Source organism: Pseudoalteromonas sp. T1lg21 (assembly GCF_002964625.1).
In the GTDB taxonomy this organism is placed as follows: domain Bacteria; phylum Pseudomonadota; class Gammaproteobacteria; order Enterobacterales; family Alteromonadaceae; genus Pseudoalteromonas; species Pseudoalteromonas gelatinilytica.
This window is the reverse complement of record NZ_PQBX01000039.1, coordinates 173,015-230,685: the sequence shown is the minus strand read 5'-3', so window position 1 is coordinate 230,685 and position 57,671 is coordinate 173,015. Positions and strand designations below refer to the sequence as shown.

Below are 57,671 nucleotides of genomic sequence, written 5' to 3'. Positions count from 1 at the left end.
CTTTTAAATTAAGTAATTGTTTCTCGATTAACCAAGCGCAGGCAGCACAGGTGATACCTTCGACGGTAAGAAGTACTTCTGATAAGTCATTTGTGGCAGAAATAAACTCATCTTGAATATCTTCGTTATCGTAACTTTTAATCAATTCAAGCTGCTCTGGAACTAGTTGTTCAACCTTTCCAGAGCGCACAGTTCTAAATTTATAGTAATCGGTCATGCCTTGGGCGACGATATTCTCAGCAACCGTTTGGCAACCAATACAACACATAGGTTGTGCCTTACCGTCTATTTCGACAGTCGCATTAAAGCCTTTTGGCACACTTTCAAGACAATGAAAGCAATTATCGGACATTAGAGTTTACTACTTATATTCAGGGCTAATCGAAATCGTTTTTTCAGTTGGCAGAATTACATCTTCTTTAAGTTTCCAACTATTATCGATTGGTTCAATAAACACTGTGTATGCACCATCAACGTGGGTGTCGAGTAGGGCAGTGAAATCACCATGGGCGTTTTTCATTAAGCTCACATCAAAGTCATTGGCTTTAATGGTGCGATGATAAAATGACATTTTTAAAGAATGAACATTACTAGCATCACCTTTCGTAAAAGTGAACGTGACTTTGTCGTTAGTAATATTTAAATCGCCATGTAAATAAAGCGCTTTAGCTTTATTAAATTTACTGAGTTCAAGGTTGATTGCTTTGCCTTTTTTATAATAATCGTCAACAACCATATCTGGGCCGTTGCCAATTGCCATATAAATAAGACCAGCACAGCCGATGATGGCTGCAAGAGGAAAAGAGATTAAAAACCATGGCCAAAAGTTTTTATACCAAGGAGTGGGTTTCATAGACTTATACCTTTAAAAACGTTGTACGCATTTTATCGGATCTAAAAGCAAAAGACTAAAAAAAAGCCTCCAGATGGAGGCTTTTTTGATCTTAATTAATCTATTGAATTAAAAGATTAATTGTTTATACATTTTATTAACCGCGTGGTTATTTATCTTGCGATAAGCTGTAAACGTACGCTGTTAATAGGTGAACTTTATCTTCACCAAGAATGTCTTTCCATGCTGGCATTACACCGGCGCGGCCATTCATAAGTGTTTCTTCAACAGCACGTTTAGAACCACCGTATAACCAGATGTTATCTGTTAGGTTAGGCGCACCAAATGGTAAGTTGTGTGCAACAGAACCTTTACCGTCAGCACCGTGACACGCAGCACACATTGCAAACTTAGCAGCACCTGCAGCAGCGTCTTTTTGGTTAACTGTACGGCCAGAAAGGCTAAGTACGTGAGCTGTCATTTCTTTAACACCTTGCTCGCCAAGTGCAGCACCCCAAGGTGGCATCGCAGCAACACGACGTAAAGAAGCGTTTCTTTGATCTTGTCTGGTGTACCGCCATATAACCAATCTTTATCAGTTAGGTTAGGGAAGCCTTGACCACCACGTGCATCTGAACCATGACACTGTGCACAGTTTTGTGAGAATAAACGTTGACCAATTTCAAGCGCTTTTTCATCTTTTACTAGTGCTTCAATATCTTGCTTAGCAAATGACTCAAAGATTGGGCCAAAACGCTCATCAGCAGCGATATACTCTTGGTCTAATTGAACGTTCTCACCGTTAGCTAATGCTTGTTCAGTCGCTTCTTTAGACTCAGCTAAAGAAGTAATACCTTGGTTAGAACTTGTCCATTTACCTAAACCTTCCCAGTTACCTAAACCTGGGTAAGCAGCAAGGTAATAGACAGACCAAATGAATGTTGCGAAGAACATGTATGTCCACCACTTTGGAAGTGGATTGTTTAGTTCTTCAATGCCGTCAAACTCGTGACCACAGCTCTCGCCTTCTTTCACACCTGCGTAGTTTTTTAAGTTCCACAGAAGTAGGCCGAAGATGATAGCAAGACACGCAAGGGTTAATACGATAACCCAAATACTCCAAAAGCTAGTCATTTCTCAGACTCCTTTTCCTCGTTAGAGATTGTGTTGTTGTGTTTTTTTTCATCTTCAAAAATGGCATTAGCAGCGTTATCAAATCGGCTTTTGCTACGCTTGCTGTATGCCCATACAACAATCACAATAAACAGTACTAAAATTACCAGAGTCAAAATGCCTCTGTATGTTCCGTAATCCATAATAATTACTTCAAGTGTGTGCCAAGCTGTTGTAAGTAAGCGATTAGAGCTTGCATTTCAGTTGCGCCTTTACCATCGTTCATGGCTTCGATTTTCGCAATGTCTGCTTGTAGCTCTTCGTCACTTCCGTAACCTTTACCGTCGTAACGGTCGCTTGATTTATCAATTCCGAAGCTATCACGGAATATTTGAAGCTTTTTAAGAGTATGGGTTGTATCAACTCTGTTTTCGTCTAACCAAGGAAACGCTGGCATGTTTGACTCAGGAACCACAGCGCGTGGATCCATTAAGTGAGCATGGTGCCAATCGTCTGAGTAACGCTCACCAACACGAGCTAGGTCAGGACCAGTACGTTTTGAACCCCATTGGAATGGGTGATCCCATACTGTTTCACCAGCTACAGAGTAGTGACCGTAACGCTCAACCTCATCACGGAAAGGACGGATCATTTGAGAGTGACAGTTGTAACAACCTTCACGCACATAGATATCGCGGCCTTCCATTTCTAACGCTGTAAGAGGGCGTAAGCCGTCAACAGGTTTAGTCGTATCGTCTTGGAACATTAGTGGAGTAATCTCAACAAGTGCACCAAAGCTGATAGCAAAAACAGTCAAGATAGCCATAAGGCCAACGTTCTTTTCGACTATTTCGTGTTTGTTTTGTGAATTATTATTGCTCATCGTCCTACTCCATTATGCCAATTGTGCGTCAGCGTCTAGTTGAAGCGAGTCTTTTTTCGCTGTCACTGTACGATAAACGTTGTAAGCCATAATTAGCATACCAGTTACGATGAATACACCGCCTAGGAAACGCATGATATAGAATGGGTGAGAAGCTTCTAACGATTGTACAAAGCTGTACATTAACGTACCGTCAGAGTTTACTGCACGCCACATTAGACCTTGCATTACACCTGAGATCCACATTGCTACGATGTATAGAACAACACCCACAGTGTGTAACCAGAAGTGCGTGTTAACTAATTTAACACTGAACATACGGCCTTGTGAGAATAGTGCAGGGATAAGGTGGTAGATAGCACCGATAGAAATCATTGCAACCCAACCTAGTGCACCTGAGTGTACGTGACCTACAGTCCAGTCAGTGTAGTGAGAAAGCGCGTTAACTGACTTGATAGCCATCATTGGGCCTTCGAACGTAGACATACCGTAGAAAGATAGAGAAACAACTAAGAAACGTAATACTGGGTCAGTACGTAGTTTATGCCAAGCACCTGATAACGTCATGATACCGTTGATCATACCACCCCAAGATGGAACGAATAAGATAACTGACATAACCATACCTAAGCTTTGCGTCCAGTCTGGAAGCGCAGTGTAGTGTAGGTGGTGAGGACCTGCCCAAATGTATAAAGAAACAAGTGCCCAGAAGTGAACTACCGATAAACGGTAAGAATAAACAGGGCGACCTGCTTGTTTTGGTACGAAGTAGTACATCATACCTAAGAAACCAGCAGTTAATAAGAAACCAACAGCGTTGTGACCGTACCACCACTGAACCATTGCATCTACAGCACCTGCGTAGATAGAGTATGATTTAGTAAGTGAAACTGGAATTGCCATGCTGTTTACAATGTGTAAAACGGCAACAGTAATGATGAAACCAGCGTAGAACCAGTTCGCAACGTAGATGTGCGATACTTTACGCTTGATTAACGTACCAAAGAATACAACTGCGTAAGTAACCCAAACAATCGCGATAAGAATATCGATTGGCCATTCAAGTTCTGCGTATTCTTTTGAGCTTGTGATACCTAATGGTAAGGTAATCGCTGCTAGTACGATAACAAGTTGCCAACCCCAGAAGGTGAAGGCTGCTAGTTTATCTGAGAAAAGGCGCGTTTGACATGTACGTTGAACGACGTAATAAGACGTCGCAAAAAGTGCACTTGTACCAAATGCGAAAATTACTGCGTTCGTGTGTAACGGACGTAGTCGAGAGTAAGTTAACCATGGTGTATCAAAGTTAAGAGCTGGCCAAGCTAATTGGGCAGCAATCAGAACCCCAACACTCATGCCAACGATGCCCCAAATCACTGTCATAATAGCGAATTGGCGTACAACTTTATAATTGTACTCAGTTTGTGATGCTACTGTTTGGCTCATTTTCTGGCTTCCGCTGCAATTAATGCGTTTTAGAAATGAATTACCCACTTTTATAAAAAGTGGGGCCTACTATTACTTCACAAGCGTGTTACCTAAAGCTAGCTAAAGATGTTAGCTTCAGAAAACAAACTCGAGAAACCCTTATTTTTGCGATGGAAATGATAAAATTTTTGACCTTAAAAAGATAGGTCAATTGCATAAAATTATGACATCAATCAAATTTTAACGCTTTGTTGGTTATTTTTTGTCAGAGATTGTATTTTTATTAGCTTATTCCATTTAGCATGGTTGTCTTTTCGCGGGTAGCTCACTAGTATCCGCTTTTATTTTATACAGGCAAATAGAGTGCGAACTAGTTTATTACCCATTTTCCTTTTCAGTGTATTTTTAGCTGCATGTGATAGCCATAGTATAGAAGAGGGCAGCACAAGTACAAGTTGCGAAAATAACAGCCATTGTCATTACCCTAATAATGATGAAATCTGGCTAAGCAATTCTGAAATAAGCCCAGAAACGCCGTTTACAATTAACCTAAAGCTGCCAAGTGATGCAAAAAACCTTTCTGCAAAACTCGAAGGTGTCACTATGTACATGGGGTTTATTCCTCTGCAGTTTAAAAAATCAGATCAACATTGGGTCGCTGATACTATGGTAGGGGCGTGTTCTGAGTCAGTAATGACTTGGAAAATGACTGTTACTTATATTAATGCAGACGATCAGCCGCAAACACTATTTTATTATTTTGATTCTCTGCAGTCTCACTAAGCCAATTTTTGCTTGCTCACTGTGTTACAAACTTAATTAACACTGTGAGCAATGTCATGACCCGGTCATCTTTTTCTATTTAAATTCTCTTCATAGGTCGTTTGTTTGTGTGAAATTACAAACAATCGGAACAAAACCTAAAAATCATCCTCTAATGCACTGTTAAACAGGCTAACTTTGTCTATTTAGTTAATTTTAGTGAATAACTATGGTTAGCAGTCTTACTAAGCCTTTACGGTTTTTATAACGTTGTGTGATCAACTTGTAAAAATTTCATTTGTAGCACTAATTAGGTGTTAGTTACACTTGATTACAAAGTGCGTGCAATTGATTTCAATCGTGTTTTTTTTGGTTCTTAAGTTTATTACTTGCCTGATTTTCTAGTGTTTTTTTCTGTTAACATTGATACATGGTGAAACCTTTTTACCTAAAACGGAAACTGTAATTTATTGCTGTTTTTTATTTAATCTATCATTCAGTTTTCGTTCAGTTAACTGCGCCTAAGTTGCCCTCCGCTGACTCGTGATTCTAATAATAACGAGCGCTACCTGACTAAAGGTAAATTTCCAACAAGTAGGGTTTTCACATGAAAAAATCAATTCTTGGTTTAGCTGTTGTATCAGCAATCCCAATGTTCTCAAGCATGCAAGTTTTAGCTGCTGATGATGCAGCAGAGTCTATTGAAAAAATTCAAGTTACAGGTTCTCGCATTAAGCGTACCGATATGGAGACGTCTAGTCCTGTAACTTTAATCGGCGCAGATGACATCAAAGCAATGGGTGCATCAAGCATCGATGGCGTTCTACAAAAAATGACTGCAGCAAGCGGTGCGATGACTAACCCTGCTGTTAACAACGGTTCAGGCGGTAACGCACGTGTTGACCTACGTGGTTTAGGTGCACAGCGTACTCTAGTACTAGTAAACGGTCGTCGTATGATCAACTCTGGTACTGGCGCAGCATCAACTGTTGACTTAAACACAATCCCAGTATCAATGATCAAGCAAGTTGAAGTACTAAAAGACGGCGCATCTGCTGTATACGGTACTGACGCGGTAGCTGGTGTTGTTAACATCATCTTAAAAGACGACTTCGAAGGTCTAGACATGAACCTTAACGGTGCTATCACTGGTGAAGGCGATGCAGACGAAACGTCTTTCGATATCACAATGGGTTCAAGCTTTGACCGTGGTAACGTTGTAATTGGTTTACAATACACTGACCGTGGCGATGCTTCTCAAGCAGACCGTGATTTCTCTGATTGTCCAATCGAAGAAGATTACGAAAACGGTAGCTTCTACTGTGGTGGTTCTTCTTACACGCCTTTCGGTCACGTTTGGGCTGAAAATGCAAGCTTACAAGGTCAAGCTGACGGCGAGTGGCACGACTTCACTTCAGCTGGTGATGCATACAACTACTCAGCAACTAGCTACCTTTACACACCAATGCGTCGTTTAAACCTAACAGGTATTGGTCACTTTGATTTAACTGACGATACTCGTTTAGTGTCAGAATTCACTTACTCTAAGCGTTGGTCAACTCAACAAATGGCTCCACAGCCAGTATGGTTTGACTTCACTTACGATGCAGCAACTATGGGTGATTCACTTCTTTCTCACGGCGTAGCTGATGGTGAAGAAATCTCTTACGGTCGTCGTATGACTGACGTAGGTCCTCGTGGTTATGAGCAAGTAGTTGACACAGTACGTGCAGTAGTTGGTCTTGACGGTGCATTCGACAACGGTTGGGGCTGGGATACTTCAGTAGTATTCGGTCGTAACGACTCAGTTGACCGCGCAACTAACCTACTTAACATGGGTTCAATCCAAGACGCAATCGAAGCGGGTGACTTCAACCCACTAAACCAATCTGATTGGTCAGGTAGCAACCTTGCACAATACAACTACACTGAAAACAACTCAGGTGGTAGCCAATTACTAGTGATCTCTGCTGGCCTTAACGGTGAAGTAATGGAACTTCCTGCAGGTTACGTTGGTTTCGCAGCGGGTATCGAGCGTCGTGAAGAAAAAGCATGGTACGTTCCAGATTCACTAACTTCACAAGGTCTTGCAAATGACCCACGTGTTGAACCAACTGGTGGTCGTTTCGACGTTAACGAAGCGTACGTTGAATTTGCTGTTCCACTACTAGCTGACGCACCATTTGCACAAATGGTTGATTTAAGCGCTGCTGTTCGTGCATTCGATTACAGCACATTTGGTTCAGACGAGACTTGGAAACTAGGTCTAACTTGGCGTGTAAACGACGAATTAATGCTACGTGCTGTTCGTTCAACTGCATTCCGTGCTCCTACAGTATCTGAGCTTTACCAAGGTAAATCACCTTCATTCGAACAAGTTAGCTTCCCTGGTGCACAAGACCAAGCTGAAGTAACTGTTGGTGGTAACGACCAATTAACGCCAGAGCTTGCTGATACAGTAACAGCTGGTTTCGTATACGCTCCAGAATGGTTCGACGGTTTCTCAATGACTGTTGACTACTATGAAATCGAAATCGAAAACTCAATTTCAAGCGTAAACAACCAATACATCGTTGAAAACTGTCTTGATGCTACTACTGGTGCATACAAGAACCAAGATACTGCACTATGTCAGTCTTCTGCAATCAACTTCAACCAAAGCACTGGCCGTATTAGCTTCAACAACCAATTACAAAACATTGGTAATGAATCTACTAAAGGTTACGACGTAAACTTCAAATATGCATTTGAAGCTGCAGGTCTTAACTGGCGCACAGGTCTTGATGTAACTATTCTTGATGAGTACATCGTTGATTCAGGCACAAGCACAATCGATTACACAGGTCTTGTAACTTCAGGTATCGGTAGCTACGCGAAAGTTAAGTCTAACTTCACTCTTAACGCGTCTGGCGACAACTGGGATGCACAATACCAAGCACGTATGATCGACGGCCTAGACAGCTACTCTTGTCTTGCTGACGACAGCGAGTGTTTAGTACCAAGCGTTGGTACTGTTGTATACCACGACATCAGTGGTTCATACATCATGAACGACACAGTGTCATTCTCTGCAGGTGTTAACAACTTATTCGATAAGCAAGCACCTTACTACTCAGGTAACAATGACTCAAACACTGACCCGTACACATACGATGTACTAGGTCGTCGTTTCTTCGCTGGTATGAACATCAAGTTCTAATCTAGTTTGAAATGATTACTAAGGCCCAGTTTTTACTGGGCCTTTTTTATTGTCTGAAAGCCTATCAACGCGTAAACTAAGGGAGCATTAGTTAAAAACGAGGTGATATTGCTTAAACAAGACGAAAACTTATCTTTTATTATTGAGCCTGAGCTTAAACCACGCACAGAGCAACGACTCGACCTGTATTTTTCCATTCCGAATGAAATGAGTGTTAACCCACAAACACTGAGCGAAGAATCTTTCTTTAACAACAATTTTAAATCGCACCTTGCGTATAACGCTAACAACATTCACTTACCCTTAGTTAGAAGCCGTTTTGTTAGTAAAAACAAAGGTGAACAACAAGATTATCGACAAAACTTAAACTTGTATTGTTATCAAGTGCGACTTGCGCTCAATGCAGATATCAAAGACACTTTAAAGTACCAAGAAGCCGATGAGTTTTATCCTGCTGCTATCGAATTGTGCGAGCAAACAAAAGGCTTGCTGAAAAAACTAAGACGCTATACACCTGATGATGAAAAGCTTCTCCCTTTTTATAAAAACGCGGATAACTACTTAAGCTGGCATGTCGAGCAGTCTTTTTTGAAGTTATTAGATGAAGGGCCGCGCAGCAGTGATTTTGCGAAAGAACGTAGTGAGCTATTAGAGTTTTGTAAAGCAGAGAACAGTTACCGAGAAGAGCAAGAGTATAACTCGCAATCTACACTCGAAGATGCCAACCGTATCACCAATAAAATGCGCCTATTACAACGTTTAATTGAGCATGGGGTGGTACTCAATCGCACTACACGGCATTTAAACAGTTACTTAAAGCGCATGGTGAAGGGCACGGTGACGGCTGTGATTATGGCCTTTGTGATGCTTGTCGTGCTGAATGCACGTTCAAACTTTACCGAAGTGACAGCAACCTTGATTTTGATCTTAGGCGTTATTTACGGTCTTCGTGAGATTTTTAAAGAAGATATCACACGAGTGATCTGGCGGGCTATCGTTAGAGGGCGGCCAAAATGGCGTTTTCAGTTTAAAAACAGCATAACTAAAGACAAAATAGCCAGCCAATACATTTGGCTTGAATACACCACCTTTAAACGTATTCCTAAAGCAGTCAGAAGAATTTTTTCAAAGCGTCGTCATCAAAATAAACAAGCTGCTCAGTGGCTGCATTTTGCAAGCGAAACACAAGTTAACGCGAAAGAGTTTTTACCTGGCTACGACACCTTGCAACAAACCATGCAATTTAGCTTGGCACCCTTTGCTCGTTATTTAAAACGCGGTGAAGGTAAACTTTATCATCTTGATAGTAACAAAATATCTAAGCAGGCTGTTGAGAGGCGCTATCAGTTAAATGTGGTTTTAGTGTTCACGCAAAGTGAAGACGAGACTTTGTATCAGCGTTACAAGATTACGTTAAATCGCAGCAAGATCATCAATATTGAGCGTATTTACTCGCAAACAGACATTTTGAAAGATGAAAGATGAAAGATGAAAGGGTGGCCTCGGCCACCCACGTAGGTTTATTTAGCGTCTAAACCCGTTTTGCTGTAAAGCGATACTTTGTCTGATACTAGCGTAATTTCGATATTTTTATCTTTGTTACCCCAGATACAGTTAGTGTGGAGTGTTTTTTCTTCACACTTATCTGCAGAGCCTAAAATCGCTTCTACTTCAGCTTTATCCATGCCAATTTCAATTTTTTCGTAGTTCTCTAAATTTACTTTTGAGCAACCAGCTAAAGTAAGTGCCGCAGCCGCTGCTGCAATTGCCATATATTTTTTCATAATTGTATCCATTAATGGTTGTAGCGTCTTATTTGAAGGATCATTCCCATTCGTGGGTGATCAAAATAATGTATCTCGTTACTGATCACACGTTTAAATTGTGAAAAACGTGCCTTTTCGTAATCACCGTTTTCTAAACGCTGACTAATATCAAAATCAGCATTGATGAATAGGTAATGACGAACATAAATCTTCATTAAACCGTCTAATTCCCACTCAGGTACATGTTGTAATTGTTCAGGAATATAGCGTTCAGTAGGGCCGACTAAACTAATAAAATCATTATTTTCACTCTCTACTGGACTTGCGTGTTTTGCTAAGTGATCGCCGGCAAATAGGCGAATACTCGGTGCTCTTTTTTCACTCATTTCAGGAAAACGCCAGCCCGTGTGCAAAATGGGTGTTAAGCCTTTTCTATCAAGCTGATTTTTTTGCTCAACAAACTGTAATTGTTCTGGTGCAATTAAATATATTTCATCTGTGTCTTCACGGGGTTCAACAACAGGTGTAACAGGCAGTTGATTATAGCTTGCTAAAAAATCAACACTGTCATCACACACGTTTGAGTGAGGATTGCTATTCACTAAAGAGTCTGTGAAAGAATCAGAACGAAAGCGGCTATCACCCTCAATACATGCTTGTTTCGCTTGCGCTGTGTATGCAGGAGTTAATAGATCTTTGCTACGCTTAGCGTTGATTTCATCTTGTTTTAAACTGAAATCTTCCTGTAAATAGGGGGCCGGGCGCTGTTTATAAATAAGAACTTCTATTTCGAACCAACGTGCTGCAAATGACGAGCTTGTAAATAAGCAACAAAGCAGTAGTAAACTATTTCTAAACAACATTAATGGCTAACCTTTTTCTCGAAATCTGCAATCATTGCAGTGACCATTTTTAAGCGTTCGCGAGCGTTGGCTTCGCTAATTGCAAAGCGCAGTTTATTTGCGCCATCCATTTTATACACCTGCGGTGCACTTTGTATCAAACCTATAATGAAGCTAGGGTTAACCTTTGTATGCTGGCTAAACTCAAAATAGCCGCCTTTCGGGTTTGCTTCAATCTTCTTAATGCCAATATGACTGGCTTGCAGTTTTAATTGCTGCAAACTGAATAAGTTTTTAGTGGCGTCAGGCAGCAGACCAAAACGGTCAATCAGCTCTACCTGTAACTCGTCCATATCATTGAGGTTAGCACAGCTTGCAATGCGTTTATAGATACCTAAACGTACGTTTACATCATGAATATAATCATCAGGCAATAACGCTGGCAGCTTTAAGTCCACTTCGGTTTGCTGACCGAGTAGGTTCTCAAGGGTTGGCTCTTTACCTTCTTTGAGCGAGTTGACCGCTTGCTCAAGCATTTCCATATACAAACTAAAACCTATGGTTTGCATTTGACCTGATTGGTCATCACCAAGCAGCTCACCGGCACCACGAATTTCTAAGTCATGAGTTGCGAGCGCAAAACCTGCACCCAAGTCTTCCAGTGACTCAATCGCTTCAAGGCGCTTAACCGCATCTTTACTAAGTGATTTTGGGTTACCAGTGAGAAGGTAGGCATACGCTTGGTGATGGCTTCGGCCAACACGACCACGCAACTGATGCAACTGTGCCAGACCTAGTTTATCTGCTCTATCCATAATAATGGTGTTGGCAGTCGGTACATCGATACCAGTTTCAATGATGGTGGTACACACAATCACGTTATATTTCTGGTGATAAAAATCACTCATAATTTGCTCAAGCTCGCGCTCTCGCATTTGACCATGTGCGGTTGTTACGCTGGCTTCAGGGACCCATTCACTGATTTCTTCAGCAACTCGGTCTATGGTTTCAACATTATTATGTAAGAAATACACCTGACCACCGCGTTTAATTTCACGCAGAATTGCTTCACGAATAAGTTCTGCATCTCTTTGTCTAACAAAGGTTTTAACCGCTAAACGTTTCGCAGGCGGTGTGGCAATAATTGACAGATCACGCATGCCACTCATTGCCATATTTAATGTGCGTGGGATAGGGGTTGCTGTGAGCGTTAAAATATCGACATCGGCACGTAATGCTTTGATTTTTTCTTTTTGACGCACCCCAAAACGGTGTTCTTCGTCAACAATCAATAAGCCCAAATCTTTAAATTGAATATCTTGTTGAATAAGCTTGTGAGTACCAATAACGATATCTATTTTACCCTCAGCCATTTTATCGAGGGTGTCTTTTTGCTCTTTGGTTGAGTTAAAGCGCGATAAAACACCGACCTCAATTGGTAAATCAGCAAAACGGTCTTTAAAGTTCTCATAGTGTTGCTGTGCAAGCAGTGTGGTGGGTACAAGTACCGCAACCTGCTTGTTATCATTTACGGCCACAAAAGCTGCACGCATTGCAACTTCAGTTTTACCAAAGCCAACGTCACCACACACTAAACGGTCCATTGCTTGCTTACTTTGCATATCACCGAGCACAGACTCAATGGCGTTGCGTTGGTCGTCAGTTTCTTCAAATGGGAAGCTGTCGCTAAACTGACGATATGCACTGCCATCAAGCTTAAATTGGTTGCCCGGTTTAGCTTGGCGTTTTGCGTAAATATCTAACAGTTCAGCAGCCACATCACGGACTTTTTCAGCGGCACGTTTCTTGGCTTTTTCCCATGCATCGGAGCCCAATTTATGGAGCGGGGCAGAGGCCTCTTCGCCACCAGAATAGCGGCTAAGCATATGTAATGCAGAAACGGGCACGTATAGCTTTGCCTCGTTAGCGTAGATTATCGTAACAAATTCAGTGATCACACCGGCAGCATCGATAGTTTCAAGGCCTTGATAGCGGCCTACACCATGATCAAGGTGCACAATCGGTTGGCCTTCGCGTAGCTCTGCAAGGTTACGAATAAGCGCATCTTGGCTGGCTTCATACTTGTGTTTACGGCGTCGACGTTGCGAGACCTTAATGCCTAATAATTCTTGCTCTGTGATTATAGTTAAACGCGGTTTACCGTCTAACACCACACTTTGCTCAAGTGGCGAAACAATTAGGCCAACATCACTCGAACTGTTGGTAAAATCGCTAAACGATTCAAATTCTTTGAGCTTTAAACCACTTGGTTTTAATAAGGTAAGTAATGATTCGCGGCGGCCGTCCGATTCAACCGAGAGCAGTACGCGGCCTTTTTGTTTTTTCTCGCTAGTAACGTAGTTTATTAAACCTTGATACGGTTCATGTAACTTATGATCAATACGAACATTGGGCAGCTCTTTACTAGCCAGGTTTGTATGACCCGCTTTGGTGCCTAACTTGGCTTGCGATAAACGAATACGTGCGTATTTAGCAAATTCACCAAACAGCTCATTAACGCTTTGATATAGCTTAATTGGCTCAAGAAGTGGCCTGAGTGGATCAACACGGCGGTTTTCATAGCGAACATTTACATCGTGCCAAAACTGATCAGCAGCATGTTCAATATCGCCAAAATGCATAAACGTCGTATTGCTTGGTAAGTAATCGAAGATGGTTGCCAATCCATCAAAAAACAGTGGCATATAATATTCGATACCGGCAGGCCAGGTTCCTTTGGTAACCTGCATATAAATTGAGTCTTGCTCTGAGCTTGCGCCAAATTGTTCACGATAATTGATACGAAAACGCTCAATGTCAGCGTCGTTAGTTGGGAATTCGTGAGCTGGCAGTAACTCAATTTTGTCGACCTTTTCATCGGAACGTTGGCTTTCAACATCAAATAAACGAATGCTGTCGAGCTCATCATCAAAAAAGTCTAAACGAAATGGGTGAGGGCTACCCATAGGGTATAAGTCAACGATAGAGCCGCGAATCGCGTATTCACCATGCTCCATCACTTGTTGTACATGTAAATAGCCCGCTTGTTCAAGGTTTTCACGTAGGGTGTGCGTATCTAGGGTATCGCCCACTTTAAAGTTAAGGGTCGAACCATATATAAACGAAGCAGGGGCTGTACGCAGCATTAAGGTCGACACTGGCACGATTAATACACTTTGTTGTTCTTTTTTTAAGGTATTTAAGGTGGCTAAGCGCGCTGAAATAATATCTTGATGCGGCGAAAAATGATCATAAGGTAGCGTTTCCCAGTCAGGGAAGACCATGACTGGGTTTTCAGGCAATAGAAATTCGAGTTCAGTTTCAAGGCGTAGGGCGCTTGGCGTATCTGGGGTGACAATCACAACCAGCTCGTTGTGTTGTTTTACACCTTCTGCGATGGCGATGCTAAGCCCGCTACCGGTAAGTTGTCCCCATTGAATTTTATCTTTTTCAGATTTTACCCAAGGCAATGCTGCCCATTGCGCAAACGCCATTTACTACTCCTTTAAACTGTTTTTACTGCTTAGTCTCGATAAATCTTCGTTAAGTCCTGATAGTGATCGATACGACGATCACGAAGGTAAGGCCAAATTCGACGTATGTTTTCACTACGTGCTTGGTCTAATTCAACAACCAATAATTGCTCATCGCTGTTGTTCGCTTCAGCTAAAATTTCACCTTGAGGGCCCGCGATAAACGAGTTACCCCAGAACTGAATACCTTCACTTTGACCGCTTGGATCACTTTCGTGGCCAACACGGTTACAGCTGATCACCGGTACGCCATTGGCAACTGCATGAGCGCGTTGTGAAATAACCCACGCGTCTTTTTGACGAGTTTGTTCGTCTTTTTCATCACGCGGGTCCCAACCTATGGCTGTTGGGTAAATTAAAATTTCAGCACCAGCCATTGCCATTAAGCGTGCCGCCTCTGGGAACCATTGATCCCAACACACCAATACGCCTAATTTACCGACAGAGGTTTGAATAGGCTCAAAACCTAAATCACCCGGTGTGAAGTAAAACTTCTCGTAAAATCCTGGGTCATCAGGAATATGCATTTTACGGTATTTACCGGCAATGCTGCCGTCAGTTTCAAGTACCACAGCAGTATTGTGATAAAGCCCTGTAGCGCGCTTTTCGAATAATGATGACACGATCACCACATTGAGTTCTTTGGCAAGTGCACCTAAGGTATCTGTGCTTGGACCTGGAATTGTTTCTGCTAAATCAAAAACGTCTACATCTTCGGTTTGGCAAAAATATAAACTGCGGTGTAGCTCTTGAAGAACAATAAGCTTAGCGCCTTGGCTTGCTGCATCACGAATACCAGCAATAGATTTTGCCATATTGTCTTGAGCATTATCGGTGTTTGATTGCTGAACAAGAGCAACCTTTAAATGCGTTGGTTTAGTCATTGTTTGTTCCTGCTAAAAAGCCGCGCGGTAATTGCATTGTAATACAGTGTAAGCTGCCAAATTGGTGAATAATTGGCACACAATTAATACCCACCACAGTGTGATCTGGGTATGCTTTGGCAACCTGACCAAGCGCAAGTTGGTCGTTTTCATCACCATAAATTGGTACTAAAACGGTTTTATTGATAATTAAATAATTAGCGTATGTGGCAGGTAGTCTGTCACCATCTTCATTGAACACCGCTTTTGGCCAAGGTAAGGCAATCAGTGAGTAGTTTTCACCCTCAGCTGTTTTAAATGATTGCAGTTGCTTTTCCATTGCATCAAGGGCTGCAAAGTGCTCATCATCTTTATCATCACACTGTACATAAACGAGGGTGTTGTTTGGAGCAAAACGTACCAGCGTATCAATATGGCTGTCGGTATCATCACCCGCAAGGTAACCGTGATCAACCCAAAGAAACGACGTAGCGCCTAGTTGCTCAACCAGCGTTTTTTCTATATCTGCTTTTGTAAGTTCTGGGTTACGATTTGGGTTTAACAAGCACTCGCTCGTTGTAAGTAGCACACCGAGTTCGTTGATTTCAACGCCACCGCCTTCAAGAACCAGTTCACTTTGCTGATAACCATTTTTAGGATTAGCGACTTGCTTTACAAGTACTTGATTAATTTGATTATCAAGTTCACTTGCAAATTTATTGCCCCAACCATTAAAAATAAAATCCATTACTTTTAATTCTGTTGCGTCATCAATATTCGCACAGGTTAATGGACCATGGTCGCGTGCCCAAGTATCGTTACACGGTGTCACCACAAAGTGAATGCGTTTAGCATCAACTTCTGCGTTTTCAAGTAATGTCTCAATATGTGCTTTAAGCGCATTATCATGAGCCACAATAACAACATCTTGTTGTTGGCTTATTGCTTGGCAAAGTGCTACATACACAGGCTCAACAGCAGTTAAATTTGCTGCCCAATCAGTATCTTGGTGTGGCCAAGTAAGCATAACGGCATCTTGCTCAGCCCATTCAGGTAAAAGTCTAAATTTCATGAAGGTAATAAACAAACTAAGGTGGGGCTAGTTTAGCATTTTAGCCATAGATGTCAGCTTTTTGTGCGCGATAAAGCGTGATTTTTAACTGTCTTGCTGCTTGTTTTCTTGTTGACGTTTTTTTAGTTGGCGTGTTTGAGCATGCAACGCAGCTCTTACGACTAAATCTTGGTCAGCATCTCGAATCGCTGTAAACAATAATGTGTATTGGTATTTATCATCATCACATTTTTCAATGGCGACTAATTCGGTATAGCAATAAATGGCAGATGCTTCGTGCTGCAAGAACAACTTAGTACGAAATGTTTGACCCAATTCATACACTTCTGTTGAAGTTAGTTTTACACCGCCACCACCGTAGCTATCGCAATAGTTAGCGTTGTCTTCAGGCTGCTCAGAGGCTAAAATGTGGCTCATAATTAAATCAATTTTGCGTGACTGGGCTTGTAAGAACACCGCTAACTCTTGAGCTACATCGCCTAGGTTGCGAAGAGGGCGTAAGGTGGTTTGCTCAAGTTCGTTTACTTCGTTAGCAAGTTTAAATAAAGCAGGGATATCAGCTTCGAGTTCAGCATTGGTTTTTGGCACAGCTTCAGGTTCAACGGCGTATAAGTTGACGCGATTGCTCTCATTGATTTGAAAAAACTGTTCAAATTCGGCTAATTTTTGATTATTCATGCTGCACTCCACACATCTTTCCTTAATACTAGCGTTCGAAGCAGTAAATTGCTAGTAATCAAATAATCAAAAAAAAGGGCAAACTCATTGTTTGCCCTTCATTTTTTACAGGTTACCCTCTTGGGTTTTGACATGTTCTTGTTGATGATGTTTCGCTATCTCATCAGCAAGCTCTTGTCTTGAACGTTTTTCAGTTAACTTACGCGCCGTTAACCAATAAAAGAACAGTGGCACAAAGAATACGGCCAGGAATGTTGCGGCCATCATACCGCCCATTACACCGGTACCAACACTATGACGTGCACCCGCACCTGCGCCAGAACTCAATACTAGAGGTACTACGCCTAAAATGAATGCAAGCGAAGTCATAATGATAGGTCTAAAACGCAACCTTGCAGCCTCAAGAGCAGCAGTACTTGCGCTCCAGCCTTGTTGATGTTTCATCAAGGCGTATTCAACGATAAGAATCGCGTTTTTACTAGCAAGACCAAGAAGTGTTACCAGACCAATTTGGAAATACACATCGTTTGTCATTCCAACGACCCAAACCGCTATAAGCGCACCAAAGGTACCAAATGGCAGGGCAAGCATGACTGAAAGCGGTAGTGACCAACGCTCATATAGCGCTGCTAGAATCAAAAATACCATGATCACAGCAAGGCCTAAGGCAATCCCAGTGGTGCCCGAACTACGTTTTTCTTGGAATGCAGAACCTGTCCATTCGTAAGTCATATTAGGTGGTAAAACGGCTTGAGCAATACGCTCAACTTCCGCAATAGCTTGACCCGAACTGTAACCCGGTGCTGCATTACCCATCAGTTTAACCGCAGGTAAGTTGTTATAACGATTAAGGTTTTCAGGCCCACGGCTATACTCGATAGTGGTAAAGGCTGAAAGTGGCACCATAGTACCTTGGTTGTTTTTAACATAGATACGACCAATGTCGTCAGGCTTCATTCTAAATTCAGCATCTGCAGACATCAGTACTTGCCATGCGCGACCAAATTTATTGAAGTCGTTAACGTAATAAGTCCCTAAGTTACCCGCAAGGGCAGTGAACGCATCATCAATTTCGACACCCATAGCACGCGCTTGTTCACGGTCAACATCAACACGTAGCTGTGGTGCATCAGGGCGCCAAAGTGTTTGCAGACCACTGATGATAGGGCTCTTTTGTGCTTCTGCTGTCATCAATTGCATTGCATGTTGAAGTTTGTCTGGGTCGCTATCACCTTTGTTTTGAATGTAGAACTCAAAGCCACCGGTGTTACCTAAACCAAAAATTGCAGGCGGATTAAAGGCAAGCACGAGTGCCTCTTTAATACCCGCTGTTTTCATGAATAGCTCTTGCACCAGCGCCTTGGTATCAACTTCACGTTCATCCCAGTGCTTTTGAGTTACGAATAAGGTTGCAGCACTGTTTTTGTAACCGCCACCAATAAAGTCAAAACCGGTAAACGCCACCACGTTTTCGTTCGCTGGGTTTGATTGCACGGCCTCTACAACTTGCTGTGTGACTTGCTCTGTGCGCTCAAGTGATGAACCGTCAGGTAAGAAGATTGCAGAGATGTAATAACCTTGGTCTTCATCTGGCACAAGCGAACCTGGGGTGTTTTGCCAAAGGCCAATTGTAGCGGCAATCATACCTGTCATTAAGATCAGTCCTAACAGGCCACGGCGCACCATAAAGCCAACAGCACCAACATAACGGCCTGTGATCTTGGTAAACATGTTGTTGAACCATAGGAAGAAGCGGGCAGTTTGCTTGTGTTCTTGCTTTAAAATAAGCACACAAAGCGCTGGCGTCATCGTTAACGCAACGATACCCGATAAACTCACAGCAATCGAAATAGTAATAGCGAACTGACGGAATAACTCACCGGTTAAGCCACCTAAAAACGCAATTGGCACAAACACTGAACAAAGTACTAAAACAATGGCTACTACAGGGCCACTTACTTCGCCCATCGCCTTAACGGCGGCGTCTCTGGCACCTAGGCCTTCTTCGTGCATGATACGCTCAACGTTTTCGAGTACCACGATGGCATCATCAACAACAATACCAATCGACAACACCATGCCGAATAAGGTGAGTGAGTTAATTGAATATCCCAGCATATACATGCCGGCAAATGTGCCTAGTAGTGATACTGGCACTGCAAGGGTCGGTATTAGAGTCGCGCGCCAGTTTTGTAAGAATAAATACACTACTAAGAATACCAATACCATGGCTTCAAGCAGTGTTTTTACAACTTCACGAATTGATACTTCAACAAAGCGGGTTGTGTCGTATGACGTTAAATGAGCAAGGCCGGTAGGGAACTGGCTTTTCATTTCTTCAATAACACTGTTTACTTCTTCGGCTACATCAAGGGCGTTAGCACCAGGTTGCAAGAAGATACCTAACAGTACCGCTTCTTTACCGTTAATCGTTCCTTTGAAGTTATAATCTTTTGAGCCAAGTTCAACGCGGGCAACGTCTTTTAAGCGTAAGCTACTGCCGTCTGTGTTTGAACGAATAATGATATTTTCAAACTGCTCAGGCTCAGACAAACGCCCTTGTGCAGTCACACTATAAACAAGCTCTTGTGGAGATTGCGTAGTAGGTGTGGCACCAATTTTACCTGCCGCGTATTGCGAGTTTTGTACACGAATTGCCCCTGCAATTTCTTCAACAGTGACGCCTAACTGGCTCATTACATCAGGGCGCAGCCAAATGCGCATTGCGTAATCTTTGGCACCAAAAATTTGTACACTGGTGGTGCCAGGTATACGCTTAACACGGTCAAGGACGTTCATAGTGACATAGTTTGATGTCCATAAACTCGAACGTGTTCCATCTGGTGAGTAAAAGGCATGAACTTGTAAAAAGCTAGAAGAACCTTTTTGAACAACCACACCTTGGCGGCGTGTTTCTTCAGGTAAACGCGCTTCAACCTGCTTAACACGGTTGTTTACGTTTACGGCTGCTTGGTCAACATCAGTACCAATTTCAAAAGTAACTTCGATGGTCGTTGAACCTGCACTGGTTGACGTTGATGACATATACATCATGCCTTCAACACCGGTAATAGCATTTTCAATTGGTGTGGCAACCGTTTGCTCAAGTACATCAGCTGATGCACCCGGGTAGGCTGCGGTTACTTGCACAACCGGTGGCGCTATTTCAGGATATTGCGCCACAGGTAAGCTGCGCATCGCAGCAAGGCCCGCAAGCACAATAACAATAGATATAACAAACGCAAAAATGGGTCTGTCTATAAAGTAACGAGAAAACATAAGACTCCCTGTGCTTATTCTGCGTGGCTTGAGTTAGCGGCAGGTTTGCCAACATTAACTGGCATACCTGGGAAGAAAATACGTGCCATGCCATCAACAATAACTTGGTCGCCTTCTTTTAAACCACTGCGAATTAACCAAAAGTTTTGGTATTGCTCATTTTCTGGTTTTTTGATCCACTCACCTACAGTAACAGGGGCAGGTAAAGCGACATCCATACCTTGCTCGTTTTTACTTACAACATAAACAAACTTACCAGTGCCGTTATCAAGTACTGCACGTTGCGGCACGATGAAAGCGTTTTTACGTACTGCACCACTTAACTCAACGCGAACGAATTGGCCCGGGCGAAGCTGAAAATCAGGGTTAGGAATAATTGCCTGAAACTCACTGGTACCTGTGTTTGGATTAATACGCACATCAGAGAAGTTAACTTCACCGGTTTGTCCATATAAAGAGCCGTCTTGAAGTTTAATTTGTGTTTTCCAGTGGCCTTGCTCAGGTAAAGTCAGTGAGCCATTTTTAACATCTTGACGCATTTGCAGTTGTTCACGCTCAGATAAGCCAAAGCGAATACGAATAGGGTCGAACTGAGTCATTTGAGTCAGTAATAAATCTGGTCCAGAAACATAGGTTCCTTCAGAAACAAACTCACGTCCCATTACACCTGCGACAGGGGCTTTTACTTGCGCATATTCAAGGTTTAGTTGCGCTTCTTTTAAGGCAACTTTTGCAGCGGCTAAATCAGTTTTAGCAATATCATTGGCTGAGCTTGCGTTATCGTAATCACGTTGTGAAACAGACTTTTCGGCACGTAGTTTAGCTAATCGTTTAACGTCACGATCAGCTTGAACAAGCGCTGCTTTTGCACCATCAAGTGCTGCTTGCGCACGATCAACCGCAAGTTGATAAGGTTCAAGGTCAATTGTAAACAGTGATTGGCCTTGCTCTACACGCTGACCTTCTTCAAAGTTGCGTGATTCAAGAATACCAGTGACACGGGCACGAACTTCAACTTCTTTTGAACCAGACAACGTCGCTGGCAGCTCAATAGTGAAAGGGGCATCGTGTGTTTCCATTGTCATAGTCGCGACAGCAGCGGGGTGCATTTGACCCTGTTGTTGCTGTGGCGCTTCAGAACAACCTTGCAGTAGCAAAGGAGCAGAAACTAATAACAACGCAGATAATGATAATTTGGCAGGTGCGAAAGGCAGACGCATGTTTACTCCACAGTCCAATTGTTAAGTAGGTATGCATAAAAAATAGTCTATTAGCATGAAAGACGTCACTATGCATATTCATTTAGCGTTTAGTTTATACCCAAAAAAGAGAAAGGTACACCCTGTAGTTTACTTTTTTGTTAGGCGCAAAAAAACGCAAAACATTTTCGCTTTGCGTTGATATAACGGTTTAAATCGTTTTTTACTTTTGAGCCAGTAATAAGGCTAACTCTTCAAGGTTTTTAACAATGTAGTCTGGTTGCTTTGCCAATGGGTAAAGCGCTTTACCGGGCCTTGCGATAAACGCTGTTTGCATACCCGCTTGTTTAGCGCCTGCAACATCCCAGCCATGTGCTGCAACCATTAAAGCTTCGTGAGGCGCTACATTTAATTGTTCAAGCAACCACTTGTAAGCGCGCAGATCGGGTTTATACACTTTAATATCTTCAATACTATAACGGTGAGTAAAGTAATCTGTTAAGCCAGCATGTTGAAACTGCGCTTTGACACCATTATTTGACGAATTGGTAAAGCTGACGAGTTTATAATCTTGCTTTAATTGCGCCAATGCGGGTTTAACATCGCTATGCGCAGGTAAAGATAAAAGCGGCGGCACAATCGCTTGCTTAGCTTGCTCTTTGGTTAACGAAATTTGATTATTACTTGCCACCATCATCAGCGCGGCAACGCCGATGTCAGCAAAGTCATGATAATCATTCGATACCGTACTCACTAATGAGTGATGCAGCATGGTCGAAAACCAAAGCGGCAATAACTGGGTATTACCATCGAGTGCTTTAGCGACTGAACTTTGCATTTGTTCAAGATCAAGCAAGGTCTCATTGACATCAAACACAATTACCTTTGGTTTTGCTTGGATTTGCGACGCTGCCATTGTGCCTCCCGAGAAAGTTAAGGTTAGCAATAAAACGAGACTAAAAAGGGCTTTATTAAACACGGTTAATTGCTTTAACTGCGTTAAGAACATCTAAAGGCTCCGCTCTTAGTGTGTAATCTTCATGAGCAAATGCAAATTGAATCACCCCTTGGCTATCAATTACGTAAGTTGCCGGTAATGGTAATTCGTAGCTATCGTCACCATTGGCTTTAGGAATATCTAAGCCTAGCTGATCATAAATAGGGATCAAGCGCTCATCTAACGTGAAAACCAAACCACACTTTTTAGCCAATGAGTTAGCCACATCAGAAAGCACCGTATAAGCCAGCTCGTTTTGCTGTTGAGTCGACAGTGATTCATCGGGTAGTTGAGGAGAAACAGCAACTAATTGGGCATGTTGATCTGCAAATGCTTGCTGCATGTTATTAAGTGCGCGAAGCTCTAAATTACAATATGGGCACCAACCACCACGGTAAAAGCTCAGCACCAGCGAGCCTTTCGATAACAATTCTGTTGAGCTAATTTGTTTACCCTTGCTATCGGGTAATTCAAATGCTGGAAACTTATCACCCACTCTTAAAGCATGTTCACTTAATTGTTCAGCAATCAGCTTTTCAGTCGTGACATCCATCAAATTTAGGATATCAGCAGGGACATTGGCTTTCTTTTGCACTTCAAATGCATCGATTTGGTTTTTTAAAGACATACATACTCCAATCATTTTGATTATTTATAGTAAGTATAGAGTTTTAAATTTTTATATATACAATGCAAAACTGAAACCTAAATTCGAAAATATTGAATCAAGCCATGTACAGTTTATGTGATTTAGAAACCTTTATTGCCATAGTTGAAAACCAAGGTGTGGTTGCCGCCGCTAAAGCTCAGGGCCTTTCACCCGCTACGGTTAGTCATCGCTTAAGTAAATTAGAAAAAGCATTAAGTACTGTGTTGCTGTTTCGTGATAGTAGGCGAATACGCTTATCACCAGCAGGAGAGCTGTTTTACCAACGTGCTGGGGCCATTTTAGAGGCGCTGTATGATGCTGAGCATCAAATTGGCGCACGAGGTTCGGCGGTGACAGGGCTTTTACGAGTCACTATGCCGCCTTGGGTCTTCTCAAAATCTGTGATGCCAGAGCTTGGTCATTTTGAACAGCAATATCCTGACTTGAAACTCGATTTTATGATCACAGACCAATTTGTGAATATTGTGGATGATGCCCAAGATGTAGCTATTCGAGTAGGTCAGTTGGCAGATTCAAACCTGCTTTCACGCAAGCTTGTTAGTAACTCTCGTATTTTGTGTGCAGCCCCAAGCTATATTGAAAAATATGGGCTACCAAAAACGGTCTCTGATCTTAAAGCGCATTACTGGGTATGCTTGCCATGGCAGCGACAGCTTAAACTTAACGAGGGTGGCCAAATAGTTAATTATAATGCGAGAACGCGTTTTACCGTATCTAACTCAGATAACATGACGCAGGCTGCGATTGCAGGTCATGGCATAGCGATTAAATCATATATTGCAATTAAAGATGATTTAGCAGAAGGGCGGTTAATCGAAATACTCCCTAATAGCCTTGTTGATGCTGACGCGCCAGTATGGTTTTTAAAACCACAAAACAGCCTAGTGACGCGCAAAACAGAGGTTTTTTATGAGTTTATGAAATCTTTGTTTACCGAAGGTACAAAAACTTAACAAATGGCTTGTAATTAAACTGAAATCTCGTACCCTAAAGCAATAAAAATATAATAAAGGTGAGTTAAGGATGACAGATCAAACTGGGGTTATCACCGCTTTTACCGAGATATCGAGCAAACTTAGGCGCTTTGTATCACGTATCGTCAGCCCTGATGATGTAGAAGATATTGTGCAAGAGACGTTTATAAAAAGTTATGAAGCAGATCTTAAACAAAATATCGAATACACTCACAGTTATATGCTGAAAACGGCTAAACATTTAGCACTCAATCACATTGCTAAATGGGACAATAAATACAAAGAATCGTTAGATGAACAACAACAAGTTGAACATCACATGCGTTCTATGGCACTTGAAGATGAAGTAACCTCTAAAGAGCGCTTTTTGTTTTTTTGCCGAGTAACTAACGAATTAAGCCCGCAAGTAAAAAAATGTTTTATATTAAAAAAAGTCTATGGCTTAAGCCAAAAGGAAATTGCTGCTAAAATGGAACTCAGCGAAAGTACTGTTGAAAAACACATAGCCAAAGGCTTATTACATGTTCACCGAGCAATGAAATCACACGATGTACAACCTCAGGCATATAGCCCTACCACAGAGTTCACTGCAAAAGAGGTGAACAAATGAGTAATGTTCACCCATTTTCATCAAAAGAAATGATTCAAGAGCAAGCGAGCCAATGGATCAGTGCAATTGATCGTGGTTTATCGAAAGATGAAGTGAGCCAATTACATTTATGGGCTCATCAAAGTGCGGCTCATCAAGAGGCCTTATTTGAACTTGCGACATTATGGGATGAAATGAGTGTGCTTAACGAGTTAAGTAGCTTATTTCCTTATAAAGCCCCGCAAAAACAACCCGCTGTATTTGGTATGGCAACGGCGGCTAGCTTTTTAGTGGCGATGCTGCTTGGTTGTATCATGCTCATTTATTCAAGCTATTGGCAGAACGAAGAAAACGACTACGCAAAGTTTACTAAAATTTACCGCACTAAAGTGGGCGAGCAAGCCACGTTTGTATTGCCCGACAGCACGATTGTGCAGCTTAATACCAATACTAAACTTGAAGTTGCTTATACCGGCGATCGCCGTCAGTTGATCTTGAGCCGTGGTGAAGGCCGCTTCAATGTTGCTAAAGATGCAAGTCGTCCATTCACTGTTATTGCCGGTGATAAATCATTTACTGCTCTTGGTACCGTGTTTAATGTGCAGCGAAATACTGCCTCAGACTTAGAGTTAGTGGTGACCGAGGGCAAGGTAATGATTGCTGATCCGAGTACTCAGGTTGATGCCAGTGATTTTAATCGTTTAAAAGATGCCTCGGATAACAGTGCTGATATCAAAGCACTTCGCGCGAATGTTGTTGTATCTGGTGAGAAAGCACTGATAAAACAAAGTAAAACTGAGCCGATTAAACAGTTATCTGTTGATGACGTACAGCGTGACTTAGCTTGGCAACAAGAAATGTTAATCTTTAACGGCGAACCGCTTGGTGAAGCTTTGCAAGAAGTGAGTCGTTATACCGCCACACGTTTTGAATTGAATGACCCAAAACTTGCTTCATTGAAAGTGGCTGGTGTATTTAAAACAGGCGACATAAAAGGGTTACTTGATTCTTTACAGGCCAACTTAGGTGTAGAACATCAACGTTTAGGTGAACATCGTGTTAGCTTAACTATCGCTGCAAAAGGTTAGTTTTGCCTATGAGAATACGCCAATGTAATGATGTTAATTGTGCGCCACCTTCTCGTCACAAAAAATTAATTAAAAAAAAGTTAAATTTACATAGCGGATTTTTCTTCCTCACTTGTTTGTATAAATTGCGCAGTAAGCAATTGCCTTTGTTACCAGCGTCTATTGTCATTTATGGCCTCACAGCAGGCCAAATAGCAATAGCAGCTGAAAAACAAATGCTGCAATTTGATATCAAAGCGCAACGAGCTGATTTGGCGTTAATCGAATTTGCAAAGCAAACAGATCAAACTGTCATTTTTTCTTTCGAATTAGCAAAGCAATATCAAGCGCAATCTGTATTTGGTTTTTATACCAAATTGGATGCACTGAATGCGATGTTAGAAGGCACTGAGCTCGATGCGGTTGTTGATCAACAAGGCTTGCTGAGTATAAAACTCAAACAAGTAGATAGGATAGATAATAACATGATCAAAGTATCAGGGGTCAGCGCTGCAGTCGTGCCATTACTGCTTGCCGCCAATACGCAAGCGTTCGCAGAAGATCAATCAGCAGAAAAAAACATCGAAAAAATTGCCGTTGTCGGTAGCCGTGTAGCAGGTCGCTCGGTTGAAGATTTACCGGTTCCGGTTGATATTTTAAGTGCCGAAGCACTTGAGAATACAGGTCAAACAGAAGTAGGCCGTATGCTTCAGGCTATCGCACCGTCTTTTAACTTTTCAAGCTCGTCTATCAGTGATGGTACTGACGCGCTTCGCCCTGCAACATTACGTGGTTTAGGGCCAGATCAAACCTTAGTTCTTATCAATGGTAAGCGTCGTCACCAAGCGAGCCTTATCCATATTAATACGTCAGTAGGTCGTGGTACGGCAGGTACCGACATGAACGCTATTCCTGCTGCTGCAATCAAACGTATTGAAGTATTACGTGATGGTGCTGCTGCGCAATATGGTTCAGATGCGATTGCGGGTGTAATTAATATCGTATTAAAAGACGCTGAAGAAGGTGGTAAAGCGGCGATTAACTACGGTGAATATTCAGAAGGTGATGGTGAAACAGTCAATGTTGATTTCAACACTGGTTTTGCCCTTGGTGATGATGGTTATTTAAATACTACAATCAACTACCGTGACCGTGCACCGACTAACCGTGCAGGCCTGCATGGTTCGTGTCAATTTTACGGCTGTACTGAACTTGATGACGGTACGCTATTAGCAGGTGATCCGCGTGAGTTAACGGCACCTCGTGATACGTTTAGAATTGGTGATGCAGATTCACAGCAATTTGCTTTAACTATTAACACTGGCTATGAGCTTGCTGGTGGTGAGCTATATGGCTTTATCACTTATTCGAATCGTGAAAATGAATCTGCAGCGTTTTTCCGTCATAACGCAAATGCTACAGGTAACCCTGTATTGCAAGATGGTGATGCGACCATTCCAATGGGTTTCTTACCGAAAATTAATACTATTATTGATGACGTGTCTTACAACGTGGGCTTTAAAAAGTCGTTCGACAATGATTCAAGCATTGATTTATCGTACACCTACGGTGAAAACAGCATTGATTACACAACTAGTGACACTATCAATGGCTCATACGCTAACTATCTTCGTTATGACCAAGGTTTAACGGCTGATGAAATTCGTGCCACGATTCCACGTTCAGCGTATGCATATGGCCTTGAATTATCACTTCAAACAATCAACCTTGATTACACCAAAGATTACGATAACTTCTCATTAGCACTAGGTGCTGAGCTTCGTACTGATGAGTTCCGTATTCTTGAAGGTAGCGAATATGCCTATCGTGATTACGACACAGTTGATGGTGTGAGCATCTATTCTGGTTTAAATGGCGGGGTAGGCAGTGTTGATGCTGCAAGCGGTACGCAAGGTTTTGGTGGTTCAGATCCAGCATCATCAGTTGATGAGTCGCGCGATGTGATCTCATTCTACATGGATGCAGAAACCTATGTTATTGATGATGTTATTATCTCAGGTGCGGTACGTTACGATAACTACAAAGGTTTTGGCGATACAGTTAACTTTAAGTTAGCGGGTAATTGGTCAATTACTGAAGATGTGTCTTTACGTGGTGCACTAAGCACAGGCTTTAGAGCGCCTTCGATGCAACAACTTTACTTTAATAACGTAAGTACACAGTTCGTTGTAGGTGATGATGGCAGCTTAGTGGCTGAGCAAGTAGGTACATTCAGAAACGACAGTACCTTAGCGCAATCAATTGGTATTCCTAAGTTAAAAGAAGAGAAGTCACAAAACCGTAGTTTAGGTATTGTGTATAACGTTACCGACAATATCAATTTAACCATTGACTACTACTCGATTGATATCGACGACCGTATCGTTATTTCAAACCGTTTAGGTAAAGGTTTATCAGATACGCTAGATGCTGCACTTGAAAGCTCAGGCGCAGGTGCGGGTCAGTTCTTCTTAAATGGTGCAGACACCGAAACCGAAGGTGTTGATTTAGTTGCCACATGGAACACAGAAGGCCTTGGCGGTACGCTAGATTTCACCTTTGCTGCTAACTTCACTAAAACTGATGTAGTTGATTTATTTACGCCATCAGGCAGTGGCCTTGAGACTATTCCGGTAGAAGATGTGTTTTCTGCTCAAGAAACATCAATTATTGAAGAATGGCAACCTGAAGATCGCATTAACTTAAGTGCGCTTTACCGTTTAGAAGATTGGACAGTAAACCTTTCTCTAAACCGTTACGGCGAATACACAGTTGAAGATGGTGGCCGTCAAACATACGGTGCTGAAATATTAACTGATGTAAAAGTTAACTACTTCTTTAACGAAAATCTGTCATTTAACATTGGTGCAAATAACTTATTTGATGTTTACCCAGATAAGAACACCATTGGTAATTCACGCTCGGGTACGATTGTTGATGCAAGCGGCAACACAATTGTTTCAAGCCCAGGTGTATTCACTTACTCACGTCGTTCAGCACCATTTGGTTTTAACGGTGCGTACTACTACGTAGGTGCAGAGTACAAGTTCTAAACTCCCTTTAGATTCCTTTATTATTTAACTTGCAAAGGGCCATTAGGCCCTTTTTTAATGCAGTCATAAAAACTTCACTTTTTTTATCAAGCTAAATCCCTAATAATATCTGGACTAGACCAGATTTAGGCGATATTAAAATGAATGAATACTTACTGTTAACTCCTGGCCCATTAACAACATCGGATACGGTAAAACAAGCGATGTTAAAGGATTGGTGTACATGGGATGACGATTATAACTTAGGTGTTGTACAGGCTATTCGCAGCAAACTTGTAACTTTGGCCACAAAAAGTACTGATTATACGTGTACATTAATGCAGGGCAGTGGCACTGCGAGTGTAGAAAGTGCTTTAGGTAGTTTAGTCGCAAAAGAGCATAAGTTATTGATAATAAACAATGGCGCATATGGAAAACGGATGGCTGAAATTGCTGAGTATTTAGACATTGACCATTGTGTTTTAAATTACACTGAAACTCAGCTACCAAGCTGTGACGACATAGAAAAAACACTCTTGAGTGATGAAAAAATTAGTCATGTTGCTATGGTGCACTGCGAAACGACGACTGGCATGCTAAACCCAGCAAAGCAAGTGGGTGAACTATTATCACGCCATAACAAAGTTTATATTTTAGACGCAATGAGTAGCTTTGGTGGCGTACCGTTTGACTTAGCAGATTGGCACATTGATGTAATGATTAGCTCATCTAATAAGTGTATTCAAGGTGTTCCAGGTTTTGGCTTTGTTATTTGCAAGCGAGACTTAATTGAAGAATCACAAGGGGTTGCACGTTCGTTGTCACTTGATTTATATGCGCAGTGGCGGTGTATGGAGAACAACCAAGGTAAATGGCGTTTCACATCTCCTACACATGTTGTACGCGCATTTCATCAAGCTCTTATTGAATTAGAACAAGAGGGAGGTGTTGCAGCACGTCATAAGCGTTATAAAAACAATCAGCAACTCTTAGTGAATGCGATGAGAGATTTAGGTTTTCAAACACTCTTAGATGATAACTTACATTCACCGATTATCACCTCATTTTATTCTCCAACAGCGAATGGGTATGACTTTAAAGAGTTTTACTTTTTGCTTAAAAAACAAGGGTTTGTAATTTACCCAGGTAAGGTGTCAGATGCTGATTGCTTTAGAATTGGCAATATTGGTCATGTGTTCGAAAACGATATTACACGTTTAATTAAAGCAATATCAAACAGCAGATATTGGTTATAAAGAATGTTCACCCGTGTAAAGGCTTTGTTTAACAAAGCCTTTTTTCATTTATTGCCTTAGTGACCTTCGACAGTCATTTCAATGGCATTATGCAACCAATACTCAATATTGTAATCCACTAAACTTCCTAGTTCATCAAAGCGTTTACGAATAACTTTTAAACAGGGAGTACCACTATTTTTTTGCAATACCTGTGCTACATCGTCAGGAAGGACAGTCACACTAATTGCGCACTGCTCATTGACTACATTTGTTGCGTATTGATTTGCCATTATTTGTGTTATCGAGCCATTTAGGTTGTGCTCAGCAAGGCCATCAAAACGCACAGCATCACAAAAAATATCTTCAAACATCACTAAGCGCTCATCAAGGCTGCGGGCACGTTGCAAATGGTGCAAAGTTGATGCAGAAAATTCTGCTTTTAAATCATGATTGCTAATTTCTTGATGGCTAATCACTTGGGTATCAGCAACAAAGCCTTGTTGTTTTGCCAGTTCATAAAAGTTTACTTTAGTGGCAGGGTTCCACTTAAGTTTTGTTGGCGTTACAAACCAACCACGGCGCGTTTGGCTATAGATCAATCCTTCAGCTTCTAAACGAAGTAGTGCCTCACGGACTGTAATACGGGTCGAGTTAAATTGTTCTTGTAACAAACGCTCAGAAGGGAGCTTGTCACCCGTGTTCAGAGTCCCTTCGCTTAGTAATTGATGTATGTAATTTCTGATTTGTTGATATAAAAGCATACCGTGCCTTTTTGCTAAATACAGCTTTAGCTTAACTGATAATAAAAGGATTTATAACGTTTGATTATGAAATTAAATAGTTATCTAAGTAATCTAGCCAAAAAGAAAGTGGTTCAATATGCATATTTGGATCTTTTGCACAGTCGTCAAGTTCTCTTAATTGTAAAATTTCTTCAAAATATGGCTGGGCTGCAAATTGATTAGCTTGTTGTAACGACAAAGGGCCACCTTGTTGTTGCAAGGTGAGTGTACTGGCAGGCGAAAGTGTTTGCTCATAACCTTCATTCTTTGCGACTAAATAGCGTTTAGCTTGAACATGTTGAGAAACCATGGCAACAACAGCATCATTAAAGTTATTTTCTTTTAAAAAAATTGCGCCAAGCTCACAGTGATTGACATATCCTTGCTTGGTCATCGTGAGATTTTGCTGATGTGCGATTAAATGTCCAATATCATGTAAAAATGCAGCAACGACAGTATCGGTACTTAGTTTTTGCTGCAATGCAAGCCCAGCGCACTGTGCTGCATGAGAATACTGGGTACAAATTTCGTCATAGTGTTGATAGCCAAACTGCTCAAATAAATAACGGATCTGTGTGATAGTTTGTTGGTGTGTAATGGTCATCTAAAAAGCTCTACGATTTCATATCAACTTTTCCTGCACTGCCTATGAGACTGGCAAGATACGTATCTATTGGATTTACATGCGTGTTATTGTCTTCTGCTCGTTCTTTACGACGAATTGCATTACGAATTAGGTAAGCGCCGACAGTTCGAAAGGGCTCAACTACAAAGTTGTCTAATGTTTGATTTACAAGGCCACAGTGTTGCCAAACAGGTGCATTTTTTAAGATTAAAGCAGACAGAATATTTGCCCCTAAAAAAGACTGTACGACGCCATTACCAGAATAACCCCCGGCGTAGATAACGTTTGCTTGATTATTCAAATGTCCAAAAAACGGGAAGCCAGTGACACTACGGTCAGAAGGGCCTGTCCAAGTTCGATCTATTTCAAAATTATGATCAGGGAAAAAGCGTGATAAAGAGTTATTTAATAGCGTTTGATAGCGACTCGGCTGCTCAAATTTATCACTCATTCTGTTTGCGAAGCTAAAATAATTTCCGCCTTTGCCTAGCATTAATCGACCATCAGTAGTGGTGCGGTAATAGTTTACAAAAATACGGGAGTCTATTATTGCAGCGCCATGATTGAGACTTAAATGCGCAAGGGTTTCAGGCATCGGTTTAGTAATTGCCATATCACTTGAAACCAGCACGATATTGCGTTGAAACTGCGGTTTTAGTGTAGGGAGCCACGCATTAACGGCAAATACTAGATGATTAGCACAAATATTACCTTGGCTTGTTTCAACATTTAGAGGGGAGTGTCCGCTATGTGCTTTGTACTGGCACTGTTCAATAATTGTAACGCCTAAACTTTCAGCGACTTGTTTTAAACCACGAACTAATTTTGCCGGCTGAATACTACCACCATGAGGTGAATAGTGGCCGCGAATATTGGCGGCAGAGCCTGTATTGATAAGAGCTTGAGTATCACAGTGTTGCCACGCATTAAGATTGTTATCCTCAAGCATTTTTATTGCGGGGTCTAACAAGTGCTTTTGTGCTTCATTTGAGGCGGTGTAATAACAGCCATCAATTCGACAATCGCAGTCGATGCCATGCTGACGAACAAACTCTGCAATTTGATGAACCGCTGACTCAGACTCTTTGACTAAAAACAGTGCCTTTTCGAGACCAACTAACTTACTTAAACTGGGCAGCTTAGTTGACCAAGTTAACATTGCACCGCCATTTCTCCCTGATGCACCTTGCCCGCAAAAGCCTTTTTCAATGATGGTAACTTTTAAATTAGCTTGTTGCTGCTTGAGTTTGATAGCAGTCCAAAGACCAGTAAAGCCACCACCTATGATACATACATCGCAATGGTGCTTTGTAGGTAATGCAAGAGGAAGCGCATAGGCTTCCTCTTGCATTGCGTTATCAAACCAAAAAGGTTGAAACTGCATTATGGGCGCTCCCCTCGGCTTAGTTTGGCATCAATCTGCATTAAAACAGTTTCAATATCAGCCAGCGAGTCGACCACGAAATGCGCACCTGCAGAGTACAAGCTTTGGTAAGCTTGACGTGTCAGTTGCTGCTTTTGTTCAGCACTACAAGCTTGCCACTCTTGCTCTGTTAAGCCAACCGCATTACCGCTTAATGCGAGGCCAATTGTCCACATTCCGGCATTCAAACCTTCTTCGATGCCTGGGGCAGAATCATCAATTTTTATACAGTTAGCGACTTTTTTAATGCCTAAAGCATTTACATTTTCAAGAGCCATCCAAGGGCCAGGGCGAGAACCGGCTTTAAGGTCGTCACTTGCTACCCAATGATCTGGTTGATAGCCATAGTCTGCAGCGGCACTGACTAACACTTCCATAACTTGGCGAGGATAGCCCGAACAACTGCCTACTTTGATGTTTTGCTGTTTTAAGCGATTGATCACGTCAAGCGCACCAGGAATAGGCATTGCTCGGTCTGCTACTTTTGCCTTTTGCAATGGCATGAAAGTTTGATAGATGTGATCAATATCTGAGTCTGACATTGCTCGGCCAAACTGTGAGTGCCAGCGTGAAGCAACTGACTCCAATTTTCCAAGTGTGGCAATGTGATCCCATTTTCCCATACCCATTGGAATACGCGCTTCTGCAAGTGAAATCTCAAAGTCATAAGCTTGTTTAAATGCTTCAACAAAAATGGTGGTAGGGGCAACTGAGCCATAATCCACGACAGTTCCAGCCCAATCTAAAATGATAGCTTCTATGTTTTTCATAAGATTCTCTTTTAATTGTTTCAGGTCACAACCTGTTTTGAGTGATGAGTTCGAATAGGGGATAAACGTACTGTGAAATAACACAGTGAACATGCAACTAAAGCGGCGGCTACAATGCCAACTAAGTAACAAGCGTTAATAAAGAAGTTAAGCCAACTGAGCTCAGGCATAGCAAACGTTCTGTACAGTAAGATACTGACAGAGCCAAGATAGCCAGCAGAATCAGCAAGATAGATTAAAAAACCTGCATTAGCGACAGAGCCAACGGCTGAAATCATTCGGTCAAATAGAAAACAGTTATACGGGATGTAACTGATATAGAGACCTGAGCCAAGTAAAACCATCCACGCTTTTGCGGATATCAAGTTAGCTTCAAAAGCAAAGGTACTCGACAATAACAAAGCGGCACCGAATAAAATAAAGCCGTGATTGACATAAAATGCGGTTTTGTTGTTTTTTACCAAAACCATCGCACCTAAAGCGATAAGGACAATAAATGACATTCTGATCCCCGCTAGGCGAAAATGGCTGGTTCTTCACCATGGCCAAGAGCTTGCCAAATTTCAGCTGCAAAATTGTCACGGAAATCACGAAAACCTGTAAACAGCATGAAGCTTAAAATGAGGCAGCTAATACCAAACCAATACTGTTTAAAAAATTGCCAACGGGCTTTGCCATCCATAGGTAAGCGTTTTTGTCTTGCTTGTTCGTCCTCAATTGTTGGTTCTGGAATGAGGGTTAAGCATTTAACACTAAACAATAACAGCGGGAAAAATAGCGCACCTGTCGCTGCAGGCATCCAAAGCTCAGGTACATTTAGTGTATCAATAAGCCATTTGCCTACACTGCGAACAAGGCCTGATGCCAATATAAAAGTAACACTCAAAATAGCGCCTAGAATTTCACTGGTTTTTCTTCCTTCAAGAAAACTAAAAACAAGTCCCCAAATCATGCCTAGTGAAAGGCCATTAAAAAATAGCCAAATAACGTTTAACCCAATCGGAGTGATAGCAAATAAAACCAGCGATATTTCTGCAGCGGCAATAAGGCCAATAATTGTTAAACCTCGTTGCTGATGCTGCATTTCTGAAATAACTTTTATGCCAATAAATTTGGCGCATAAATAGCCAAAAACTTGCGCCAAAATAAGAGCAATTTTAAAGCTTACCTGCCAACTCGGATCGTCGAATTCAGTGTAACTATTTGCAGTGAATGGCTTACGAAATGCGTACATAGAAAAGTAAGTGAGAAATGCAGCACTGGCTGCAAATAACACAAAACCGGTTCCTTGCGCACGTTTAAGCCAATTAGGGTGTGAAAACATTAGGTATCCTTTGCGGGGCAATGGCCCCGCATACAACTCAAAGACTGATTAGAACTGATAATTAATGCCAACCATGCCGCGTACACCGTAGTACTCTACTTGTAGAGGACGGCTTTCATCGCCTAGGTAGTATTTAAGAGGCTCGTTGGTTAAGTTATTCAGTTCGAGGTAGACTAATGCGTTTTCATTAAGCTGATATGACGTCGTAAAATCAACGCTTGTATTGTCGCCATAATAGCTGTCAAATTGTTTGCTGCTGCCATGCTCTTCAATGTATTCACCTTTGAAGTTAACGGCTAATCGAGCTGCAAAATGTGTGTTATCGTAATACACCGTAAAGTTGTAGAGACTATCTGCTTGGCGAGGAATGGAGACTTTGTCTGCGCGATCTGGAATCGTCATTTCTGAATCCATGAATGTTGCATTAGCCATGATGCCAAAGTTATCTAGTTCAGGTGTAATAAAACCTAAATCACGATTGAACGCCACCTCGAGGCCAGCAAGCCATGCGCTATCACCATTTTCAGGGCGAATAATATTAACCCCAGTGTTATTGCCGAACTCTCCTATAGAGCTACTTTGAAAAATAGGATCGGTAATATCTTTATAAAATACCCCCAGAGAAACTAACCCTAAGCGGTCAAAGAAGTATTCAGCCATTAAGTCGACATTATTTGAATAAGTCGGCTCTAAATTTGGGTTACCAGAAGTTAATTCGTTGTCTGCTTCTAAGTAAGTCGCCCCTGGCGTTAATGAGCCAAAGTCAGGACGAGCAAAAGAGCGAGTTAATGCAAGTCGATAATTGGTTTGGCTGTTAGGGTGGTAGGTTAAATGCAATGCAGGTAACACAGACAAGTAGTCATTGTTTGCTTTAACGCTTTCGACTTTATCTTCATCTGCAAGGTAAATATAACCGTCAACTTCGGTGTCTGTTTGAGTTAAACGAAGACCTGTTAGCATTTCCCAATTAGCGTTAATGGTATATGTTGCCATACCATATAAAGATGCATGTTGTTCATTAACATCAAAGTTTCTGCCAAGTGCTCCACCATTTTCGATTAAAGCAGATTCACTCTTATCAAGGACAAACTTGTCTTTATTTTTATTCCAAAAATTTGCTAAATCATCAGTACTAGCAACTTGCGAAAACTGACTTTGATAATCGTAAGAAAGCTCGCTTAAATAGTCACTTCGGCCCGGTTGGTCCGCTAATGTAAAATCACTCAGAGTAGGGGCTGCGCCATAGTTTTCAGTATCCCATGCATAAAATTCATCACTGAACCTAGCAACGCGTTCTTTATCGCGGTATTTTGCACCTACTTTAACAATAAGGTCGCTGTTGAGTTGCCACTCAAAGTCTAAAGCGGCAACAATTTTATCTTTTTCATTCACCTTAATTTTATATAGTTCGACCCACGATAAGCCCATTTGGCTTGGATCAAACGAAAAGCCACTTGGTAGGTGAGTACTGATTTGGTCCCATGGATCTGAGCCACCATCAATCGTGTTATAAGCGTAGTTTTTGCCTGTATCTCTGTCTTCAAGGCCTTCGTAACCGACATTTTTTTGGTCAAATCGAACTACAAAATAACTGTTATCTTCGCTGTTAGGCGTGTTGCCATACCTAAATTCGTTTTCATAGCTAGATAAAGACCAATTTAATGTTTTGTCGTAACCAAAGAAATGCTCACCAGCAAACTCAAAGCCAGTCATTTCTGTTATGAGCTCATTTCTTATATGTTGTAGTTCTGCTCTGTCTTTATCAAAACGCATACGATGCTTATAGTGCGTTTCATCGTCGATTAGTGTGCCGTACATGGCACTCGCACTAATATTGCCTTGTTCAAGCTGGTATTCAACAGAACCATTTAAACCGTAAGTTTCACGAGTTCCGGTGTAATCTCTTAGCTCTAAACGATAAATTCCTAAACCATCATTTCCTCGACGTGGTTCAAAGTTATCTGTTGCCCAGTCGCGCTGCCAAGCTGTTGCGTTAATTAAAAAACCTAACTTGTCATTTAAGATGCGATCGCCATAAAGTAAGTTGGCAGAGTAGTTATTGCCATCAGCTAGTTCATTTTGACCAAGTGCTAAATTGGCATTAAATACAAAATCATCAGGTGCTTTTTTGGTTATAAAGTTAACGTTACCACCAATAGCATCTCCCTCCATTTCTGGCGTTAATGCTTTTGATACCTCTACAAATTCAATAAGCTCACTCGGGAAAAAGTCAAACGCAGTGGCGCGGCTGGTGGTTTCTTCTTCTGCAGTTGGTAATCGGTTGCCATTGATAGTTGCAGAGCTCCACTGGGCAGGTAAGCCGCGAACAGCAACAAATCGACCTTCGCCTTGATCGCGTTCTATAGAAACACCAGGGATGCGTTGAACTGCTTCAGCTGCGTTACGGTCTGGCAACTTACCGATGCCATCAGCCGAAATAACATTTTTAATATTTTTAGCATTTTTTTGGCTATTGGCCGCAGCCATTTCACCACGTTGAATTTGACCAACAGCAACGACTTCTTCAATGGTGTTAGTTGAATTATCCATCACAATTGGAGACAGTAATTTAACCTCATTGTTGCTTATCTCAACATCAACAATTTGGCTGCTATAACCCATATACGAAACTTCAAGTTGGTAGTGACCTGCATCTAATTTAGCAAGCTCAAACTTACCATCATAATCAGTCACTGTTGATTGATTTGTGCCAACGACTTTAACCAAAGCACCTGGCAAGCGATTACTATGATCTGTGATAGAGCCTTGAATTTTTGCATCAGTGGCAAAAGCGCTATGCGCTGATAAAAATGGGTAGCTGCACAAAAAAACAGCTGTGCTGAGTGTACGTCGTTTAATCATCTGTTGAGCCTCTTATTTTTAAATTTATCTGGACTAGACCAGATTTGTTGCAGACAATCATAGAGAGGCTTTTTTACAAAGATGTGACGGTTTTTTATTTTTAATATTAAAAAAGGGTCAAATGACCCTTTTAGGTAAGTTATAGAGACGTGCTTATAGAAATTGGCACATCTTGATATTGTTTTATTTTATCAAGCAAGGTGACCAAGGTTTTGTGGCTGCTTTGCTCACTTGCTGTTACTTGCACATTGGTCATTTCAAACTGTGCGGCAAATAACGCAAGGTTAGCGATTATCTGCTCTGGTGTGATAAGCCGGTTTGCAAAGTAAATACTGTCGTTTTCAGTAATAGTAAATTGCGCTTGTTTTTTAGGGTTTTCAAGACTTGGTTTTGCTAAAGGGCGATTGACTTCAATAGCGCGCTCTTTAACAAATGAGGTTGTGACGATAAAAAATATCAGCAAGATAAACACAATATCGAGCATAGGGGTCATATCTACATCAGCGTTTGCAGTGGTTTTTTTATGTTGTTTCACCATAATTAGGTCCTTGTTGTTTTTGACCAAGCCACAAAATTTACGATTAAGTGGACTAGCCATAGTCGTGATTAATACCACGGATTATTTTTAAAATGCTGGGCGCCACAGCAGTTTTTAGGATCCTAAATTTAAAGTTAGCAGCTTTTAAAAATACGGTGGTTAAATAAATATTCTAAGTTTATTAAATGTTTGTAGCGTTTTTGTTGGTAAAAATATTTATTAGCTTTGATGAAATGATTTTCAGGTTAGTCAGGTCATTTTTGTTGGAACTAAGTTTAAAGGATGGATAAATGCTAAAAGTTAAGTCTTTAGTTTGTGCTGTGTGCCTTGTTTTACCAACAGTAAGTTTTGCTGAGCAACCAGTAAACGGGCAAGATTTTATTAATTTATTTGAAAAGCTTTCAGGAAAGCACCCCGGAATCAGAAAAGGTCACGCCAAAGGGGTGTGCGCTGTTGGCACATTTACACCTAATCAAGCAGCAAAGCAGTATTCAATCAGCCCTTTATTTAACGCACCGTCAAAAGCAAATATTCGTTTTTCTATGGGCGGGGGTAACCCTCACGCTGATGAAACATCTCGTGCCCCACGAGGAATGGGGGTGCAGTTTGTGCTAGAAAATGGTGATGTACACAATATTGCAGGGCTAACTACGCCGGTATTTGCAGGTAACAGCCCAGAAGCGTTTTTTGGCTTGCTAAGTACCTTAGTACCTGACGAAAAAACAGGGCAAATCGATTTTGCAAAAGTAAAAGCATACAGGGAGCAAAACCCGAGTACTTTAGGACAATTTAATTGGCTACAAAGCCATAACCCGCCAGCATCGTATGTGTCTTCGCGTTATTTTGGTGTGCATACCTTTTACATGGTTGATGAAAAGGGCGCTAAACATGCCTTTAGATGGACCATGGTGCCAGAAGAGCCAGAGCAGGTGCTAACAGAAGAGCAAATGAAAACCTTCCCTAAATCATTTCTGGCTAAGCGACTTGAAGAAGATTTAACGAAAGGGAAGGTGCATTATCGTTTTCAAGCTGAATTAGCTGAGCCCGGTGATGCATTAACTGACCCTTCAGTTCGTTGGCCTGCGGATCGCAAAACAATTAATTTAGGAAAGCTCACCATAGAATCGACAGGTGAATCAGGTTGCGACCTCACAAATTATGACCCAAACCTGTTATCTAAAGGCTTTATGCCAAGTGATGACAAAGTACTCAAATTACGCTCAACAGCCTATGCGATTTCATTTGCTAAGCGTTTAACGGGGCAATAAGTCTTAAGTGTATCAGTTAGGTTTAATTAAAAATGAATTAAACCTGACAGGTGTGTATGAGCGAGTAGCAGACTGCAAGATAAACTCGTTTTTGGACAGAAATGAGTTAGAGTATTTATTCGGTAACGCTTGCCGTAAACGGCACAAAATAGCAGGCTAAAATTTGCGACGAAGGAGCACAAGCCTTCTGTTTTGTGTCCTTTGGTTTAACGGCTTTGTTAAACGGCATTTAAGACATTAAAAAAACTAATGAGTTTAGATACAACCAAAAAAAAGAAACCAAAAAACAAACTAAAATTTCGAACTCTTAAATACCAAATTGTTCGGTTGTTTAAAATTTTTAAGCCTTCGTTTGCACTTGCTATAAACTCTTTTAATCTTTGCTGTTGTTTTTCAACATCTTCCTTATTAAGCTCCTCACCCGCATCTACATTGTTTACTCTTCCTGAGCACATTGAAACCTTATTAAGAACATCAAGTCTACTTTGCGCGTTTTGCTGCTCTAGTTTAGTTGCTTGAGCTGATAAATCATTTTCTAGGCGAAAAAGGCCAGTAACTACTGTAAAAAACAATGCAATGAGAGATAAGAGCTCGAAGCTATTCTGTGAAACAGATAATGCTTCAGGCTTGAAGCTTGATCCTAGATAAGCAAATAAAGCAGCAGCTAAACCAATAATATAGTATTCATACCTTAACTGAGATTGCTTTAGGTTTTTCCATATTTCTAAGCTTTGATCTGACATACTCCTCCCTGCCTGCATTGGCTTGTTATGTTTCATTTAGTAATGATAGGTTGCTTATCAATCTTTGTAATATTAGAAACTTCTGCAACACCGTAACCACCAAACATTAATGCTTGTGCGCATACTTTCGCACTCAAAGTGTAACCCAGTTTCTGCATATCTCGTGGGTTTACTTTCCATAGTTTTTGCTTATCTACACTTTCTATAAAGAAGCGTTTATTTTCAAAAGCTAAGGTTACAACGCTTTTACTTAAAACACCTGTTTCAAATATTTCTCTAGGAGTGAGTTGTATATCGACATAATCATATACGACTTCACTTGTAATGCATTCAACTTTATCAAAGTTTGACAATCGATAAATAGTAACGCTTAAAACAAGATATAAAACGATAATGGAAACAATGAAAAGAGCTAAATACTTAAAGAATTTCACCAACCGTCCTTGAAACATAACGCTTTGCTAAGGGGCAATTAACAGTTGGATATACTTGCGCGAAGCGCCAAGCCAACTGCTAATTGTCCCAGTGAGTGTACGAACGAACTTTAGCAACTTGTTATATTTCATAGCATTGCCTTTAATATTGTTGCTATTGCAGCTTTTTGCTGCGGATCAGTTGCCTCTTCGAATATTTTTACTAAATATGGGGCCACATGCTTTTTTTCTTCATTGGACATTACAAACGAATCGCCAAACCAAATTTGATTATCGCTATCAAGCATAAGCGTAAAAGCATCATTATCACTTTTTACGATCAGTCCAATCACTTCGGCCTCTACAAAGGTTCCCTCATAGATTAAGTTGCTTTTTATCGCTGAAACTCTTGGGTTCATCTCACTCTTAGCCATCGTGGGGCTAACAAAAAACAATGAAATTACTAGAATCCAAATCTTCGACGTCACCGACACACCTTGATTGAAATATAACGCTTTGCTAAGGGGCAATTGACTGTTGGCAATACTTGCGCGAAGCGCCAAGCCAACTGTTAATTGTCCCAGTGAGTTTACGAACGAACTTGAGCAACTTGTTATAAGCCATCTTTAGCACCATGCGTAAACAGTAAAAACTTGGGGGCATAACCCGTAAATACAACATGCCCTGATATATATGACATACCAAACGTCACGATACCTAATAGCCAAATACTATGATCATATGGTTCAGTGAACGCAAAAGTTACCGTAGCTAAAATAGCAAACAATGAGAGTACAAAGATGAAACCCGCAAGCACCCTAAAAGGAGTTCTAACTTTAGCTAATTGTTCCTTCGGTAAACTCATATCTTCCTTTGGCTTATAACATGTTTATAGCGAGCTAATCGCGCGTTTTTCTACCACAGCGTAGCTCGTTTTCCTTATTAGATTATTTCTAACAAACTTGTTAACTAATTACCAGCGTTATTAAAATTTAGGAGTTCTCGCTTTTACCTCAGGATAAAAACGAGCGATTGGGTCGTTTTCTTGACTATGCAAGCAATATACTTTGAAGAGATAAAAGCAATTGTGAACGGCCGATGTTTGCTCTTTTAAAATTCGCCTAAACACGTCTTGGGGCAAGTGTTTGTTAGCTATACACATTCCATTCTGTAGCTCAAAGTTAAATTAGTTATGCTATCCGAGTTTGCAATGTAACGTATAATAGCCTTTTCGCTGTACCAGTCACCAGACCATTTAAATCTGAACTCACCATCTAGAGTTTCAGATTTATACGCTTCACCGTTTAGCATCAAATGTATAACGGAAGAACCGGTAGAGTTTCCATAGCCTTCTATCTTAATCGCTATAACTTTATCTCCACAAGTACTCGTTAATGTAAAAGTTTGAGATTTTGTTAAATTCTTATAATTGATTGTAGAAACTTGATAATTATTACTACAAGCTATTAAACCAACTAATAAAAAGTAGACTAAAACTCTCATTCGATTACACCTTATAGCTAACGCCGCAATATGGGGCGCAAAAAAGCTTGGCTAAAATTAGGAACGAAGTGACGCGAGCCAAGCTTTTTGCGTACCATCATAATTGCCTTGTTATAAGTCCTATGCACGAACGCCATTTTCGTAATGATAGTGCTCTTGACTAGCCGTAGTAAAACCACCAACAAAGTTAGGTTGCTTACTTTTTTCAGCTAATTTTTCAGGCTTAATATTATGCACATCATTTTCTACAGCCCAGTCAAATACACCTTGATCAAGAGGGTATTTGGTAAGAACGCCAGTCAATGAGTTTTCTTTTATCCAACTTTCAGCTAAATCGAGTTCACTAAAGACACCGCTAGAAAAGCCTACATTGTTTTTGTTGAATATCCAGACTGACTTCATTCACTAAACTCCAAAGGGCTTATAACGCCCGCATATGCGGAACAAAATGCTTGGCTATAATTGGCGAGGTACGAACCAAGCCAAGCTTTTTGGTTCCGCTCATAATGCGCTTGTTAGGCATACCCTACAATGAAAGGTAATACTCGGAGTAGAAGCTTTTTAAAAAATGTATAGCATCTTCTTCAGACCATTTATCTTTGCCTGTAACTAGTTCGTTGAATTCTTTCTTAAACTTCTCAGATTCTTTGAAGCTTTGAAACTTGCGGTTTTGATAGGCTTCAAATTGCTTGCTCGTAAATGATAAATGTTCAATTACTATTCCTTTGTTTACGCGAAGTATCTGATAATTCGAGTATTCTGAACCGTACCCCATATGAACATAGTTCGTCATTTCTCCATCAGGTACAATTAGTGCTCCCGAGTACCATTCGGCAACTAGACTATGGTTCTTGGGGAATAGATCTGAAATTATAGTTTTCCGTTTAGGTTCATCGATTGGATGCCCTTTCAGTAAGATAGAAGCTTCAATCAAAGTAAGTTTTCCAGCAATTACTTCCCATTTAGCAATATATCCTCGCCAATTAGAAGACCAAATAGAAGCCTCTTCTGGAGGCTGCCACCCTTTACTTTCAATGTAATCATCAAGTGGATTCGTATTTAAAGGAAGTTCGTTCCCATCAATTACAATAGTGTCTGGTTGTTGTGCCGTTGCAAAAACTAATTGCGAACTAAGGGAAAGTAATATTATTAGTAGATATTTAAACATGGCCTTCCTATATGCATAACATGTTTATAGCGAGTAAATTGCGCGTTTTTTTTATTGGTTTATTTTTAACAAACTTGTTAACTAATTGCTAGTGTTATAAAAATCTAGTAGTGCTAGCTTTTTAACTGTATAAAACGAGCGAAAGGGTCGTTTCTTGATTATGCGAGCCATTGAACTAAGGCTGTATATATATAGTTTTAGTTCAAAGAAATGAAAATTTAAGCGTGAAAATAAAATTGTTAATCTAGTCAAATTTATGTGTAATGGATACATTATAAGCGCTGAGCATTACAGGGAGCTGTAGCATAAACAACACCCCCTTAACTAACCGAGCATGTAGCAACTCAGCTCAACAAACTATTATGCAACGCAAACAACGTGTCGTATAAATACCATAATGTTAGGCATACAAGGAGAGTTTCGTGAAAAAATCTATATTAGTGTTAATTTGTTTTCTTTTTTCATTTACTAGTAATGCAAATGACCAATTCACTTCAGAGCAATTAATTGAGAAAGCTAAAGCATTTGTAGCTGCAAAAAATGCGCGTCAACAGCCAAAAACAACCATTAAAGAAATAGACTATTTTATCTCGTTGCTAGCCGATGATTTCATTGATGAACACGTCAAATTTAAATTTGTTTATTCAGATAAATCAAAACTCCGCGAGGATATGATAAGTAAGTTAAATGATGAAGTTATCTATAGTTCAATAGAAATAAATGAGATTATGGTTGGCGCTGACGTAGTTTTTGTAAAAATGACTGAATCAGGTAAAGTTAAACCAGCTCATTTAGACAAAACTATCGAGTACAATAAAACCAATATTGTTTCACTTGAATTTAATCAAGTAGGTTTAATTAAACATATCCGGCGTCATCACGGGTAATGTATATTAGATAAAAGAGGGGTTATATTGAAGCGTAGTATTCATTTCAAAGTTAATTTGGGTTTGTTAGTGTTATGCATAATAGGCTTTCAATTCCAACCTAAAACCATTGATGGCTTCTTTGTTAACCCGTTTTATATAGGTAGCATGGTACTTGGTTTTCTATTAGTGGTTAGAGCATTGCGTTATACCTGCCAAAAGTGTTTAAGAAATCAAATAATGCTAGGCTTTTACAAATATCGTTTACCAACGTCAAAGTGCTACAACTGCGATTATGAAATTGATCAACATCATAAATAACAAAAAATTCACGGCAGAACAAAAATATAGAATTAGAATATGGTCCGCTTCACATTTTAGCTAAACATTCTTGCCGGTTACAAAAGCTTTAGCAAACATCTGATCTTTAAATCAAGTAGAGATAACAAACCGCTCATCTAAACTGATAAAAGCCCAGCTTAACTGGGCTTTGCACTCTCACAATTTAATGCTTTTTCATTTTACTCATTTCAGCATGACAACTTTGAATTGTCAGCAGGGTTTTTGATAACGCGGCTTCACAATCATGGGGTTGTGGTTTTTTTAGCGCGTGTTTTATTTCTGCTAGTGTTTTATCTTCAACTTCTTCAAGTTCGCTAACATAGGTGGCGTTTTTGTCGGCACCGAGTTTGGTAATTAGCGATGTATAGGCTTTACGCGCTTCTACAGCAAAATCAGAGCCATTTTCTCTGTGTCCTGTTTCATTAATAGCATAGGGCTGTAAGCGCTCGATACTGACTTTGCGGGCATCTATCATGCGTTGAAATAAGGCAATAATGCTTGGGTCGGTTACTTTTTCCTGAGCTTTTTCATAAAAATCGATACCGCTATTCATAACTTGAATGATATCTGCAATATGATGAACGTCGTGTCCTTGATGAGTATTCATAATGACCTCTTTTTGAATATTAAAAACAATGCAATAAGTTACTTGCAAAGCATATTCCAGTTCATTACTTAAATATAAAGTTATTATATTTCATTAGGTTATGGGTTTTTAACCGGAGGGGGATGCTGATAAGCTAAGTTAACGCTTGGCCTATCAGCAATAATTACAATCTAGTTGGTAAAATCTTACTTAAGCTCTTCGGCTACTTCAGCAACTTTTTGGCGTAACCAAATATGGCTTGCATCACGGTGTAATAGCGGGCTCCAAATCATATCTAGCTCAAATGGCGGAATAGGGAAAGGCGGCTCAAGAATTTTAAGGCCTGGATCATCTAAATAAATATTCGCCGCTTTTGAAGGCAGCGTTGCCACTAAGTTTTGCTCTTTCGCTAAGTGAATAGCTACGTGGTAATTACGAGTAAAGGTGGCAATATTACGGTGTTTGCCAAAGTGAGCGAGTGCCTCATCGACCCAACCTAGTTTTTGCACGTCTTTAGGGTCCATGCCCACACCTACACCAAACCCGGTTTTACTTACCCAAATATGACGCGCTTTTAAATAGCTATCTAGACTAAATTCTTTGATGATAGGGTTATCTGCTTTTACTAGGCAACAAAAGCTGTCTTTCCAAATCTGTTTGTAGTGAAACGACTGCGGTAAGTTTTCGAAGCGGTTGATAGCCATATCCACTTTACCGTTTTCTACGTCGTGGAAGGTGACATCACTGGGGGTCAAAATATCGAGTGTGGTATCGGGGGCTTCTTCGTGTAATTTACTTAATAAGCGTGGGGCAAGGGTACTTGCTGCATAGTCACTGGCCATGATACGAAAAACACGTTTACTTTGAGATGCTTCAAACTCGCGATTTGGGGCAAGTGTTTCTTCAAGGGTCATTAAAATGCCGCGGATCACCGGCTGTAATTCTTTTGCACGCTCCGTTGGTACCATACCTTCACTGGTACGCACTAAAATAGGGTCGTTAAATAAATTACGGAGTCTTTTTAAGCCATTACTCATGGCAGGTTGGGTAATGCTTAGCTGGTTAGCAGCTTTAGTGACATTACATTCCCTTAGTAAAGTATCTAGGTAAACAAGTAAGTTTAAATCTATTTTACTTATATTCATTGTGTGTCCTTGGTGTTTACCAATAATGGATAAATCGTTGTGCAGCAGGGTATGGATAAATGTGGCTAACTACACCTTGCTTATAATTGTATTGTGCTTGTCGCCAATAGGCTGGATCTTCAAGCTCTGGGTGTGTACTCAATAAATATTGTTTATACACCGGGTTTGCTGTCACAAAGGTACATAATTGCTCTGGAAACACATCTTGTGGTGCCACAGAGTAGCTTTGCTCATTGGTTAAGTAATCATCGTACGACTTGGCTTTTGGTAAGGCACGAAAGTTCATGTCGGTTAGGTATTGAACCTCATCATAGTCATAAAAGATAACGCGATTATGTTTACTTACCCCAAAGTTTTTTAACAGCATGTCGCCTGGGAAAATATTAACGGCGATCATTTCTTTTAATGCTTGGCCGTATTCTTCTATCGCCTCAAACGCTTGTTGCTCACTGGCATTTTCAAGATACAGATTTAACGGTGTCATGCGTCTTTCAATATACAAATGCTTGATGATTAGCCATTCGCCTTCAATAATCATCGAAGAGCCAATCGTTTTATGTAATTCTGCAAGCAATTTACTATCAAATCGAGCTAGTGGAAATACGACGTTCGAATACTCTATGGTATCGGCCATGCGGCCAACACGGTCATGGCTTTTTACTAATTGGTAGCGTTTTAATACGGTATCACGGCCAAAGGGTTTGCTTTCACCAAAGGTGTCTTTAATCACTTTAAATACATAGCCAAACGAAGGCAGGGTAAATACCATCATCACCATCCCCGGTGTACCAGGGGCAATTACAAGCTGATCGTTCGAATGATCTAAATGACTTAAAAACTCTCGGTAAAACTCGGTCTTGCCTTGTTTATGAAAGCCTATTGCGTTGTAAAGCTCAGCCAGTGTTTTATTTGGCATAAGTTGATTTAAAAAGCGCACTAACGCAGATGGCGCATGGGTTTCAACCATGAAGTAAGCACGCGCAAAACCAAAGATAACCCGCATTTGCGATGATTTGGTAAGTAGGGCATCAAGGTATAGCCCTTTGTCTTCATGGTGTAACACCGCAATAATAAATGGCTGTACACCACTTTCTGACACCACGCGACCAACAATGTAAGCGGCTTTGTTACGGTAAAACGGCGCTTGCAGTATATCAAAGCGCATTTGCCATGCTTGATGATGTGTATCGGGGGCTTGTTTATAAAACGCCTTAACGAGTAAACGAATATCGCGTTCTAAATCAACAAAGGGTGCTTTAAAATCAAACTGATTTATAATTTTGCGTATGGTCGGTCTTAAACCATCAACAACGGGGTGATAACTGCGGTACTCTGCCTCCATAGGCAGTGCAGGCGCATCTGCAAGTGTGGCTTTGACAAAGATAAAGTCATTGTGAAAATAGCGACGATGGAATAAACGGCAAAAAACAGAGTTGTAAAAGGTTTCGGCAAGTTCTGCTTGTGGGTGAAAACGCAAAAATTGCTGATAGAGCTGTTTGGTTTCGAGCCAGCAGGTTTGATCTAAGGTAATAATTTGCTGTTCGTTGAGCGATTTGAGCTTGGCAATTGTTTCGTTAACCCGATCATCGTAATGGCTAATTCTTAGCTTACTTATCTCATTAATCTTTTGCCAATCACGCTGTGCAAACGCTGAGGGGGCTTTGGCGGTAATCGCTTGAAAGAGTTTATAGTGATTGCGAAACCCAGATAAAATTAACTCTGCAATGTGTTGTGGCTGCATATAAACTCCTTCTGCCAATCATAACGACATAGAGCAATAACTCTATTGGTGTTAAGAATATGTTATTTATTCTTCAAACCCAATAGTAAAGTGCATTTAATTATAGCGAGCGAGTTTTTTCTCAAGATTTGCGAGTTTTTTATTAACGCTTTTCACGTCGCGCCCGTATTGCTTATTAATCGCTTTAAGTTGCTTGTTGATGTCTTTACTAATCTGCTTAGCTTCTTTGTCAGATAAAATTCGATTTAAGCGCTGTTCTTGTTGATATTGGGCTCTATCGCGTTCGCGGCTTAAAATATCTAAACGATACTTATAGCTGCGTATTTCAGCTTCGAGGTTTCTGATAATTTGCTGGCGCTCAAGCTCGTTGAGCTCTTTAACAAAGTTTTGCGGTGCTTGTAAGTCAGGGTCGGTTACTTGAATTTTATGTTTGGTAGCACGGCTACCACAGGGGAACTCACTAAATACCGTGCCTCTGTCTGTGACACATTTATAGTATTCTGTAGTGGCAGCAAGTGATGTGTTGGTAAAAGAAAGTAGTGTAAGTGATATTAGATAAATGATTATGGCTTTCATGACGTCCGTGTCTCCTAATCAAATAAGGTGTCTAATATCTAAAGCTAGCTCGAAATAATGATTTATCAATAAGAGCTAGGGCGTATATCGCTTCAGCTTTTTAATGCTTTGCACTAAGAACGGAATATCGAGCCCTTGTTCAATGGCAAAGCCTTGTGCTGCTGAAATGTTTTTAAAGTTACCATCTGAATCAATCAGGGTAATTCTGTCTTTTTTAAATGCGATGAACACATTTTGCGAGTAATTAACACCTGTGTCGTCATGGCGCTTGTATAAGTTACTGCCTAACATGCTTTGTTTAGCAAGGGTTTTGCAGCCTAAATAATGGCCAACGCTGGTGGCGATAATATCGCTTGGCTGAATAAGACCTTCAGTTTGCACAACTTTTTTATCTGAGCTGTATAAACGTGAGGCTGTAACAATGCCGTTGCTTTGTTTAGCAAGGCTAAAGGCAAACACGGCATTGGCAGATCCGCGCGCTTTTGTTGTTGCGTCTGCACGTACAAGACGTACAGCAGGATTTGCGTCGTCGTTATTTATAAATTCAAATTGTTCAAAGCCATTAATTTGAATTGAACGATTATCTGCAAGCCAAACAGGCAGTTGCTGCTTATCTAAAATAGGTGCTTTGTAAAATGCTGGTAGGCCATACACTATGCTAAATAAGGTGTCTTCGGCTTCAACTGGTTGTAAGAACAAATCAGTTTTACGTAGCGCAGGTTCAGTAGCAACAAATTGCTCAAGAGCTGCATTGTTTTCAAACACTAAAATATCAATTGAGGCACTCGACTCTGCTTTACATTCAGCAAGTGGAGTGGGTGCTAAGTAATCAATATTATGTGGGTCAAGCCTCACATCGTGTGCTTCTTTATAACTTTCGATATCAAGCAAATCGTTTTTAGCTAATAAGCTTTTTGCCGTTGTAGGGTATGACAAAGGCAATACGTTATCTTGTTTTGTGATATCAAATTTTAAATTAGCATCAGCCCAAATATGAATACTGTGGCTAAGTGCAAAGCACACTAAAATAGTGCTAGTTGCATAACGCGGGAACTTATATTGCTTTAAGCGCGCTAGGTGGTGCCACGTGTAATTACTGACTAATAATTGGAACGCTAAAATTAGCAGCACAATGCCGCCAGCGAGAATCGTTGTTAATGCAGGTGAGCTAGTTAAGCGGTGCCACAATAAAGAAACAATTTCGGGCAGGGCAGATGTATTTAAGTGATAACCCAAGTTGAAATACACATAGGCATCAAGCGTTAACAATGATGCCCCAAGGGTGGCGATTATAGCTGCCATCCCTCGGATGTGCCGAGGGTATGGAAACACTAAGCTTAATGGAAATATCGTTAAAACAAAGGCAATAAAAGTAATAAAACTGGTGTGACTTAACCAGGTCACGAGCATGTATACATAGCCCATGAAGGTAGTCGGTGCACTGTCTGCAACCAAGTAGCTTAAGCTAATAAATAGCACTAAACCTATGTTTGCAAAGGTGAACCAATGGCCCCAACTTAAAAGCTGACTTACTTTTGAAGAAAACTGACTTTGTTGCGATAAATTCATAAATCTTATTTAACCGACTGTGCTAATGCTTTTGCAAAGTTGTCGGCAACAGCTTGTCTTTTCTCTGATGGTACATGCTCTTTTAAAATATGCGTGATAGAATTTCCTAAACACATAAGGCTTAAATCAACAGGCGCTTTGTGCTCTGTTAGTACATCAATCAGCTGATCAACGATTTGTTCTACTTGCTCATTAGAATATTTTGATATGATAGGCATCAGTTGGTTCAATAAAAAGAGTTATATTCCCGTATTTTAACACCAGAGGCGTGAAAAACAAAGATGACAATAGATGTTAAAAAATTAGTCGTTCATTATGTAGACAAAAAAGATGACGATACAGAAATTCATTTACGCAATGATGAGATGGTTGTTAATGATAAAGTAGCCGTTTTTATCGAGCAGTTACACCATGCTTATAATGGTAAACCGGGTAAAGGTTACTGTGCTTTCAACGGCGAGAAAAACAGCATCGTTGCTTCGGCTATGCAAAGCTACCGTAACGACGAACTTGGCTTTTGGCACATGACAGAGCAAGCAACGAATGTATTAAAAGAAGAGTTAAATAAGTATGCCTTTAACGAAACGGGTTATTTAGTTTTTTGCCATTATCAATATGTTGCCAGCGACTATTTATTAATCGCAATGATCAATATTAAAGAGCATTACTCTATTACTTCTGAGCTTGATTTAGCGTCATCACGTCACTTAGATATTTCGCGTATGCAATTAGCAGCACGAGTTGATTTAACAGCGTGGGATGCACAACCAGAAGATAATCGCTATGTGTCGTTTATAAAAGGCCGTGCGGGTCGTAAAGTAGCAGACTTCTTTTTAGACTTTTTAGGCTGCGAAGAGGGTATTGACCCTAAACAGCAAAGCCAAGTTATGCTGAATGCCGTAGAAGACTACTTATCTGAGCAACAATACGACAAGTCAGAGAAAGACGAGCTACGTAAGCAAGTATTTGATTATTGTAATGATTGCGTAACTACAGGCGAAGATGCCAACGTGAAAGAACTTTCTGCAACCTTATCGAAAAATGACGACAGCCCATTTGAAAGTTTTTGCCAAGAACAAAACTACGATTTAGAAGAGTCGTTCCCTGTTGATAAAAAAACAGTTACCAGCATGGTGAAGTTCTCAGGCATGGGCGGTGGTGTTAGCGTGAGCTTTGAACGTAAACACTTAGGTGAGCGCGTAATGTATAACGAAGCAACCGATACCCTTGTGATCAAAGGTATTCCACCTAATCTTAAAGATCAGCTACAGCGCTTTATGGAGCAAGAAGAAAGTTAATCAGACTCAAGCTTAAAGTTTTAAGCTATAAGCTGATAGATAACAGTTTTTAGCCCAGCAGTTGCTGGGCTTTTTAGTTTTGGGTACTTTAAAACATTATTACTACTACAAGGAAGAAACATTGCGTCAAACGATAAATACATTTCGGTTTAGGGCCTTACACTAGAGGTGAATTTACAGCTTTAGAATTTCAACTCGATTTACCTAAGCTAAAGTAAAAATTTACTTCTAATATTTTCTTTGCTTTTATAGAGAAATTAGCAACGATATTTTCTCAGCTTCAAAATAGAAAAAGGATATTCAGTATGATTGTTTTAGCCATATTTTTAATTGTGATTGGTATTGTTAATATTTTTAATGATCATCATTTAGCTTTTGCATGGCCAGCCCTGGTTGTGGGTATTTTGTTATTAGGGATAGGCATTTCTAGAAAATCGCCATCAAGTGGAAGCTCCTCCACAGGGAGTAGCTTTAGTTTATCAGACAGTTCATGTTCTGACGGCGGCGGTGATTGCGGTGGCGGAGATTAGATAAAGTAGTTCCATTTGCCATCATTGATTTAGTAAAACATCTACTGATGGTTTTAAGCATGGTTAATATAAAAATTCGAATAGTGGAAGGCGTAAAAATGCTTTTCTTTTCCTTCAGTATCGCTTAGTTTTAAAACATTAAAGGTACAAATTCCCCCGATGGCTAAGGAGAGTCATAAATGAAACTTGCCCAACTGAATATCGCTCTTGCTAAATATCCATTAGATGCCCCAGAAATAAAAGATTTTGTTGATAATCTTGATTTAATAAATGGCGTTGCTGAAAACAGTGTAGGTTTTGTATGGCGATTAAAAGACGAATCAGGCGATGCCACCAATATTAAATTGTTTGATGATCCGAATATGATAATCAATATGTCTGTGTGGGAAAGCGTTGAAGATCTTAAAAATTTTATGTTTCGCACTCATCACAGAGATTTTATGCGCAGAAAAGGTGAATGGTTTCATCGCTTAGCAGAAGATAGCTATGTTTTATGGTGGATTGAAGATAACCATATTCCAAGCCCTCAAGAGGCATTAGAAAGGTTGCAATATCTTCGTGAAAACGGCGACACACCCTATGCTTTTAAATTTAAAAGTAATTTTACGGTTGAAGAATTTAAAAAATATAAATAACAATAGACTGCAATAAAAATAAGGAAAAATTATGCATGTTGTATTAGGTGTTTTAGGTATTGTTGTGACCATTTTGGTGTTACTGAATCGACTTCAAGAAGGGGGGGTAGATATTGGTTGGTTGAATCCTTTTAGCTGGCACCGACGTCGTAAATTCAGGAAACACCATGATTTAAATCCTGCATTTAAGTTAGATTCACCCATGGATGTAGCTGCGTTATATATGGTCGCAGTGGCCAAAATAGACGGTGAAATGAGTAAAGAACAAAAAGAAAAAATTCTAGCTCTTTTTAACAGCGAATTTCATTTAACTATGAAAGAAGCAACTGATTTATTACGCTCAAGTACGCATTTATTAGGGCATACTAGCGACGTTTACGATAAACCTCACAAAGTAATTGAGCGATGCTTAGATAAAGTAACAAAAGAGCAAGCAGCTTCAATTTGTTATCTCGTCGATGAGGTAGCGAATGTTGAAGGTGAACCGACGGCTCAGCAAAGAAAACTTGTCACAGAGATAAAAAATGCATGCCCTCGGGAGGCTGCTGGCAAGTGGTAATTCATCTATAAAACCAACCAGCTGAAAATTAAAATGACAATTATAACCCCTTAACTGATTTTGAAACGTTCTAGTGAATATCGTGAAGATGTAACTACTCATCAAATCTTTAAAGGTGTTTATAAGGGAGTTTTTATGAAAAAAAAGTTATCAGTGGCTTTATTGGTTTTATCATCTTTTGCTAACTCAACAACGTGGGGAGAGTTAGAAGTAGATGACCCAATCGTTAAGGGTGCAAAATGTGCGGTTGCTGAGCCTGCAAGCTATGGTGGTTATATTTACAGTTGGCCATCAAAATACGATCAAGTGTTTTGGCCGCATACGGATAGAAATGGCATTTGGTTTTGCGAGACATCGGGTTTTATAGCTTTAATTGGTGATTTTGACGAACTTAAACCTGCAGAAATTGAGAGAATAACGGAATTTCTTGCGTCCCAACACATTTCGAAGCCAACTCTCGAGCAAAAGTTAGCTTTGCTCGAGCAAACTTACGCACTTCGCGAAAAAGATGAATTTTTTAAAAATAAGTTGCTAAGAATCCTTGCTCGTTGGCAGCAGTCTTTAGGTAACCTTAATAAGGCAAATAGCTATCGAGCTAGAGCATTTAAAGATATTCAACATGCCCTTAATGGAGATTTAGATGGATATAAACGACTTGAATACCTTTATTTGGCGACGAACTACTCAAAGCAGTTTGCAGAGCAAAATAAAACTGTAAGTTACTTAGACGATTTGGAAACAGCATTGAAATCGGTGACTGATCCTGAGTTAAAAGGCTATGCCGGGTACTTGTCGGAATTGATAAAAGACAGCACATATATCAACGAAGGCGGGAAACTCGACCCTGACTTACCGAAACAGTAAAAATTAGAAGAAACATCAAGGATGAGCTAACAGTTGAGGGACACGACCATGATAAAACGTAACAAAGCTAATACTGGGCTATTTTTTTGTATCGGTGCCGCTATTGGATTTTCGATCTTCATTGCATATCAGCAACTGATTATCGGTCTTTTATTTGCTGTAATAAGCGTTAGTGTTGCAATCTTAATTGTTTCAAATAAATGGCTTAACTAATGCTTTTCTGGGTGATGAAAAATGAATTTATCTTTCACTACGAAAAGATTAAATGTGATTGAAATAGACTCAAGCTCGTCAATGGTTGAGCATCATCAATTAACGATTGCCTTGCCAACGATTTTAACCCCTGCTGTAGTTGCAAACTTACCGGGTTATTTTCAGGGGATAGATACTATAGCTGCTGCTGAAAAGTGGCGGGCTAACATGCTTAACGATTGCCGTTTATTAATGCTGCAATCTCAACAACAAGAAGTTGTTGGCCTTTTATTTATCTATACCGAAAAGCATGATGCACATATCGGTTATTTGTTAGCTGAGCAATATTGGGGGCAGGGTCTTGCATTTGAGTTATTGCAGGGTTTTATCAATCTGGTTGGCGCTTCGTCACAGTGGCATAAGCTCATTGCTGGTGTTGATGAGTCAAATACACCATCAATTAAGCTTTTAAAAAAGTTGGCTATTGACGAACGCGCTTCTAAAGAAAATGGCATGTTATTCTTTCAATTAGATTTAAGAAAAAATCCTCTTAAGGAAGGAACTATATGACTTACGAAGCTGTAAACTTTAAAGACAAGTTTTCTAAATTCACAGAGCAATGGTCGCCACGGGTCATTGCTGAAATGAATGACTATCAATTTAAGCTTGCTAAAGTTGAAGGGGAGTTTGTATGGCATGATCATCCAGATACTGATGAAGTATTCATCGTTATAGAAGGCTCTCTTGAAATTGAGTTTAGAGATGGCGTAGTGTTTTTGGAGGCCGGCGAGTTATTCGTAATTCCTAAGGGTGTTGAACATAAGCCTCGGGCAAACACTGAATGTAAAATAATGCTTGTTGAACCCAAAGGAGTTGTAAATACTGGTAATGCGGGTGGGCAATTAACCGCGGTTAATGATGTATGGGTGTAGCGGTAGCTTAGATGTCGAATTTAGAACAGCAAGAATTAAATACCTTAAAAAAGTCAGCGCATCGTAGTTTTTTGGTGCTTTTAGTATTAAATATCAGCCTGTCGCTATTGTTTTTATTCACTAATTCAGAGCTCTTTATTTTTGCTGTAGTGATACAAGTTAGCATTATGATTTTATGGCTTCTACCAGTATTTTTGTTTCAAGTAATTTATAAAAAACAGCCAATTTGGGTTTCAGTCTACAAGTCACTTATCTCATATCGCAATATTATGGAGCAGGTGCAATGGCCATAGCTCTTAACTTAAGTTTGGAAATACAATAATGACAATAACTGCATTTTTAGTTAACTCCTTTAGTGCAAATAATACAGGCGGCAACCCAGCAGGTGTCGTTTTGAATGCAGATAAACTCACAAACGCAGAAAAACTGACGATTGCAAAAGAAATTGGCTTTTCAGAAACCGCATTTGTTTCGCAAGATCATGAAGTTGATTTTGCTGTGTCATTTTTTACGACAACCGAAGAAGTTGATTTTTGTGGCCACGCAACCCTAGCGGTGTTTGCTACGCTCTTCGAACAAGGGTTATTAAAACCAGGTTATTACACTCAGCGAACAAAAGCGGGCTTGTTAGGCGTAACAATTGCCGCAGATGGGCAAGTTACCATGGAGCAAGCCTTGCCAAAGTACCTTGGCAACTTTGCTTATGACGACCTTGCAGGCTTACTAGGGCTTGATGAAACAACACTGGCAAAAACAGGCTTGCCAATCGATGTAATAACTACAGGATTGCCGGATATTATTGTTGCTGTGCCGAATGGCTACTTAGATAAAATCACTATCGATGAAGTGGCGCTTAGCGAGTTCTGCCTACAGCATAACGTGATAGGTGTGCATGCCTTCGAATTATGTGAAGAGCAAAGTGAGCTTACTGCGAGTTGTCGTAACTTTGCGCCTTTGGTTGGAATACCTGAAGAATCAGCAACCGGTAGTGCCAGTGGTGCGCTTGCATGCTATTTATCAAAACACGTATTTGTACAGCAAGAAAAACATTTCAAGTTTGAACAAGGCCGAGCAATGGGTTGTAGTTCACATATTTCTGCTAGTGTTTATTCGGATGAGCAGGGTGTTTATAAGGTTCTTGTGGGCGGCTATGCCAATCACCTAGGTACTCAACAGGTTGTTATTTAAAAGCATTACACACAAAAAAGCCGCGTTATAAACGCGGCTTTTTTATTAAGCGACTAAATTAATCAGCCGCTAAGGTTTTTGCCATATCAGCACGGGCTCTGCCAGCAGGTTTAATTGAACCTGCACGAAGGCCGCTATCTGGAATAGCTGTACGCTTGTCATGCGCCATAGCCGCTGGTGTTGGCTCTGGCTCACTGTCTGCAACCGGTGCTGGTTTTGCCATCGCCGAGCTTGCTGAACCTTTTACTAAAACTGTTTTTTCATTTTTAGCAGGTTCTACAGCGGCAACAGGCTTTTCAGCTTGCACTGGCTCTTCAGCTTGCACTGGCTTTTCAGCTTGCACTGGCTCTTCAGCTTGCACTGGCTCTTCAGCTTGNNTGGCTCTTCAGCTTGTACTGGCTCTTCAGCTTGTACTGGCTCTTCAGCTTGTACTGGCTCTTCAGCTTGTACTGGCTCTTCAGCTTGTACAGATACTTCTGCTTGAGCTTGTTTTGCCTTTAACTCAGCTTCATATTCAGCGGCTGCTTGATCAGCAACTGGGATGAATGCTGGTGTATCAGACTTGGCATCACTCGATTTTTCATCTTGCTCTGGACGACGACGGCGTTGACCAGCAGCACGTAAATGACGAGGTGAACGACGAGAGCGAGTACGAGGCTGTGCTTGTTCTTCATCAGCAGATACTTCTACAGATTCAGCTTGCTCAGTAACTTCGGCATCAGCATGCACGCTTACAGGTTCAGCTTTTGCTTGTACTTCTGCCGCTGCTTGCTCAGTTTGTTCAGTCTCAAGTTCTACAGTTTCTTTTGCAGGCTTTGCTGGTTTTTCAGCTTTAGGCGCTTGCTCAGCTGTTTCTGCTGTTTGTACTGCATTTGTTTCATCAGCATTTTCGTCTTGTACACGTACTTTCTTGCGTAAGTTACGACGTTGACGACGAACCTTAGGTTTAGTTTCCTTCGGTTGCTCTGATTGAGTTTCTTGAACAGTTTCTTTTGTCGTTTGTTCTACATCATCAGTGCGCTTTTCATTACGCTTTCTGTTGTTAGAATTACGACGACGCTTGTTACGGTTCTCGTTTGTGTCTTTTTGCTCAGGTGCAGAAGTGTTAGTGTTTTCTTCTTTAGCCTGTGCATCTTCAGGACGTTTGTTACGAGAATTACGACGGCGCTGGTTGTTGCTACGACGACGGTTGTCATTGTTGCGACGGTTATTG

General features: G+C 40.7%; 54 protein-coding genes and 2 pseudogenes (2 of these 56 running past the window's edge). 18 read left to right on the top strand and 38 right to left on the bottom strand.

Annotation, left to right across the window (positions count from 1 at the left end; all coding sequences use genetic code 11):
• From C2M25_RS08970 to ccoN, 6 genes and pseudogenes are all read right to left on the bottom strand, one after another.
• Window positions 1-352: the 5' portion of a heavy metal translocating P-type ATPase gene (locus C2M25_RS08970; RefSeq protein ID WP_105180939.1), read on the bottom strand. Its footprint begins 2,024 nt before the window's first position; only the first 352 of its 2,376 coding nucleotides appear in the window; it begins with the start codon at window positions 350-352; its stop codon lies off the left edge, out of view.
• 9 nt (window positions 353-361) lie between these two features.
• Window positions 362-853 (bottom strand): FixH family protein, encoded by a 492-nt coding sequence (locus C2M25_RS08965; protein WP_105180938.1) that lies wholly within the window; start codon window positions 851-853, stop codon window positions 362-364.
• Between the two features lie 148 nt (window positions 854-1,001).
• Window positions 1,002-1,966, bottom strand: a pseudogene (gene ccoP, locus C2M25_RS08960) (cytochrome-c oxidase, cbb3-type subunit III).
• Window positions 1,963-2,148: a cbb3-type cytochrome oxidase subunit 3 gene (locus C2M25_RS08955; RefSeq protein ID WP_054561331.1), complete on the bottom strand. Its 186-nt coding sequence runs from the start codon at window positions 2,146-2,148 to the stop codon at window positions 1,963-1,965. Before C2M25_RS08955 ends, ccoP begins: the two are co-directional and overlap by 4 nt.
• Window positions 2,149-2,153: 5 nt before the next feature.
• Window positions 2,154-2,828 carry a cytochrome-c oxidase, cbb3-type subunit II gene (ccoO, locus tag C2M25_RS08950; RefSeq protein ID WP_063704815.1) on the bottom strand — a complete coding sequence of 225 codons (675 nt, stop codon included), beginning with the start codon at window positions 2,826-2,828 and terminating at the stop codon, window positions 2,154-2,156.
• 12 nt (window positions 2,829-2,840) lie between these two features.
• Entirely contained in the window at window positions 2,841-4,274 is a 1,434-nt protein-coding gene (gene ccoN, locus C2M25_RS08945) for a cytochrome-c oxidase, cbb3-type subunit I (RefSeq protein ID WP_063704817.1), read from the bottom strand.
• A 345-nt stretch (window positions 4,275-4,619) separates the two neighbouring features.
• On the opposite strand from ccoN, the gene C2M25_RS08940 reads away from it, so the two are divergent.
• From C2M25_RS08940 to C2M25_RS08930, 3 genes are all read left to right on the top strand, one after another.
• Window positions 4,620-5,039, top strand: coding sequence for a hypothetical protein (locus tag C2M25_RS08940; RefSeq protein WP_105180937.1), 420 nt, complete (start codon window positions 4,620-4,622; stop codon window positions 5,037-5,039).
• Window positions 5,040-5,625: 586 nt separating this feature from the next.
• Window positions 5,626-8,217 carry a TonB-dependent receptor plug domain-containing protein gene (locus C2M25_RS08935; protein WP_063704822.1) on the top strand — a complete coding sequence of 864 codons (2,592 nt, stop codon included), beginning with the start codon at window positions 5,626-5,628 and terminating at the stop codon, window positions 8,215-8,217.
• 108 nt (window positions 8,218-8,325) lie between these two features.
• Complete coding sequence (locus tag C2M25_RS08930; protein WP_105180936.1) at window positions 8,326-9,702, top strand: hypothetical protein; 1,377 nt, start codon at window positions 8,326-8,328, stop codon at window positions 9,700-9,702.
• Between the two features lie 35 nt (window positions 9,703-9,737).
• Here the strand turns inward: C2M25_RS08930 and C2M25_RS08925 are convergent, their stop codons facing one another.
• From C2M25_RS08925 to C2M25_RS08880, 10 genes are all read right to left on the bottom strand, one after another.
• Entirely contained in the window at window positions 9,738-10,001 is a 264-nt protein-coding gene (locus tag C2M25_RS08925; protein WP_063706142.1) for a DUF3862 domain-containing protein, read from the bottom strand.
• Between the two features lie 11 nt (window positions 10,002-10,012).
• Window positions 10,013-10,846: a peptidoglycan binding protein CsiV gene (locus tag C2M25_RS08920; protein ID WP_105180935.1), complete on the bottom strand. Its 834-nt coding sequence runs from the start codon at window positions 10,844-10,846 to the stop codon at window positions 10,013-10,015.
• Complete coding sequence (gene mfd, locus C2M25_RS08915) at window positions 10,846-14,319, bottom strand: transcription-repair coupling factor (protein ID WP_105180934.1); 3,474 nt, start codon at window positions 14,317-14,319, stop codon at window positions 10,846-10,848. Before mfd ends, C2M25_RS08920 begins: the two co-directional genes overlap by 1 nt.
• Window positions 14,320-14,348: 29 nt before the next feature.
• Entirely contained in the window at window positions 14,349-15,242 is an 894-nt protein-coding gene (locus C2M25_RS08910; RefSeq protein ID WP_054553061.1) for a carbon-nitrogen hydrolase, read from the bottom strand.
• Window positions 15,235-16,293: an agmatine deiminase family protein gene (locus C2M25_RS08905; protein WP_105180933.1), complete on the bottom strand. Its 1,059-nt coding sequence runs from the start codon at window positions 16,291-16,293 to the stop codon at window positions 15,235-15,237. The genes C2M25_RS08910 and C2M25_RS08905 overlap by 8 nt, the downstream gene beginning before the upstream one ends.
• Window positions 16,294-16,377: 84 nt before the next feature.
• Window positions 16,378-16,971: a hypothetical protein gene (locus tag C2M25_RS08900; RefSeq protein ID WP_063704838.1), complete on the bottom strand. Its 594-nt coding sequence runs from the start codon at window positions 16,969-16,971 to the stop codon at window positions 16,378-16,380.
• A gap of 105 nt (window positions 16,972-17,076) precedes the next feature.
• The gene (locus C2M25_RS08895; RefSeq protein ID WP_063704841.1) at window positions 17,077-20,250 is read right to left on the bottom strand and encodes an efflux RND transporter permease subunit; all 3,174 of its coding nucleotides are present in this window, start codon (window positions 20,248-20,250) and stop codon (window positions 17,077-17,079) included.
• A 14-nt stretch (window positions 20,251-20,264) separates the two neighbouring features.
• The gene (locus C2M25_RS08890; protein WP_105180932.1) at window positions 20,265-21,470 is read right to left on the bottom strand and encodes an efflux RND transporter periplasmic adaptor subunit; all 1,206 of its coding nucleotides are present in this window, start codon (window positions 21,468-21,470) and stop codon (window positions 20,265-20,267) included.
• Between the two features lie 202 nt (window positions 21,471-21,672).
• Window positions 21,673-22,365, bottom strand: coding sequence for a haloacid dehalogenase type II (locus C2M25_RS08885; RefSeq protein WP_105180970.1), 693 nt, complete (start codon window positions 22,363-22,365; stop codon window positions 21,673-21,675).
• 55 nt (window positions 22,366-22,420) lie between these two features.
• On the bottom strand, window positions 22,421-23,074 hold the full coding sequence (locus tag C2M25_RS08880; protein ID WP_105180931.1) for a peroxiredoxin-like family protein: 654 nt from the start codon (window positions 23,072-23,074) through the stop codon (window positions 22,421-22,423).
• A gap of 104 nt (window positions 23,075-23,178) precedes the next feature.
• On the opposite strand from C2M25_RS08880, the gene C2M25_RS08875 reads away from it, so the two are divergent.
• The 5 genes from C2M25_RS08875 to phnW all read left to right on the top strand — a co-directional run bounded on the left by C2M25_RS08875 (window position 23,179) and on the right by phnW (window position 30,034).
• Window positions 23,179-24,069: a LysR family transcriptional regulator gene (locus C2M25_RS08875; RefSeq protein WP_105180930.1), complete on the top strand. Its 891-nt coding sequence runs from the start codon at window positions 23,179-23,181 to the stop codon at window positions 24,067-24,069.
• Between the two features lie 70 nt (window positions 24,070-24,139).
• Window positions 24,140-24,700, top strand: a complete 561-nt coding sequence (locus C2M25_RS08870) for an RNA polymerase sigma factor (RefSeq protein WP_063704849.1) — start codon at window positions 24,140-24,142, stop codon at window positions 24,698-24,700.
• Window positions 24,697-25,767, top strand: coding sequence for a FecR family protein (locus tag C2M25_RS08865; RefSeq protein ID WP_105180929.1), 1,071 nt, complete (start codon window positions 24,697-24,699; stop codon window positions 25,765-25,767). Before C2M25_RS08870 ends, C2M25_RS08865 begins: the two co-directional genes overlap by 4 nt.
• 8 nt (window positions 25,768-25,775) lie before the next feature.
• Window positions 25,776-28,799: a TonB-dependent receptor plug domain-containing protein gene (locus C2M25_RS08860; protein WP_063704853.1), complete on the top strand. Its 3,024-nt coding sequence runs from the start codon at window positions 25,776-25,778 to the stop codon at window positions 28,797-28,799.
• 140 nt (window positions 28,800-28,939) lie between these two features.
• Complete coding sequence (gene phnW, locus C2M25_RS08855) at window positions 28,940-30,034, top strand: 2-aminoethylphosphonate--pyruvate transaminase (RefSeq protein ID WP_105180928.1); 1,095 nt, start codon at window positions 28,940-28,942, stop codon at window positions 30,032-30,034.
• Window positions 30,035-30,090: 56 nt separating this feature from the next.
• On the opposite strand, the gene C2M25_RS08850 is transcribed toward phnW, so the two are convergent.
• The 7 genes and pseudogenes from C2M25_RS08850 to C2M25_RS08820 form a co-directional block, all read right to left on the bottom strand.
• A complete protein-coding gene (locus tag C2M25_RS08850; RefSeq protein WP_105174235.1) occupies window positions 30,091-30,777 on the bottom strand; it encodes a UTRA domain-containing protein in 687 nt (228 codons plus the stop codon).
• A 64-nt stretch (window positions 30,778-30,841) separates the two neighbouring features.
• Window positions 30,842-31,402 (bottom strand): HD domain-containing protein, encoded by a 561-nt coding sequence (locus tag C2M25_RS08845; RefSeq protein ID WP_105180927.1) that lies wholly within the window; start codon window positions 31,400-31,402, stop codon window positions 30,842-30,844.
• Between the two features lie 10 nt (window positions 31,403-31,412).
• Window positions 31,413-32,807, bottom strand: a complete 1,395-nt coding sequence (locus C2M25_RS08840; protein ID WP_105180926.1) for an FAD-dependent oxidoreductase — start codon at window positions 32,805-32,807, stop codon at window positions 31,413-31,415.
• Complete coding sequence (gene phnX / locus C2M25_RS08835; RefSeq protein ID WP_105180925.1) at window positions 32,807-33,616, bottom strand: phosphonoacetaldehyde hydrolase; 810 nt, start codon at window positions 33,614-33,616, stop codon at window positions 32,807-32,809. Before phnX ends, C2M25_RS08840 begins: the two co-directional genes overlap by 1 nt.
• Window positions 33,617-33,636: 20 nt before the next feature.
• Window positions 33,637-34,850: pseudogene (locus C2M25_RS08830) on the bottom strand (DUF5690 family protein).
• 138 nt (window positions 34,851-34,988) lie between these two features.
• On the bottom strand, window positions 34,989-37,802 hold the full coding sequence (locus C2M25_RS08825) for a TonB-dependent receptor (protein ID WP_105180924.1): 2,814 nt from the start codon (window positions 37,800-37,802) through the stop codon (window positions 34,989-34,991).
• Window positions 37,803-37,941: 139 nt separating this feature from the next.
• Window positions 37,942-38,340 (bottom strand): ExbD/TolR family protein, encoded by a 399-nt coding sequence (locus tag C2M25_RS08820; protein WP_055021032.1) that lies wholly within the window; start codon window positions 38,338-38,340, stop codon window positions 37,942-37,944.
• Between the two features lie 290 nt (window positions 38,341-38,630).
• On the opposite strand from C2M25_RS08820, the gene C2M25_RS08815 reads away from it, so the two are divergent.
• Entirely contained in the window at window positions 38,631-39,608 is a 978-nt protein-coding gene (locus tag C2M25_RS08815) for a catalase family peroxidase (protein WP_105180923.1), read from the top strand.
• Window positions 39,609-39,826: 218 nt separating this feature from the next.
• Here the strand turns inward: C2M25_RS08815 and C2M25_RS08810 are convergent, their stop codons facing one another.
• From C2M25_RS08810 to C2M25_RS08780, 7 genes are all read right to left on the bottom strand, one after another.
• Entirely contained in the window at window positions 39,827-40,351 is a 525-nt protein-coding gene (locus tag C2M25_RS08810; RefSeq protein WP_105180922.1) for a hypothetical protein, read from the bottom strand.
• Between the two features lie 32 nt (window positions 40,352-40,383).
• A complete protein-coding gene (locus C2M25_RS08805; RefSeq protein ID WP_105180921.1) occupies window positions 40,384-40,785 on the bottom strand; it encodes a hypothetical protein in 402 nt (133 codons plus the stop codon).
• 128 nt (window positions 40,786-40,913) lie between these two features.
• Window positions 40,914-41,183 carry a hypothetical protein gene (locus C2M25_RS08800; protein WP_158679692.1) on the bottom strand — a complete coding sequence of 90 codons (270 nt, stop codon included), beginning with the start codon at window positions 41,181-41,183 and terminating at the stop codon, window positions 40,914-40,916.
• 194 nt (window positions 41,184-41,377) lie between these two features.
• Window positions 41,378-41,629 (bottom strand): hypothetical protein, encoded by a 252-nt coding sequence (locus C2M25_RS08795; RefSeq protein WP_062565549.1) that lies wholly within the window; start codon window positions 41,627-41,629, stop codon window positions 41,378-41,380.
• A 287-nt stretch (window positions 41,630-41,916) separates the two neighbouring features.
• Window positions 41,917-42,267, bottom strand: a complete 351-nt coding sequence (locus C2M25_RS08790; protein WP_105180920.1) for a hypothetical protein — start codon at window positions 42,265-42,267, stop codon at window positions 41,917-41,919.
• Between the two features lie 120 nt (window positions 42,268-42,387).
• The gene (locus tag C2M25_RS08785; RefSeq protein ID WP_105180919.1) at window positions 42,388-42,669 is read right to left on the bottom strand and encodes a DUF7710 domain-containing protein; all 282 of its coding nucleotides are present in this window, start codon (window positions 42,667-42,669) and stop codon (window positions 42,388-42,390) included.
• Window positions 42,670-42,793: 124 nt separating this feature from the next.
• Window positions 42,794-43,435 (bottom strand): hypothetical protein, encoded by a 642-nt coding sequence (locus C2M25_RS08780; protein WP_105180918.1) that lies wholly within the window; start codon window positions 43,433-43,435, stop codon window positions 42,794-42,796.
• Window positions 43,436-43,857: 422 nt separating this feature from the next.
• On the opposite strand from C2M25_RS08780, the gene C2M25_RS08775 reads away from it, so the two are divergent.
• The gene (locus tag C2M25_RS08775) at window positions 43,858-44,322 is read left to right on the top strand and encodes a hypothetical protein (RefSeq protein ID WP_105180917.1); all 465 of its coding nucleotides are present in this window, start codon (window positions 43,858-43,860) and stop codon (window positions 44,320-44,322) included.
• 484 nt (window positions 44,323-44,806) lie between these two features.
• On the opposite strand, the gene C2M25_RS08765 is transcribed toward C2M25_RS08775, so the two are convergent.
• From C2M25_RS08765 to C2M25_RS08740, 6 genes are all read right to left on the bottom strand, one after another.
• Window positions 44,807-45,250, bottom strand: coding sequence for a ferritin-like domain-containing protein (locus tag C2M25_RS08765; protein ID WP_063704876.1), 444 nt, complete (start codon window positions 45,248-45,250; stop codon window positions 44,807-44,809).
• 185 nt (window positions 45,251-45,435) lie between these two features.
• The gene (locus C2M25_RS08760; RefSeq protein ID WP_063704880.1) at window positions 45,436-46,374 is read right to left on the bottom strand and encodes a LysR family transcriptional regulator; all 939 of its coding nucleotides are present in this window, start codon (window positions 46,372-46,374) and stop codon (window positions 45,436-45,438) included.
• A 16-nt stretch (window positions 46,375-46,390) separates the two neighbouring features.
• Window positions 46,391-48,115, bottom strand: coding sequence for a bifunctional isocitrate dehydrogenase kinase/phosphatase (aceK, locus tag C2M25_RS08755; RefSeq protein ID WP_105174228.1), 1,725 nt, complete (start codon window positions 48,113-48,115; stop codon window positions 46,391-46,393).
• Between the two features lie 96 nt (window positions 48,116-48,211).
• Window positions 48,212-48,691: a DUF4124 domain-containing protein gene (locus tag C2M25_RS08750; protein ID WP_105180915.1), complete on the bottom strand. Its 480-nt coding sequence runs from the start codon at window positions 48,689-48,691 to the stop codon at window positions 48,212-48,214.
• A gap of 75 nt (window positions 48,692-48,766) precedes the next feature.
• The gene (locus C2M25_RS08745) at window positions 48,767-50,260 is read right to left on the bottom strand and encodes a DUF3413 domain-containing protein (protein ID WP_105180914.1); all 1,494 of its coding nucleotides are present in this window, start codon (window positions 50,258-50,260) and stop codon (window positions 48,767-48,769) included.
• Between the two features lie 5 nt (window positions 50,261-50,265).
• A complete protein-coding gene (locus C2M25_RS08740; protein WP_036967930.1) occupies window positions 50,266-50,478 on the bottom strand; it encodes a DUF1414 domain-containing protein in 213 nt (70 codons plus the stop codon).
• 63 nt (window positions 50,479-50,541) lie between these two features.
• Here C2M25_RS08740 and yejK point away from each other — a divergent pair, with 63 nt between their 5' ends.
• The 8 genes from yejK (at window position 50,542) to C2M25_RS08695 (ending at window position 56,458) form a co-directional block, all read left to right on the top strand.
• Window positions 50,542-51,558 carry a nucleoid-associated protein YejK gene (gene yejK / locus C2M25_RS08735; protein ID WP_063704888.1) on the top strand — a complete coding sequence of 339 codons (1,017 nt, stop codon included), beginning with the start codon at window positions 50,542-50,544 and terminating at the stop codon, window positions 51,556-51,558.
• Window positions 51,559-51,863: 305 nt separating this feature from the next.
• Window positions 51,864-52,088, top strand: a complete 225-nt coding sequence (locus C2M25_RS08730; protein WP_062565251.1) for a hypothetical protein — start codon at window positions 51,864-51,866, stop codon at window positions 52,086-52,088.
• A 179-nt stretch (window positions 52,089-52,267) separates the two neighbouring features.
• Window positions 52,268-52,723 (top strand): DUF3291 domain-containing protein, encoded by a 456-nt coding sequence (locus tag C2M25_RS08725; protein ID WP_105180913.1) that lies wholly within the window; start codon window positions 52,268-52,270, stop codon window positions 52,721-52,723.
• Window positions 52,724-52,754: 31 nt separating this feature from the next.
• Complete coding sequence (locus C2M25_RS08720; RefSeq protein ID WP_105180912.1) at window positions 52,755-53,282, top strand: tellurite resistance TerB family protein; 528 nt, start codon at window positions 52,755-52,757, stop codon at window positions 53,280-53,282.
• A gap of 135 nt (window positions 53,283-53,417) precedes the next feature.
• A complete protein-coding gene (locus C2M25_RS08715; RefSeq protein ID WP_105180911.1) occupies window positions 53,418-54,146 on the top strand; it encodes a hypothetical protein in 729 nt (242 codons plus the stop codon).
• A gap of 234 nt (window positions 54,147-54,380) precedes the next feature.
• Window positions 54,381-54,908 (top strand): GNAT family N-acetyltransferase, encoded by a 528-nt coding sequence (locus C2M25_RS08710; protein WP_105180910.1) that lies wholly within the window; start codon window positions 54,381-54,383, stop codon window positions 54,906-54,908.
• On the top strand, window positions 54,905-55,270 hold the full coding sequence (locus C2M25_RS08705) for a cupin domain-containing protein (RefSeq protein ID WP_105180909.1): 366 nt from the start codon (window positions 54,905-54,907) through the stop codon (window positions 55,268-55,270). The genes C2M25_RS08710 and C2M25_RS08705 overlap by 4 nt, the downstream gene beginning before the upstream one ends.
• A gap of 321 nt (window positions 55,271-55,591) precedes the next feature.
• The gene (locus C2M25_RS08695; RefSeq protein WP_105180907.1) at window positions 55,592-56,458 is read left to right on the top strand and encodes a PhzF family phenazine biosynthesis protein; all 867 of its coding nucleotides are present in this window, start codon (window positions 55,592-55,594) and stop codon (window positions 56,456-56,458) included.
• A gap of 58 nt (window positions 56,459-56,516) precedes the next feature.
• On the opposite strand, the gene C2M25_RS22305 is transcribed toward C2M25_RS08695, so the two are convergent.
• Together C2M25_RS22305 and rne are read right to left on the bottom strand one after the other, a co-directional pair.
• On the bottom strand, window positions 56,517-56,801 hold the full coding sequence (locus C2M25_RS22305; protein ID WP_442792969.1) for a hypothetical protein: 285 nt from the start codon (window positions 56,799-56,801) through the stop codon (window positions 56,517-56,519).
• Window positions 56,735-57,671, bottom strand: the 3' portion of a protein-coding gene (rne, locus tag C2M25_RS08690) for a ribonuclease E (RefSeq protein WP_442792968.1). It continues 1,766 nt past the right edge of the window; only the last 937 of its 2,703 coding nucleotides appear in the window; the start codon falls outside the window, past its right edge; its stop codon occupies window positions 56,735-56,737. The genes C2M25_RS22305 and rne overlap by 67 nt, the downstream gene beginning before the upstream one ends.

Excerpts from the sequence above, each read along its gene's own strand:
- C2M25_RS08785 (WP_105180919.1), bottom strand. The coding sequence starts at position 42,669 with ATGAAGTCAGTCTGGATATTCAACAAAAACAATGTAGGCTTTTCTAGC.
- C2M25_RS08820 (WP_055021032.1), bottom strand. The coding sequence starts at position 38,340 with ATGGTGAAACAACATAAAAAAACCACTGCAAACGCTGATGTAGATATG.
- C2M25_RS08895 (WP_063704841.1), bottom strand. The coding sequence starts at position 20,250 with ATGTTTTCTCGTTACTTTATAGACAGACCCATTTTTGCGTTTGTTATA.
- C2M25_RS08695 (WP_105180907.1), top strand. The coding sequence starts at position 55,592 with ATGACAATAACTGCATTTTTAGTTAACTCCTTTAGTGCAAATAATACA.
- C2M25_RS08840 (WP_105180926.1), bottom strand. The coding sequence starts at position 32,807 with ATGCAGTTTCAACCTTTTTGGTTTGATAACGCAATGCAAGAGGAAGCC.
- C2M25_RS08875 (WP_105180930.1), top strand. The coding sequence starts at position 23,179 with ATGTACAGTTTATGTGATTTAGAAACCTTTATTGCCATAGTTGAAAAC.
- C2M25_RS08800 (WP_158679692.1), bottom strand. The coding sequence starts at position 41,183 with ATGAACCCAAGAGTTTCAGCGATAAAAAGCAACTTAATCTATGAGGGA.
- mfd (WP_105180934.1), bottom strand. The coding sequence starts at position 14,319 with ATGGCGTTTGCGCAATGGGCAGCATTGCCTTGGGTAAAATCTGAAAAA.
- C2M25_RS08725 (WP_105180913.1), top strand. The coding sequence starts at position 52,268 with ATGAAACTTGCCCAACTGAATATCGCTCTTGCTAAATATCCATTAGAT.
- C2M25_RS08740 (WP_036967930.1), bottom strand. The coding sequence starts at position 50,478 with ATGCCTATCATATCAAAATATTCTAATGAGCAAGTAGAACAAATCGTT.
- ccoO (WP_063704815.1), bottom strand. The coding sequence starts at position 2,828 with ATGAGCAATAATAATTCACAAAACAAACACGAAATAGTCGAAAAGAAC.
- C2M25_RS08885 (WP_105180970.1), bottom strand. The coding sequence starts at position 22,365 with ATGGCAGCGTCGCAAATCCAAGCAAAACCAAAGGTAATTGTGTTTGAT.
- C2M25_RS08890 (WP_105180932.1), bottom strand. The coding sequence starts at position 21,470 with ATGCGTCTGCCTTTCGCACCTGCCAAATTATCATTATCTGCGTTGTTA.
- C2M25_RS08765 (WP_063704876.1), bottom strand. The coding sequence starts at position 45,250 with ATGAATACTCATCAAGGACACGACGTTCATCATATTGCAGATATCATT.
- C2M25_RS08910 (WP_054553061.1), bottom strand. The coding sequence starts at position 15,242 with ATGACTAAACCAACGCATTTAAAGGTTGCTCTTGTTCAGCAATCAAAC.
- C2M25_RS08965 (WP_105180938.1), bottom strand. The coding sequence starts at position 853 with ATGAAACCCACTCCTTGGTATAAAAACTTTTGGCCATGGTTTTTAATC.
- C2M25_RS08865 (WP_105180929.1), top strand. The coding sequence starts at position 24,697 with ATGAGTAATGTTCACCCATTTTCATCAAAAGAAATGATTCAAGAGCAA.
- ccoN (WP_063704817.1), bottom strand. The coding sequence starts at position 4,274 with ATGAGCCAAACAGTAGCATCACAAACTGAGTACAATTATAAAGTTGTA.
- C2M25_RS08920 (WP_105180935.1), bottom strand. The coding sequence starts at position 10,846 with ATGTTGTTTAGAAATAGTTTACTACTGCTTTGTTGCTTATTTACAAGC.
- C2M25_RS08850 (WP_105174235.1), bottom strand. The coding sequence starts at position 30,777 with ATGCTTTTATATCAACAAATCAGAAATTACATACATCAATTACTAAGC.
- C2M25_RS08815 (WP_105180923.1), top strand. The coding sequence starts at position 38,631 with ATGCTAAAAGTTAAGTCTTTAGTTTGTGCTGTGTGCCTTGTTTTACCA.
- C2M25_RS08810 (WP_105180922.1), bottom strand. The coding sequence starts at position 40,351 with ATGTCAGATCAAAGCTTAGAAATATGGAAAAACCTAAAGCAATCTCAG.
- C2M25_RS08905 (WP_105180933.1), bottom strand. The coding sequence starts at position 16,293 with ATGAAATTTAGACTTTTACCTGAATGGGCTGAGCAAGATGCCGTTATG.
- C2M25_RS08790 (WP_105180920.1), bottom strand. The coding sequence starts at position 42,267 with ATGAGAGTTTTAGTCTACTTTTTATTAGTTGGTTTAATAGCTTGTAGT.
- C2M25_RS08925 (WP_063706142.1), bottom strand. The coding sequence starts at position 10,001 with ATGAAAAAATATATGGCAATTGCAGCAGCGGCTGCGGCACTTACTTTA.
- C2M25_RS08705 (WP_105180909.1), top strand. The coding sequence starts at position 54,905 with ATGACTTACGAAGCTGTAAACTTTAAAGACAAGTTTTCTAAATTCACA.
- C2M25_RS08860 (WP_063704853.1), top strand. The coding sequence starts at position 25,776 with ATGAGAATACGCCAATGTAATGATGTTAATTGTGCGCCACCTTCTCGT.
- phnW (WP_105180928.1), top strand. The coding sequence starts at position 28,940 with ATGAATGAATACTTACTGTTAACTCCTGGCCCATTAACAACATCGGAT.
- C2M25_RS08900 (WP_063704838.1), bottom strand. The coding sequence starts at position 16,971 with ATGAATAATCAAAAATTAGCCGAATTTGAACAGTTTTTTCAAATCAAT.
- C2M25_RS08715 (WP_105180911.1), top strand. The coding sequence starts at position 53,418 with ATGAAAAAAAAGTTATCAGTGGCTTTATTGGTTTTATCATCTTTTGCT.
- C2M25_RS08720 (WP_105180912.1), top strand. The coding sequence starts at position 52,755 with ATGCATGTTGTATTAGGTGTTTTAGGTATTGTTGTGACCATTTTGGTG.
- C2M25_RS08795 (WP_062565549.1), bottom strand. The coding sequence starts at position 41,629 with ATGAGTTTACCGAAGGAACAATTAGCTAAAGTTAGAACTCCTTTTAGG.
- C2M25_RS08750 (WP_105180915.1), bottom strand. The coding sequence starts at position 48,691 with ATGAAAGCCATAATCATTTATCTAATATCACTTACACTACTTTCTTTT.
- C2M25_RS08745 (WP_105180914.1), bottom strand. The coding sequence starts at position 50,260 with ATGAATTTATCGCAACAAAGTCAGTTTTCTTCAAAAGTAAGTCAGCTT.
- C2M25_RS08845 (WP_105180927.1), bottom strand. The coding sequence starts at position 31,402 with ATGACCATTACACACCAACAAACTATCACACAGATCCGTTATTTATTT.
- C2M25_RS08730 (WP_062565251.1), top strand. The coding sequence starts at position 51,864 with ATGATTGTTTTAGCCATATTTTTAATTGTGATTGGTATTGTTAATATT.
- C2M25_RS08935 (WP_063704822.1), top strand. The coding sequence starts at position 5,626 with ATGAAAAAATCAATTCTTGGTTTAGCTGTTGTATCAGCAATCCCAATG.
- C2M25_RS08955 (WP_054561331.1), bottom strand. The coding sequence starts at position 2,148 with ATGGATTACGGAACATACAGAGGCATTTTGACTCTGGTAATTTTAGTA.
- C2M25_RS08825 (WP_105180924.1), bottom strand. The coding sequence starts at position 37,802 with ATGATTAAACGACGTACACTCAGCACAGCTGTTTTTTTGTGCAGCTAC.
- C2M25_RS08760 (WP_063704880.1), bottom strand. The coding sequence starts at position 46,374 with ATGAATATAAGTAAAATAGATTTAAACTTACTTGTTTACCTAGATACT.
- yejK (WP_063704888.1), top strand. The coding sequence starts at position 50,542 with ATGACAATAGATGTTAAAAAATTAGTCGTTCATTATGTAGACAAAAAA.
- aceK (WP_105174228.1), bottom strand. The coding sequence starts at position 48,115 with ATGCAGCCACAACACATTGCAGAGTTAATTTTATCTGGGTTTCGCAAT.
- phnX (WP_105180925.1), bottom strand. The coding sequence starts at position 33,616 with ATGAAAAACATAGAAGCTATCATTTTAGATTGGGCTGGAACTGTCGTG.
- C2M25_RS08870 (WP_063704849.1), top strand. The coding sequence starts at position 24,140 with ATGACAGATCAAACTGGGGTTATCACCGCTTTTACCGAGATATCGAGC.
- C2M25_RS08780 (WP_105180918.1), bottom strand. The coding sequence starts at position 43,435 with ATGTTTAAATATCTACTAATAATATTACTTTCCCTTAGTTCGCAATTA.
- C2M25_RS08880 (WP_105180931.1), bottom strand. The coding sequence starts at position 23,074 with ATGTCTTTAAAAAACCAAATCGATGCATTTGAAGTGCAAAAGAAAGCC.
- C2M25_RS08710 (WP_105180910.1), top strand. The coding sequence starts at position 54,381 with ATGAATTTATCTTTCACTACGAAAAGATTAAATGTGATTGAAATAGAC.